This window comes from Haloechinothrix salitolerans (assembly GCF_042662605.1).
Lineage (GTDB): Bacteria > Actinomycetota > Actinomycetes > Mycobacteriales > Pseudonocardiaceae > Haloechinothrix_A > Haloechinothrix_A salitolerans.
Genome location: NZ_JBHSXX010000001.1, coordinates 2,793,261 through 2,850,469, shown reverse-complemented (window position 1 = coordinate 2,850,469; position 57,209 = coordinate 2,793,261). Strand labels below are relative to the sequence as shown.

Here is a 57,209-nt window from a genome sequence, read left to right as displayed (position 1 = left end):
GATCTGTTCTCGCCGACGCAACACGGCCGGCTGGCGGGTTCGTGCTACCTGTTCCTGAACGACGCCAAGCGGGCCGAGCCGATCCTTGCCGGTACGGCGCACGCCCTCCGCGATCGGTCAAAGTCGCAAGCGATCGTGCTCGGCAACCTGGCACTGGCCCGCATCCGTCAGAAGAAGCTCGACGAAGCGGCAGCCTCGCTGCACAGTGCTATCGACGTGGTAGAGATGACTTGGGGTGGCGGCGGGCTCAACATCGTCTTCGGGGCTGGCCGGGAATTGCGGCCCTGGCGAGAGGTCCCGGTCGTCCAGGATGTGTACGACCGCCTGCTCACCCTGATGGCAGCGGCGTAGGGAGCGGAGTTGACCAGCGTGGACACCGATCAGGCCAAGCAGGCAATCAGGGAACGAGTGTGGGCGCTCCTGGAGCAGGAGCGAGCCGTACCGCCCGGCGTGCATGGCCGTATCCCGGCGTTCTTCGGGGCCGAGGCCGCCGCTGACCGGCTGGCCGAGCTGCCCGTCTGGCAGTCGGCCCGAGTCGTGAAGGCCGTACCGGACAAGGCACAGCTCCCCGTCCGGGCGCGAGCACTCACTGAGGGCAAGCTGGTCTACATGGCCGTGCCCAAGCTGGCCGAAGCCCTACCGTTCTACCTGCTCGATCCCGCGAGGCTGACCGTGCCGCCAGCCGAAGCCGCGTCGAGCAAGGTCGCTGCCAGCGTGGCGCGGAAGATCGGCGTCGAGGAGATGCAGCCGGTTGATCTCATTATCTGCGGGAGCGTCGCCGTGAACCGGCAAGGGGTGCGGCTGGGCAAGGGCGCGGGTTACTCGGACATCGAGGTAGCGCTGTTGCAGGAGGCCGGGCTGATCGGGCCGAGCACGACGATCGTGACCACCGTGCACTCGTTGCAGGTGGTAGACGACGAGCTGCCCGAGACTAAGCACGATTTCAGCGTCGATCTGATCGTGACGCCGGATGAGACTATTGAGTGCGGGCCATCGCGGCGACCGCAACGGCTGTACTGGGACAGTTTGAGCCGGGAGAAGATTGAGGCGATTCCGGTATTGGCGAACTATCCCCGCGCATAGTGCCACACTTCTGCGGTATTTGTGCGCACAAATGTATTGACATTTGCGCGCACAAAACGCTATGATCATTAGGGTAAGCGGCGTTGCAAAATGTAATGGCTTGGCTTACTGCACTACCTTCTGCGCGAGAAGCAAAAAGTCGGGACGAATTCCTGGCTTTTTGTTTTTTCGCTGCCGAGGAGTGTTGGGGCAAAAAGGAACCGGCTTGGCTGACCAGTCACTTCTCAAGCATCTGGACTTAGCACGCAGTTTGATCCTGCTTTCACTACCTTCTGTGCCGGATGGGAGTGTGCTTGAATTCGCGTCCTGATAACTCTTCGCCTCCACGTGTCGGCGATGCTTAATTATATGCATATAGGTAGTCGAAATGCAATGGGATTCAGGCGATTTCGATTAGCTTATGCTTGACTAATTCTCAATTTTGTTCATAAATAGGTTCGCTCTTTCAGTCACCTGAGGGTCGGCGGGCGCGTAAGCGCCGGTCGGCCCTTGTTCTTTTCCATCAAAGAGTTTTCGAGAGGATGTGAGGCGCAGATGCGCCAACGGAGCAGACTGCTCACAGCGCTCTCTGGAGCGCTACTGGCAGTCCCTATGCTCGTGCTCGGGCCAGCAACACCGGCCCAGGCCGACCCGATCCCGCCGACGGATTACCCGCCAGTGGCGATCAGCGACATCCCGCGAGCCCGTCACATCGTGACGGACGTCTACGGGAATGTGACGGTCGGCTGCCCCATTGGCACTGCGACGAACGCCGCCAAGACGTTCGACCCTTCCGGTTCAGTCGTCCAAACAATCGCCACGGGTAGCACCTGGCGAGAGTTCTGCGACTGGGACAGTGTGGTAGGCGTCGACGGAACGGTGTTCCTGTACGCCGAGCCGAACAGCTACACGCACCAAGTCCAGGCATGGAGGAACGGCAGCATGGTGTGGGAATACACCATCCCCTGCGGTTCCAACACTTCCCTGGTCGCAACGGCCATCGGCACGGACGGCAATTTCTACTTCGTCGCCAAGGCGCGATCAAGAAAAATGTGACCAACGACACACTTCAGGGTTGGTGGTGTGGTGGCTGTCGGTCGCCCGTCGCCAACGCGCGAGCATGATCACCGGCCTCCTCCAGTGTGCCAAGAACCCAAGCACTACAGGAGAGGCAATTGACGGCCCGATTTTGGACACCAACACCCGCACGTTCACGCGCACGGAGCAGCGCAGCTCGTTAGGCTCGCCGGTGCCGGTCGATCTGCGGCTACGGGTGGAAGTGAGCCCGGTGCACCCGCGTCGGGTGGGGCTCCGGGCCTCGCGTTACTCGCGACTCTCCCACCTCGCCCGGCCCGAGGGATAGTTATTCCCAAGGAAGTTGGGCGACGAGCATTCCGCCCTTGCAGGGGCGTGACCAGCGATGTTGTTCCGCTGTGGGCGGCAGGTCGCGCGGTTCAGCCGTTCCAGCCGTGCCAGAAGGGCGTGCGGTCCTCCCCAGCGGCGACGAGGGCGTTCTTCAGCGCGCCGGGCCGGACGTCGGTGTCGGCGAGTTGGTCAAGAGGCAACCAGTGAAACTCCAGGTGGTCTTCCTGGCTGACCGGCTCTGCGGCGTCGATCGACACCTCGAAGACGAGGTTGATTTCGTGGTGGGTCACGCCGTCCTCGATGTAGCCGTGTTCGACAGCCCCGACGAAGCCCGCGATCTTGGCGTCGGTGCCGAGTTCTTCGGCGAGTTCGCGCACGAGGGCGACTTCCACCCGCTCACCCGGTTCGACGTGGCCGCCGGGCAGAAACGACCAGGACTTGGTGCGCTGACGCACCAGGAGAAGTTGACCGTCGCGGCGGATGACGGCCCTGGCGATGATCTCGGTGGTCGCGGCGCTCATGCGTGCCTTTCCTGTCGGTCGCTGCCTTTAGGGTTGCGTATCGTGGCGATCTCGGAGCTTACCGTTGAGGATGTCGCAGCGGGTGTGGCGGAGGTGTTGCCGGAAGCCGCTCCGGTTCGCCCCGTTCGTGCCCTTCGCCGTGGCCGAAGCCATGTGTCGTGGGTGCTGGAGTCGCCGCGCGGCCGGCTGGTCGGCAAGGTGCTGCTTGGCTGTCCGCGCGACGGGTTCATGGAACGGCTCGCCGAGCATCGGCGGGTCTGGGAGCACGGCGTTCTGGTCCCTCCTGTGCTGGCCTTCACTGACTCCTGCCCTGCCGTGGGTGGGCAACCGCTGACGGTGTTCGAGTACCTGCCGGGCGTGGATGCCGAAGAAACGTTGCCCTCGGTGGATGCCGATAGGGCGCTTGCGTTGATGCGCGATACCGGAGCGGCGCTGGCTCGGCTGCATCAGGTTCCGGTCGGTGGCTTCGGTAATGCTGTCGGCGGGCTTGGTGTGGGTCCTGCCTCGTGGGGTGCGGTGGTCGCGGGGCGAGCCGCGTGGCTGCGTGACGCCTATCGGAGTCTGGACGAGGCACCGTTGGCGTTGGTTGAGGCCGGAATTGGCTTGCTGTGCCGGTTGGCCGACGACGTGTCGCCACACGTGCGCCCAGCCGTGGCGCACTTGGACGTGTACTTGCCGAACATCCTGGTGGATGACAAGGGCCGGTTCCGAATCCTGCTCGATCTTGAGCATGTCCGGTGGGTCGATCCGGTCATGGATTTCGTCAAGCCAGCTATGTGGATGTTCGCCGAACGACCAGCATGGGCCGATGCCTTCGCCGATGGTTACCGGTCGGCCGGTACGTGGCCGGAACGCTGGTCGGAGCGGCTGTCCGTCGCGACGGGATTGGAACTGTTGACCGGCGTGCAGTACTGGATACGGGTTGCTGATCATGAAATGCGAGAGGACTACCTGCGTCGGCTACGGGCATGGGTCCGCTCGGACGGTGCCGCTCACGTCTGGGCGTCGATCAGGCCATGAGCAGGTCGGCGACTCGGCAGGCGTAGGCGTCCCAGTCCTGTTTGGCCGTGTCGATGACGCACAGCGGCAAGGGCGAGGTCCTTGCCCAGGCCATCAAGTCGTCTTGCGCACGCCTGATGTGCTCGGCTCGCGCGGCATCGGTGGTGCCGAAGCCTTCCAAGTAGCGTGCCCATTTCGCGCCACGTTGCAAGCGCGTGGATTCCACGCATTGAGCGCGGATGCGGTGATCAGGGACGCGCAGGAGCACCAGGTGCAGGCCGAGAGCGCCAAGGCGCTGTTCAAGGTCCCGGAGAACGGCGCGGTCCAGCGGTAGCCCGTACATCGGGGCGTCAAAGCCGAGCCCTTCCAGCACGCAGGTCGGTGTCCACGCGGCCGCGAAACGATGACGGGGCAGGGTACTGGCGTGAAATCGTCGGTCGATCTCTTCGAGGAAGGCTGTCAAGGCTTCCAGCCACGACAGGATGTTGGCCGCGTGCTCGTGTTGCTGGCCGGGTGTGTAGGTGTGGGTGGTGATGGTCGCCGCTTGCGGCATCGTGATCAGTGTTTGGCATCCGTCCTTGACGAGCCGCGCGACGGTGCGCTGATAGACCGAGGTTTTTCCCGCGCCCCAGACTCCGGCCAGCACGCATCCCCTCACCGCTGCGTCCCGTGATAAGCCGCTGCGGCCACGTCCGGTAACTCGCTCGGATCGGTCCAGGCCAGCGCGAGAACCGGCATCGTCTCGGCAAGGCGGAGCCAGAACTCACTATCCCTAGCGGAAACTTCGGCGTTTCGGGCGAGGCGGGGACGCAGGTTAAGCCAGTCTTCCGCGAAGAAGTCTTCCACGCTGAAGTCGAGATGCTGCTGGACGAATCCGCTATCCGGGTTCATTACGGGTGTCGAGGGCGAGCGCGTGAGGATCACGATCCGCTGTATCTCGGTAATTGGCAGCGTCGGGCGGCCTACCAGCCGGGAGACTTCCCACGGTGTGAGTTCGATTTTGCCGTCGACGAGGTGTCGTCCCCGGACGGGCTCGAAGTCGGTGAGGGCGTTGGCCAGGGTGGGAGAGCCGCCGATGCCCTCTGGGGTGAAGCGCCACGCCAGCGGAACGCCGATGGCCTGCCATTGGCGACCACGCCTCGGGATGAGCACGGCGCGGTCGTTGGCGACTGGGTGCGCGCCGTGGTCTTCGATGAGGTGTGTCAGCACGGTGGTCTTGCCTGAACCGGGATGCCCACCGATGAGCACGCCGTGGCCGTCGATGTCGACCGCTGCGGCGTGCACGCAGCGACCTGCCTGGATTTCGCCTCCACGCATGAGGAGTTGCCGCACCACGCGAGTGCCGATGCTGGCCGCCACCCTGGGCTGTTCGGCGGCGATGACCAACAGATCAGGCGTCGCGGTGATCACGTGGTCCGGCGCGTATTCGGGAAGCAGGACTTCGTGCCCCTCGGTGATCCAGGCTCGATAGCGCTGATCAGGGTGGCTGGTGCGCAGGGCGGTGGCGGGCTGGTCGGCCAGTGATCTCCGGGCGTCGGCGACAGCAGCCGAGTCGCAGCTGATCGACACCGTGATGTCCGGCTCGCCGTCCAGGGTGGGCACGAGGAACGGGCTCACGTAGTGACGCATCGCCTCGTGGACCGGTTCGGGCGCGACGACGGAGCAGGTGCAGGGGCCGAGGTTGAGGAGTCGAGTGCTCATCGGCGTCCTTCCGCTGCGGTTCCGGTTGTCTGTCGCCGGAGCCAACGGGGTTGTCCGGGCCGAGTGGTTTGCGGGTCCCCGAGGGCGTCTTGATCGGCGTGTTCGATCAGCCAACGGGGCACGCCCGCGCAGTGGTTGTCGATGGCAGGGCTCGGCCCCGGTGGCAGCGTGGTGAGCCAGGCTCGACCCTGCCGCACCAGATCAGCGCCGATACGTTGCCAGGACAACTCCCCCTCGACGCAGCGGCGGCCGGCTCGGCCGATCTCGCCGAGAGCGGTGGGATCGCGCATCAGCGCGGCGATCCGGGCAGGCCACTGGCTGAGAGCGTCCTCCACGACCACACCGGGATGGTTGGGCGGTAGTCCGGTCACGGCTTCGCTAGTGCCCAGGACAGGCAGTCCGGCGGCGAGATAGTCCAGGACCTTCATCTTCGCGCCCGACCCGGCTGTGAGCGGGGCGAGAGCCAGCGTCGTCCCTCGAAGACCGTCGTTGATCGTATCCACGCGGCCAGTGAACTCGATTCCGCTGCCATCGTGTGTCAGTTCGGCAGGCCCGCGGCCGATGACCCGGACCCGAACATCGAGATCGTCAGCATGGAGCGCGGGAAGGATCGTACTGCGGATCGCGTCGACCGCTCGGGCGTTGGGCTGATAGTAGAGGTTGCCGAGAAACACCAGCGTCGCGGCGTTGGCATCCGGCCCCCAACAGTGGCACTGCTGCGGGTCCGCGCCATTGGGCAGCAAGGCTGTTCGGACGCTCGGCACGCCTGTGGTGGCCGCCATCGTGGTCTCGTTGCGGGTCGAGACGATCACATTGTCGGCTGTGCGCAGCGCGACACGCTGTATCGTCGCGTGGCCCTCGACGGTCTCCGCAGGTTCGCCCAGGCTGGCCGCGACGGCGGCATCATCGTCGTGCACGTCGTAAACCAGCCGCGCATCAAGCAGTCGGGCCAGGTCACGCCCGATTGACACCAGCGATTCGGCCTCGCACAGAACAACAAAGTCCACCGTGGCGAGGTCGAGCAGTCCGGCAAGCGCGTTGGGGGTGTAAAAGTCGTTCGGGTGCACCAACGCGAGATCGAACGGCCAGTCGGCTGCGGTTCCGTAGTCCGCGCCTCTATCACACAGCACCATCGTGACGGCGGCACCCGCTCGATGGCTGTGTTCGGCGAGCGCCAAGGTTCGGGCGGGTGTGCCCGCCAAGGCTTGACCGCGCCACACATTCGGCGTGTCCAGCAAAAAGACAAGGCTTGGAACCGTAATGCTCACGATGCCTTTCCCTCCGGCTCGTCGATACCCGCGCGCAGATCAGCCGTGATCGCGTGTTGGATGCCCTCATGCAACGACGTGCGCGGCCACCACGGCACGATCTCGCGCAAGCGGTTCGCATTGGCGCACGACACCGGCCGTGAGCGGCGACGGAGCCGGGTCGAGTCCACCCGTGTTTCCAGGTGCCGGCCGGTCAGGCTGGCAACCAGGTCCACCAGTTCACGACCAGACACCGGAGTCCCCGTGCCGACGTTGACGACAGCCGGCTCAGCCCTGCGCAGCAAGACGACCAATGCCTCAGCAACGTCATCGACGTAAACGAAGTCACGTGCCTCGTCGAGGTCCCCGAGATGCAGAACCCGTCCGCGTCGCGCCTGCCGCAGAATCTCGGGCAGCAGGTGGGGATGTGGATCGCCAGGACCGTACACATTGAACAGCCGCGCTACCACGGATTCGCAGTGGCCGAGCCGGTGGGCCTGATCGCACACCAACCGTTCGCCCAGCAGTTTGGACCAGCCGTACACGCCCTGCGGTCCCACGCGATCGTCCTCGCCATGCGGGCTCTCGCTCGGCGCGTACACGTCAGCGGTCGACGCGAACAGCAGCCGTTGCGGCGGACGGACGGCGCAGGCATCCAACACGTTCTGTGTGCCCATGACGTTGATGTCCAAGGTTTCGGCGGGCGATGTCTCGCAGTCAGGGATGAAGTGCCGTGCGGCCAGATGCATCACACCCCACGGACGTGCGGTCATCATCAGTCGAATGAACTCAGCGCGATGGCGAATATTGAGGACCCGAACGCGTACCTCGGCGCTGTCGGCGAATTCGTCCAGCCGGTGCAGGGTTCCGGCGCTGCCGTCGTCTACTGCCACGACACGAAAGCCCTGGGCGCGAAGGCATCTCACCACGGGCACGCCGATGAGACCGGCGGCCCCGGTGACGAGCACGGTGCGAGGCGTCTTGTCACTGGTCGTCGAGAGCATGGCGTCCTAATCAGTTCTGGGAGTGAGCCATCCGGCACACTCCTGGTGGTAGCCGGCCGGCAGGTGAGCACTCTGGTGTCCTGGACTTCGAGTCCTGACGAAAGACAGTGCCCCTGCGGGTAGGTCGGGAGAAGTGATCGCTGCTGGGATGTCGTGCCCATCCGTGTGGTGTGAGCACTGCGTGATTAGGTCGCTGATGGTTCTCCCGCTGGCTGCGCACGGTGATCGATTTCGAATGCGGGAGGATCGTTGCGGCTGCTCGTGGGAGATGACTGGGCCGAGGACCATCACGACATCGAGTTGATGGACGCCTCGGGTCGCCGCCTGGCGAAAGCCCGGCTTCCGGAGGGTGTGGCCGGGATGGCTCGGCTGCACATGATGATCGGCCATCAGCTCGGCGAGACCGACGACGAGGACGCGGAGGTGGTGATCGGGATCGAGACCGACCGTGGGCCGTGGGTGGCTGCGTTGGTCGCGGCCGGCTATACGGTCATGGCGGTCAATCCTTTGCAGGCAGCGGAGTTCCGGCGTCGGCTGGGGGTCTCGGGGGCCAAAAGCGACGCCGGTGACGCCCACGTGCTGGCCGACATGGTCCGCACCCATTCCCACGAGCTGCGCCCGGTCGCGGGGGACAGCGCGCGGGCCGAGGCGGTCAAGGTGGTGGCCCGCACCCACAAGACGCTGATCTGGGAACGCACCCGCCACACCCAGCGGCTGCGGCACGCGCTGCGGGACTACTTTCCCGCCGCGCTGGAGGCGTTCGAGGACCTCGACGCCGCCGAGGCCCTGGAGTTGCTGGCGAAAGCTCCGACCTCGGCGCAGGCCGCCCGATTGACGATCACGCAGATCAGCGCCGCGCTCAAGCGCGCTCGCCGTCGTAACGTCGCCGAGAAGGCGGCGGCGATCCAGGCGGCGCTGCGCACCGAGCACCTGGGCCAGCCCGAGATCGTGGCTGCCGCCTACGCCGCCTCCATCCAGTCCCTGATCGCGGTCATCAGCGTGCTCACCGATCAGGTCAAGACCCTGCAAGGGCAGGTGGAGGCCCATTTTGGGCAGCACCCGGCCGCTGAGATCATCGCCTCCCAGCCCGGTATGGGAGCGGTGCTCGGTGCCCGGGTGCTCGCAGAGTTCGGGGACGACCCACACCGCTACACCACCGCCAAGGCCCGCAAGAACTACGCCGGCACCAGCCCGATCACCAAGGCATCCGGCAAGAGAAAGGTGGCCCTGGCCCGGTTCATTCACAACGACCGGCTCATCGACGCATTGATGACCCAGGCGTTCGCCGCACTGAAAGCCTCGCCCGGTGCCCGGGCCTACTACGACCGCCAACGCGCCCGCGGTGTCGGCCACAACCCGGCGCTGCGTCAGCTGGCCAACCGACTGGTGGGCATCCTGCACGGCTGCCTGAAGAGCGCCACCCTCTACGACGAGACGACCGCCTGGTCGCATCACGTCGAGAACGTTGCCGCTTGACATTTCAGCTCCTGGGATGTCTTTCGGCGGGTGGGCGCGTACGTCGTCACGCCCCGGTCCCTGTGGTCGTCGATCTTGTCGTAACTGGGGAGATTGCTGCGAATACTTATCGTGTTCTGGGTCGTCGGAGCTGCCGATTTCCAGCGCCTCCAGACCTGCCCGCGTGACCGCGCTCGGGAGGGTGGGGGTGTCATCGGCGAGGACCAGCCGTGGCATCACCGAGGTGGACAGAAGGTCCTGGACATACGGCCGTACGGGGGTGACTTCCTCCACCGGCTCGTCCGGGTCGACGGTGGGCCAGCCCGGCGTGTCGTCCGGTTCGGAAAGGTGGTGCTTACCCATCGCTGTCCGCACGGGCTCAGCGGTTTCCGAGGGTAGGTAGAACCGGGCGAAGTGTGCAGCGGCCTTGGCCGCGCGGACCTCTTTGCGCCAGGCCGACCAGGACCACTACGCGATCCACAGCAGCAACGCCGCGAGGGGTGTCAGCGCAAGGCATGCCCAGCCGTTCACGGCACATCACGTCGAGACCGCGAGCACGCACGTCAGATGTCGCGCACGCGGTTCGATTCCGCCCGTTGCCCGGTGTCGGAGCCACCGGAGGATTCCGCGCTTGCGTCACACTCGGGAGGCGGCTTCGGGTGAACGACCAGCAACCGTGCGCCGGTTGCCCGGAGACGATGCGTGAGCGCGTCAGCAATCGTCGCGTCCGACGCCAGGTGCGCGGCGCTGATGGTGACCGCCGCAAACGAATCTGGCAGCCGCAATACATCGCACAATCCGGAAAGCCCTGGGCGGATCACCACGTCGCCCGCGATGCCGTAGTCGACGAACACCCCACACAGCCGCAGCCGCTCTTGCCAGCAGAACCGCTCCAGCACTCTTCGGCAGGCACGGACATACCGGGCACGACGATGGCTTGAACGGATGTAGCCATACACCACGGGACGTCCGGTGGGCACCGATCGGAAGATCGGCGGCGTCGACAACAGGCGCTCCAACTCCCCGATACGTTGATCCAACGGCCCATAGCTGAACTCGTTCATGGCTTCAGAACCCCTCCCGAAGCCGACAGGCCAGCCGCACTTGCGAACACGGCCACGGCTTGCCGCATTGGTCGCAATGGGTGTCCGGTCTCGCACCACCGGGCCGATGCAGCAGTAGCGCCAAGCAGATCAGCTCGTAGAGCAATACCGGTTCCGGCACGGCGCGGCGCTCACCGGTGCTCGGCTCCGGCGTGACCGCCAGAAGAGTTGCCATGTCCAGCCACCCACTCCCGTCTCTTGCGTTCGCGGTCTTGGGCGGCACCTGGCGCTGGGGCGGGGAGCCACCGAGCGCTACTCGATCGGGGTTGCGCTCGATGTGCCCGGTCGGGGGTCGGGCGTTTCCCAACACCAGGTGCCTTGACGATCAGGGAACCGGGTGGGTCCGGATGTGCGTCACGATGTGCGTGCAACAGCCACACCGGCAGCCACCAGCCGTTATGCTGATCTAGTCAGCACCCCCATGGACACTCGGAAGAGTGATCGACATGGCCCGCGAACCCGAGACCATCGCCCAGCAGCGGCGCGCCCTGGGCGAACAGCTCGCCGCGTTCCGGCAGGCCGCCGACCTGACCCAAAGGCAACTGGCCAAGGCCGCGTTCTGCGACCGCACGACGGTGACCCACATCGAGAAGGGACGCGCCCGCGCCGACGAACGGTTCTGGCAAGCGTGCGACGACGCGGTAGGGGCAGACGGCGTGCTACTGGCGGCCTTCCACGACCTGGTAGCTGCCAAACAAGCCCACGATCAGCAGGAACAGCAAACACGACTCGCGCAGGCCCGAGCGCGCGCCAAATCGCTGAGCACGAACGGGCACGCCGCTCCCGCGCCTGCGTCACCAATGATCGACACTGTGGGACTGGTCGATCCCCCCACGCCTTCCGTCCGGCTCGACAGCGGTTACGTCGAAACGTTGCGTAGCCGCATCGGCGAGCTTGTTGACCTCGATATCCAGTTCGGCGGCGACCAGTCCTCCGGGGTCGCCCTCCAGCTCTTCCGCTCGGTTCACCGCAAACTCGGGGCCAGCCAGTGCGACCCCAGCATCGAACGCGACCTGTACGCCGCAGCCGGCGAACTCGGCGAAGTCACGGGGTGGCTGCTCTACGACGCGGGCAAACACGATCTCGTGCGCCGCATCAACCACGAAGCCCTGCACCTGTCCCGCTTGGCCGGGGACCACAGCATGGAGCTGCTGATCTTGCAGAACATGTCCATGCACGCCGGTCACCTCGGCCGTCCCGTGGAAGCCCTGCGTATCGCGCGCATGGTGCTGGAAACCAACACGCTCTCGCCCCGGCTGGAAGCCCTCTTTCGGACCCGCGAAGCCCGCGCACTGGCGCTGGCAGGTGACGAGACCACGGCCGAACGCACGTTCCGCCAAGCCCACTCCCTGTACCTGGACGGTGTACGCGACGACGACCCGGCATGGGCCTGGTGGATCAACGACCAAGAGTTGGCCTGGCACGAAGCCATGATCCAGGCGGACTCGGCCGACTGGAACCAGGCGGCCGACACCTTCCAAGCCTCCATCGAGGTCACCCCAGGCCGTGAAGTGCGACGCCGCTACAACCACCTCGCCTCCCTGCTCAACGCGCAGATTCGTGCGCAAGCGTGGCGGGACGCAGACCAAACGATCGAGCGCGTCATGCCTTACGTCGACGAGGTCGGCTCAACCCGAACCGCAACCACCCTCTTGGGCGCGCTCGATCAGCTCGACGTCACCCACGCCAAGCCCTCAGTCCGCGACGCAGCCTGCCAGCTCCGGAGCATCCTGGTCGACGCCGGATACGGGCACTAACCCGCGCCGACCACAGCCCGAGCGATGTTGCCGATATCAGCCGGGTGCACTCGGCAACACCCGCCCACGATCCGTGCACCGTCAGCCACCCACTGCCGGGCTTGCACTGCGGAATACCGCGACGGTCCCAGCCACGTCCGGCGCTGCGCATCCCAGCCCTCGCCGCTGTTCGGATAGACGATCACCGGCTTCCCGGTCACTTCACGTGCCGTGGCGATCGCGGCTGGCACGTCGGACGGGGCACAACAGTTGACGCCCACTGCCACAACCTCCGGCACATCTCTGGCGAGCGCGAATGCCTCCGCCATCGGTTGCCCGGCGCGCGTGCGATCCCCGTCGATGTTGTATGTCAGCCACGCAGGAATGCCGATCCCGGAAACCACGATCACCAACGCTTCCGCCTCGTCGATGTCCGGCACCGTCTCCAGCGCCAGCACATCCGGCCCCGCGTCCGCCAGCACCTCCAGGCGGGGACGGTGCCATGCCGCCAACTCAGCCACGCTCAACCCGTAGCGGCCCCGATACTCCGACCCATCGGCCAAGGCTGCACCATACGGGCCGAGCGAGGCCGCCACCCACCCCTCACGCCCGTCATCGGCCATCTCAGCGCGGGCAGCCTGCGCCAGCTCGACGCTGCGCCGCAACAACCGACCAGCGTCATCCCCCCGATGCCCCGCTCCGCGAAGCCATCGAAGGATGCCTGGTAGCTCGCCGTCGTCGCGATCATGGCGCCCGCGCGGAAGAACGCCAGGTGAGCGGCCTTGATCTCCTCGGGAGCGTCCACCAACAACCGCGCCGACCACAAAGGGTCCGAGAGATCATGCCCGCGCGCCTCAAGCTCGGTCGCCAAACCACCATCCGTGATCAGAGGAGCGCCGTTCGTTTCGAGGAAGCCCACAAGGTCACTCTAAGCCCCGATCGCCTTCCTCTCGTCCCGCGTCAGCGCAGCCCCACCGGATATCCGTCCCTCGCCCTTCCAACGCCGCAGGATTCGGCGGCCATAGTTGTTCGTTCCGGCGATCCGGTCCAGCTCCGCGCCGGTCGGCGTGCGGCCCTTGGTCCACTCGGTCTGGTAGTAGGCCCACATCCGTTGTTCCGCTGTCGGCTGGGTCTGCTGGCGGGACTGGCCCGAGACCAGCGAGAGCCTTACCGGCCGTTCGGTCCCGTCGCCGGTCTCGGTGGTCTCGTTTCGGGTCTCGTTGGTGGTCTCGGCGTGGCGGCGCTTGAGCGCGCGGTTCAGCAGCTCGACCGACAGCAGCAATGCCAGCGGCGGGCAGGCGGCAACCGCGACCGCCAGCACACTCAGCTCCGGCGCGGCGGCCACGTTGGCGCAGAGCGAGAGGGAGACCCCGAACAGGAACAACAGCCACGCCGACCACTGACCGCCGCCGCGCCTGCGTGCGTGGTGTCCGGTCTTCCACAGCTCCACCGTGGCTGTCATCAACATGCCGTCCACGATCAGCGGCCAGATCGCCGCTGTGATCTCGTCCGCGCCGAACCGCACGCGAACTCCCGGCCGTGCCGGTACGAGGCATAGGCAGCGCCCAGCGCAACCAACGCGGTGCAGGCGCACTGCAACCACAGCGCCCGATCCCCGCGAGGAGTCTGGGCGTTTGACTCGGTGGCGGCGGTCATCGGCGACCACCGCCCGCACGGCGACCCATCGTCGTCGGGTCGACTCCGGCCAGCTCGGCGCAGCGGTCGATGCAGACGAACACCTGTGAGCCGGTCATCGACCGGCCGACAGGAACGGACACGGAGCCACGAGTGAGTAGGTAGTCCAGTCCACAGATGACGCAGGCCAGCCCATCGGCCTGGGCGTCGGTTAGTCCGGTGATGATCTCTTCGCGGTTCACTGGGCACCACCGCCCGAGAACACGCGACGAGTACCCACCGGCTTGATCCTGATTTCAGGGCCTTCCGCCGTTAGGGTGTTCGTGTTCTGAAGCGTTAGGCCCACTCCGATGAGCCGCGAAAACGGAACACCAGCAGGTGGATGTTGGTCAGAAGGTACCGGCAGATCCACGCGCTGAGTGGTGGTGGATCCACCCGAGGTCTCCGTGTCGACGAAGCTGTTGCGTTTTCGCTCGTGGCACACAGTTGATCTTCTTAGCTCCCTCACCGACCGAGGGTCTCCGCGAGCGCCGACAGGATCAGCGCGACAGCATCGGGACTGGCATTGGGTCCCATCAGGCCGATCCGCCAGACCGACGCCGCGTAGTCGCCGACGCCCGCGCCGATCTCGATGTCGTAACGCTCCAGCAGCTTCCGGCGCACCGCCGCCGAGTCGACTCCGTCCGGAACCTTCACCGTAGTCAGGTTCGGAAGCCGGTAGCCCTTCTCGGCGAAGAGTTCGAGGCCGAGGCCCTCCAGCCCGTTCCGCAGGGCTTCACCGGCCTCCGCGTGTCGTGCCCATACGTTGTCGAGCCCCTCGTCGAGGATCCGGCCGAGCCCGTCGTGCAAGGAGCTGACCATGGCGACAGGCGCGGTGTGGTGATAGGTCCGCGCACCGCCGGACGCGTTGGTTCCCGCCTCCCCGACGTACCCGCCGAGCAGGCCGAGATCGAGATACCACGACCGCGGCCGCTCGACACGTCGCTCGAATGCGCGGTCGCTGATCGTGAACGGCGCCAGTCCCGGTGCCACCCCAAGGCACTTCTGGGTGCCGGCATAGCCGACGTCGATACCCCAGTCATCAGCCCGCAGCTCGACGCCGCCGATGGAGGTCACCGCGTCGACGAGCAGCAGCGCGTCGCTCGCGCCGTGCACCGCGTCGCCGAGCTCGGCGATGTCGGAGCAGACTCCGGTCGACGTCTCGGCGTGCACGGCGGCGACGATCGACGGGTTGGAGTGAGCGGCGAGGACGCGCTCGGGATCGACCGGGCTGCCCCAGGCATGCTCGACGGGAACCACCTCGGCGCCGCATCGCGCCGCGACCTCGCACATGCGTCGGCCGAACAGCCCGTTCACCGCCACCACGACGACATCGCCAGGCCGGACGGTGTTGACGAACGCCGCCTCCATCCCCGCCGATCCGGTGGCCGACAACGGCAATGTCCGCGCGTTCCGGGTATCCCACACCGCGCGCAGCCGCTCGCAGGTCTCGTCCATGAGGTCGATGAAGACCGGATCGAGGTGTCCCAGCAGCGGCCTGGCCAGCCCCTCGGTCGCCTCCGGGTAGGGATTGGTTGGGCCGGGGCCGAACAGGTGGCGTCGGACGATAGTCGTCATGCGTCTCCTGACGTCGAACTACAAAACGCCTCTAGGGTCGCATGCGACGTGATGGCAGCTCGCTTCAACTCCGAATGGCATGTGGGCTAGTGCGCTGCGCCGTCCGGTGGTAAGACAGGAAGATGTTTCGCATCATCGACGATGGTGCTTTCCGCGACATGGAGATGCGAACATGACGCTGGACAGCTCGCTTGATCGCCGTACATTCCTGGCCCGGATCGGACTCCTCGGGGCCGCGGTCGGAACCGGCGGACTCGTCCCGGCGAACGCGACCGCCCAAACCGTCAACCCGCTGCCCGACCTGGTCGCGCTACTGCGCCCGGTACTGGCCGAGCTCGCCCGGGACACGCTGAACGGGCTGACCGCGTTCGTGTTCCCCGGGCCGGACGAGTACTCGGCGGCGCAAGGCACCCCACGCGACGAACCGGGCGCTGCCGAGGCCAAGACGACCGAGTTCATGATCGCGGCGCTGGACAACTTCGTACCTTTCCCGGACCGGCTCGCGCAGCCCATCGCCGCTGCCGTGGCGACGGGAACCGCTGACAGCGGCATCCCGCTACCCGGAATCGAGCAGCTCCCGCAGGAAACGGCAACGCTGGACGACGCACTCGGCGCGCTGCTGGAGAACGACGCCACCATCCCGCTGTCGCTGTCGATCGCCGGGATGCTCAACCTGGTCGCGACCCAGGTGAATCCCGCCGCGGTCAACGGCGCGTTCCTGTCTCCGTTCGCGCGGCTCAGCTACACGGACAAGGCACAGGTGTTCCAGCGGATCGAACAGGCGAACTCCGACCTGGTCGCGATGCTGGACGCCGAGTTCCCCGAACCGTCCAAGGACGCGGTGTCCGGGCTGCTGAAGTTCGTCGGCGGCGCGTTGCTTGAGTTCGTCGCGTACGGCTCGCTCACCGAGTGGGCGGTGCTCACCGAGGACAAGCGCCTCACCGCGCGTCCTGTCGGCTGGGATCTCACCGGCTACCTGCCGGACGGCCCGGTGGAGGGCTGGGACGACTTCAAGGGCTACTACCAGGGCCGCAGGGAGGTGCACGACTGATGCGCGACGTCATTGTCATCGGAGCGGGAGCAGGCGGGCCGGTCGTGGCCAAGGAGCTCGCCGCTCGCGGGCTGGACATCCTGCTGTTGGAGGCGGGGCCGCGGCACGACCAGCCGCGGGAACAGTGGACCCATTTCGAGAACGACGCCAACAACCCCCTCACCGGATTCTTCCGGCTCGGCCCCGCCGACCGGTCGAAGCCCGCCTGGTACCGAGAGTGGCCGCAGAACTCTTTCGTCTGGCAGCTATCCGGGATCGGCGGTACCACCCAGCACTTTTACGGCAACTACCCGCGGGCGTATCCGGGCGTGTTCAACGACTACTCCGGAGCGGACGCGGGCAACTACGACCGAGCGCACCAGTTCCCCTTCGGATACGCGGAGATGGTGCCGTACTTCGAATGGGTCGAGGCCACCGCGCCGGTGATGACCGCGGCGATGGGAACCAAGGAGGAGGTGTTCTTCCGCGGGTGCGAAAGTCTCGGCCTGCCCGTGCAGACGACCAAGACCACACGGGAACCGTCGTATCGGCCACAGGAGAACGCCATCCTGCAGCCAGGCGGCAACGCGGGGCGCACCACCGACACCAATCTCCTGCAGTACCCGCGGGCCACCGGGTGCACCATGTGCGGGTTCTGCTTCCAGGGCTGCATGGAGCCGGTCAACGCACCACGTAACCAGTTCGCCAAGCGCTCCACCGATAACAGCTACGTGCCGATGGCGCTGACCGCTGACGTGTGGGCAGAACACGGCAAGCCGGTCGAGCTGATCGCCGATGCCTACGTCACCCAGATCCACGCCGAGGACCGCGGCGGAACGCTCACCGCGACCGGCGTGACCTGGCGAGACAACGCCACCGGCCACAAGCGGCGAGAGGACGCCCAGGTCGTTGTCATGGCCGGTGGCTGCACCGAGAACCCCCGGCTGTGGTTCAACAGCGGGCTGCCCAACCCGAACGACTGGGTCGGCCGCGGCTACACCGACCACTTCTTCGACTGGCTCATCGGGGTAATGGACCACGACACGGGTAGCAGCAAGGGGCCGGGCTCGTCGGCGCGCCTTGACTTCCCGGGCTACGGCGGCTTGGAGAATGTCGGCCTGCCGCCCGCGTTGCAGGCGTTCTCGGCGACGCTGTCCGACAGCGGCATCCGAGGCGAGTACGACAACGGGCGCGGGCAGCCGGGAACGTGGGACGGCCCCGCGGGCAGGCTGATCGGCCCCGAGCTGAAGGATCTGCTGCTCAACGGTGTCAACCGGCTGCTCAACGTCCTCGTGATCACCGACGACGACGTCGAGGCGGATAACCGGGTCACGCTGTCGTCATTCCCGGCCGACGAGAACGGGCCTGTCGCGCGGGTGCAGTTCCAGCACCGGCAGCGCACCATGCGCACCATCCGCAACCGGGAGTTCATGGCGAACAAAGCCGCCGAACTATTGCGCGGCACGGGTGCCAAATCGGTGTATCGGATTGACTGGGCACCGTTGATCCTGCACGTACAGTCCTCAATGCGGATGGGTGAATCGCCCGACAACAGCGTGCTCGACGCCACCGCCGAGTCCCGTGCGGTCAAGCGGCTGTTCATCGCGGACAACTCCGCGCTGCCCAACGCGGTCGGCGGACCGAACCCATCGCTGACCACGCAGGCGCTCGCGACCCGCACCGCGGAGAAGATCTTCCAGCGGTACTTCGACGGCGATCCATGGGTACACAGTGAAGCCCCAACGGTGTCGACCGACCCGCGGATCAGCGTGCGACTCGGTGAGCTCGGTCTATGAGGCGGCTGAACCACCCGGCCCGCGCCGACCTGTCGCCAACAGGCGCACACCCTCGTAGCTGCGACCGGTCCGCTGCGCGATCTCCTTCAGCGACACCAGGTCATCGGTGTGCAAGCCGACGACGGCCAGGCCGAGCGCTTCGACCTGCCGAACGGCGATCACCAGCACAACCAACGGTGTCGGGGCACCAACTAATCGCGACAAGCGCGACGGCACTGGTCGGTGACACCCGCTACCGGTCGCCAGGCAGCGCGATCGCGACGGTGAAACGCTTGACCGTTTCCAGCGCGTTCGGGCTGCTGCGGTACTCCACGGTTCGGGCGACGTCGTTGGCCACCGCGAGCATCGCGTGCACCCGCACTCTGGCCTCTGTTTCGGATCGCGCGGGCTGGGTCGCCAGCATCAGGTGCACCCACTCGTTGATGTAGTCGCGCTGCGTCTGCTTCGTCCGGGCGCGCTCGATGGTATCGAGGTGCCGCGCTTCGGTGATCAAGATGTCGATATGCCGGGGATGCCGCGCCGCGAAGTCGATATAGGACGTGATCACCCGGAACAGCCCTTCCTCGGGCGTGGTGCTGGCCTTGAGCGCCCAGTACATGTCGTGGCGCAGCCACTCGTCGCCGCGCGCGAGCGCCGCCGAGAGGAGTTGCTGCTTCGACTCGAAATGGTGATACACGCTGGGCGCCGCGATGCCGGACTGCCGCCCGATGTCGTCCATGCCAACCGAGGTGTATCCGTGCTCGGCGAACAGCTCGATCGCCGAACTCAGCAGACGTTCCCGCCGGCCGACGGGACTTAGTCCGGGCGATTCCGGCGCGGCCGATCCCCGCTCGCTTCGCACCGGTTCGGCGCGCAGGATCGTGTGCAGGATGTCCCGGAAGACCTCGACACACTGATCGCGCGGCAGATCGTCGACGTGGTGGGACAGCCCGCAGAGCGCCGAGTACGTGCACGACGCCAGCAGCTTGGCCTCGTAGGGAGCGAGGTCTGGCCGATTCGAACCGACCAACTTGGCGAGCGCTTTCACAGCGCCCAGCACCTCGGCGCGCAGCCGCTCGTACTCCTCGGCCGGGAGGCCGCGCGCCTCGCGCTGCCACAGTGTGCCTAGCTGGCGGCGGTCGACCGCCACGGCCGCCAACAGCTCACCGATGACGTCGAGGTCGCCAGGCGGATCGTCCAGCACAGCACGGATCACGCTCATCTCCTCAACGACAGCCGCGGTGAGCAGCCGCGCCTTGCCGGAGAAGTGACGGTACAAAGCAGACGGTCGTACGTTGACGGCATTCGCGACATCACTCATGCTGACGCGCTCGTAGCCGTTCCTGAGGAACAGTTCCGTGGCCGCACCGACGATGAGCGCTCGGCGATTGCGCGGCCGGGTGCCCCGGGGCGGTGCCGGGGCACGCTCCTCGCTCATCCTCGTTCCCTCCGCTGTTGCGTGGTCCAGCGAACCATCTTAAGGACGAGACGATCAGGGCTGGAGGACGGGTTTGGCCATGTCAGCGAACGCGGTCAGCTCGCGCGGGATGTCCGGCCCCGCCGGTTGGTAGGCGATCTCAGTGACTCCCGCGGCGGCCATCTCCTCGAGCTTCTGCCGGAGCTCGTCCACCTGGCCGGTGAGCGTAAACGCGGCGACGCTCTCCCTCGGCATCACCGCGCGCTCGATGTCGTTGACGTAGACCGCATGGCCCTCGTGCGCGGTGAAGTGGCGAACGCGCTGGTCGACTCGCATGACGCGGTCCCGCCACTGCGCACCGCCTGGCAGTTGATCGAGCGCGTCGGCTCCCTGCCACTCGTAATACAGGTGGTACGCCATGGCCGCGCCGAAGCCAGCGGCGTCGAACGCACGGTCGCTGGTCGGTGGCTCGCCATCCTCGAGCACCGTGCCGAAGGACAGCTTGACCACCCAGTCGAACTCTGGCGGTGGGTCGGCGAGCGCGCACGCGACGCCATTGCCGTAGGTGCGGGCGACCTCGAGCCCCTTCGGTCCTTCGGCGGCGACGACCCAGGGCACCTCGAGTGGACGCCGCGCGGCGAACCCTCGCGGGTGGCACATGCGAGTCATCGACCCGTCCCACTCGACGTCCTCGCCGCGCAGCAACGTCTGTACCGCGTTCGTGTATGTGGCGACGTCTCGCCAGCGCATCGGTTTCTTGCCCAACAACACGCTCCCGGTGAACCCGGTGCCGATGCCCAGCGCCAGCCGTCCTGGCGCCAGTTGGGCGATCTGCGCCGCGGCGGTGGCGGTCACCATCGGGTGCCGGACCCGCGGCACCAGCATGCCGGCGGCGAGGCCTATCCGCTCGGTGCGGGTGGCCGCGAGCGCCATCGTCGCCCACACGTCGGCCAGCAGCGCCGGCGAGTCGTAGAACCACGCCCGGTGGTAACCCAGCCGCTCGGCAAGCGCGACGTGCTCCGGGGTCTCCGGTGAGGTAGCGAACGCGCAGGACAGTCGCAGTGTCATGGTTGTACTCCGTTTCTCTCGTCGTTTCCCTTGTTGTCTCCGCCTTCCCCGCCTGCCTCGTCGAAAAGGCGGCCGAATGCGCCAGCCCGGTGCAGGTCCGCGAGTTCCTGATCGGTCACGCCCCACTCGGTCAGTGCCCAGTCGGTGTCCGCGCCGGGGTCGGCCGGTGGTCGCCGGATCTCGCCCGGAGTACGCGACAAGCGCGGCGCGGGCGCCGGCTGCATGACGTCGTCGACCGTGATGAAGGTGCCGCGAGCGCGGTTGTGCGGATGCTCGGGAGCCTCGTCGAGTCCGAGCACCGGCGTGAGGCATGCGTCGGCGTGTTCGGCGATCTCCACCCACTCATCCCGAGTCCGCTGCCGGAACACGGCTGCGAGCTGTTCCTTCAGCTCCGGCCAGCGCTCTCGGTCCCACTGCGGCAGCTGTGCCACATCGAACCCGGCGATCCGGCACAGTTCGACGTAGAACTGGGGCTCCAACGGGCCGACCGCGATATGACCACCGCAGGCCGTCTCATACACCTCGTAGAAGTGCGCTCCACCATCGAGCAGGTTCGTGCCGGGCTCCGCCTTCCACATGCCCGCGGAACGCAGAGCGTGGATGTTCGCGGACAGCAGGGCCGCGCCGTCGACCATCGCGGCGTCCACCACCTGCCCTCGGCCCGAGGTGCGCATCTCAAGCACCGCGCAGAGCACGCCAAAGGCAAGCAACATACCGCCACCACCGAAGTCACCGACGAGATTGAGCGGGAACATCGGTCGCTCGCCTCGCCGGGCGATCGATCCGAGGACACCGGCGATCGAGATGTAGTTGATGTCATGGCCCGCGCGAGACGACAGTGGGCCGCTCTGCCCGTATCCCGTCATGCGCGCGTAGCACAACGACTCGTTGCGCGCGAGCAGCTCATCCGGTCCTAGACCGAGACGCTCCATGACACCCGGGCGGAACCCTTCGATCAGCACGTCGCTGGACTCCGCTAGGCGGGCGACGAGCAAGCGCCCGGCCTCGTTCTTCAGATCAACGGAGACCGACGGCCTGCCACGGTTGAGCACGTTCCAGCGGCCTGCCGCGAGATCGTCGGACGGCGGCGCTGGGCGTTCGAGTCGCAGCACATCGGCCCCCATGTCCGCCAGCAGCATGGCGGCGAACGGACCTGGCCCGATACTCGCGATCTCGATCACCCGAAGGCCGTGCAGTGGCCCCATCACGGCAACCCTTCCACCGTCAGGTTCGCGCCGTCGTGGCGTCCTGCCGTGCGGCCCAGTGTTCCCGCACGATCCGCCGAGCGAGCTTGCCGATCGGTGTCCGCGGTACCGCCTCGACGAACGCGATGCCGGTGACTTTCTTGACCGAGCCCACTCGGTCGCGCGTCCAGGCGATCAACTCGTCCTCGGTGACATGTTCGCCGTCCCGAAGCGCGACCTCGGCGTACGGCGTCTCGCCCCACTTCGGGTGTGGCACGCCAACGACCGCGGCCTCGGCGACGGCGGGATGGGCGACGAGCGCCTCTTCGAGCTCCTTTGGCCAGATGTTGTAGCCGCCGGAGATGATGGTGTCTTCCTTGCGATCCGTCAGATAGACGAAGCCGTCCTCGGACATCCACCCCATGTCGCGCGTGCGGATCCAGCCCTCGGCGGTGAGTCGCTCGGCGGTCGCGTCCGGGTTCGCCCATAGTCCACGCATTCGGCCGGGGCTGTGCCCGACGATCTCTCCGATCTCGCCCGGTGGCAGCTCGTTGCCGTCATCGTCGAGGATGGCGATCGCCGAGTTCGGTGTGGGTCGGCCGACCGAGCGCAACCACTGCCGCTCGCGCTCGGTGCCCTGTGGCAGGTGGTGCTGCGGCGCCAGGATGGTGAGCGGTAATGCCTCGCTCTGGCCGTAGATGTTGTACATGATGCTGCCCCAAAGATCGATCGCCGCGGTGAGCGTCTCCGCCGAGATCGGGGCTGTGCCGTAGATGACGGTGTGCAGGCTGGACAGATCGCGGGTGCGCACGTCGGGATGTTCGGTGATCATCTGGATCATCGTCGGCACGACCAGCGTGAGCGAGGCGCGCTCGCGTTCCACGAGTTCCAGGAACCTCGCGGTGTCGTACGACGGCATCACAACGGTCGCCGCGCCCACCGCGATCAGCGGCCAGGCGAACAAGCCGGCCGCGTGCGTCAGCGGGCCGGGCGCGAGGTACCTGTCGTGCTCCCCGAGCCGCGAGATCACCAACGCCATCTCGTTGCCCATATCCATCCAGCCACGGACGGAGTGCAGAATTCCCTTGGGCATTCCCGTGGTCCCCGCGGAGAACCGGATGACGTGTGGATCGTCATCGGACAACGTGACGGTTGGCGGGTGCGGATCGGCAGCGGCGAGTGCCTCCTCGTAGCTCCTGGACTGATCAACGGTGTCACCGGGGATCAGCACGACATCGAGCTGGTCGAGCTCCAGCAGCATCGCCTCGATCGCCGAGTAGTACTCCTGCTGGACGATGATCGCGCGGGCGCCGGTGAGCTCGAGCAGGTACCGGTGCTTATCCGGTGTGTCGTGGGTGTAGAGCGGGCAGCGGACATAGCCGCCGAGCGCCAGCCCTCCGATCTGTTCCAGCGTCTCGAACGCGTTCGCGCTCAGCAACGCGACCCGGTCTCCCTGCCTGATCCCGCGGTCCCGGAGCGCGTTGGCAAGCCGCGCCGAGCGGTCGAGCAGTTCGGCATAGCTCTGTCTGCGACCTTCGCAGACGAACGCGGTGTTGTCCCGGTACAGTCGGGCCGATTTCCGCAGCAGCGTTGCCGGATCCATGGTGACCTCCTTGTCAGGATGCGCCGATGCACTCTCATAACAGCGATCGCGCGACGATTTCCTTCATGATTTCCGTGGTTCCGCCATAGATGCGTGCCACGCGATGATCGGCCCACAGGTGCGAGATGGGATACTCGGACATGTACCCGTAGCCCCCGTGGAGCTGCAGGCAGTCGTCGATCACTCGCATGGCGCACTCGGTCGACCACCACTTCGCCATCGCCGCGGTGGCGCCGTCGAGTTCGCCGCCAAGATGCTTGATCACGCAGTCGTCCACGAACGTCTTGACCACCCGTGCCTCGGTCGCGGCCTCGGCGAGGGTGAATCTGGTGTGCTGGAAATCCGCCAGTGCCTTGCCGAACGCGCGGCGCGTCCGGGTGTAGGCGATGGTCTGCTCCAGCGCGGACTCCATCGCCGCGGCCGCTATGACCGAGATGGTCAGCCGCTCCTGCGGTAGCTGGCTCATCAGTTGCGCGAAGCCGTGGCCCGCGACCCCGCCGAGAACGCTAGTCCGGGGAACGCGAACGCCGTCGAAGAACAGCTCGGACGCATCCTGGCCGCGCTGCCCGATCTTGTCCAGTATTCTGCCGCGCTTGACGCCGTCCCGATTGGTCTCGACCAGCAGCAACGATATCCCGCGGTGCCCCGCGTTCGGATCGGTCTTCGCCACCACGATGACCAGACCCGCCTGCGAGGTATTGCTGATAAATGTCTTCGCGCCGTTGATGACGTAATCGGTGCCGTCCTTGACGGCTCGGGTCGTGATGCCCTGGAGGTCAGAACCGGCCCCGGGCTCGGTCATCGCGATCGCGACGACGGTCTCTCCTGACGCCATCCTGGGTAGCCAGGTTCTTTTCTGCTCCTCGGTTCCGTAGGCGAGGATGTAGTGCGCGGCCACGGCGCAATGCACGCCGATCCCCCACGCGTTGTCACCGACCCGAGCCTGCTCCTCTAGCAGCACCGCTTCGTGCGCGAAGGTTCCGCCGCCCCCGCCGTACTCCTCCGGTATGGACATGCACAGCAGGCCCGCCGACCCACCCTTGTACCAGACCTCACGATCGACATGGTGCTGCTCGCGCCACCGCTGCTGGTGAGGCAACAGCTCGTTGACGCAGAAGGCGCGGGCCAGCTCCCGTAGATCGTCCAGATCCGCGGTCATCCATGGCGACCGACGTCGCGCGGCGCGGCCACCGCTGGGAGATGACTGTGGCCGGTCGGTTTCGCGAAGCGTCATACGATGAACCCTCCGCCGCAGACCAGTGTCTGGCCGCTGATGTAGTCCGATTCCGGTATGCACAACAGATAGACCGCGCCCGCTGCGTCCTCGACCGTTCCGGCCCTGCCGAGCGGGACGGAGCGCTCCATCGTGGCAAGCAGATCGGGATTGATCCCGACCTTGATCTCCTTGCCGTCCATGTCGATGGTCGCGTCGCCGTCCGCGGTGACCTCCGTCAGCCGTGTGCGGATCAGTCCGAACGCGACCGAGTTCACGGTGACGTTGTAGCGGCCCCATTCCTTGGCGAGTGTCTTCGTCAGACCCGTGACACCAGCCTTGGCGGCCGCGTAGTTGGACTGTCCCGCATTGCCTCCGGTGCCCGCGATCGACGAGATGTTCACGACCTTGCGACAGCGGACGGTCCCGGCCTCGCGTTCCCGTCGCGCTGCGGCGGCGATGATCGGCTGCACCGCGCGCAGGATGCGGAACGGCGCCTTCAGATGCAGATCGACGATGCTGTCCCACTGCTCATCGGTCATCTTCTGGATGACACTGTCCCAGGTGTATCCGGCGTTGTTGATGACGATGTCAATACCGCCGTATGCCTCTTTCGCGGTGCGCACGAACCGCTCCGGGAAGTCGTCCGCGGTGACGCTGCCAGCGCACACGGTGGCACGACCGCCGTTCGACTCGATGTCCCCGACGGTCTCCTTCGCCGGGCCAGGATCGAGGTCGTTGACGACCACTCGTGCTCCCTCGCCGGCGAGCTTCGTCGCGATGGCGCGCCCGATGCCGCGGCCAGCGCCGGTGACCAGTGCGGTCTTTCCTTCCAAGGTTCCCATCCGGGTGTCCTCCAGTCAGTTGAGTGCGACGACGGCCTCGCCCGTCACGGTTGTCGTGCCATCGGCAAGGGTGATCTCGAGTGTGATCGTCGCGGTGGTCTCGCCGCCGTGCTCATTGATCGCGGTGACGATTCCGGTGCACACCGGGCTCGCGCCGACCGGGGTGACCGCGGTGAACCGGGCGCGTAGCGAACGGATCCTGTCCTGCGTCGTCCAGCTGGTCAGCATCCGCCCCAGGTAGGCCATGCTGAGCATGCCGTGCGCGAACACGTCGTGGTAGCCCACCCTCCGGGCGGCGTCGATGTCGATGTGTACCGTGTTGTGATCTCCTGAGCCACCGGCGAACAGCGCGAGCGTGGTACGCGAGACCGGTGCGACACGCAACTCCGGCAACACCGCGCCGACGGTCAGCTCTGCCCGCCTCATGCCGCATCACCGCGCACGATGACGACGTCGCGTAGGTCGGCGACCGCCTCGGCGCCTCGGCGGATCGCCGCGTCGCGCACGATGAACGTCAGCGCCCCGCCCTTGCGCTGGTAGATGTCCGTGATCGTGCTGGACATCGTGAGGTGGTCGCCGGCGTAGGCCATCGCGTGGTAGGTAAAGCTCTGTTCACCGTGCAGCACGCGTTCCAGGTCGCCGCCGATGGCGCGGAGCCAGTCGAACGGGTCATCGCGCTCGTGCTGGACGGCGCATAGAAAGGTTGGCGGCACGGGAAGGTCGCGGTGCCCGGCGGCTCGGGCCGCGGAAACGTCCGTGTAGACCGGATCCGTCTCGCCGATCGCCGTGCAGAACAGCCGCAGCCGGCCGCGTTCCACGAGCATGTCGACCGGCCGCAGGGTAGTCCCGACCGCGGTGGTGTCGATGGTCATCTAGCCGACCCTCCGATACAGGGACACCACGCACGCGCCGCCGAGGCCCAGATTGTGTTGCAGTGCCAGCGTGGCGCCGTCGACCTGACGCGCACCGGCCTGCCCGCGCAACTGCCAGACCAGCTCGGCGCACTGCGCGAGGCCGGTAGCGCCAAGCGGGTGGCCCTTCGACAGCAGCCCACCCGAGGGGTTGACGACGACGCGCCCGCCATACGTGTTGTCGCCATCCCGAACGAACTTCTCAGCCGTGCCTTCCGGTGTCAGGGAAAGGGCCTCGTAGCTGAGAATCTCGTTCGATGTGAAGCAGTCGTGCAGCTCGACGACCGGGATTTCCTCCGGCGATACCCCGGCCGCCTCGTAGACCAGCCGCGCGGCACGAACGCTCATGTCGTAGCCGACAAGGCGAATGAAATCAGGGGGATCGAAACTGCTCGGCTGGTCCGTAGTCATCGCCTGTGCGGCGATCTCGACCGGGGCGTCCAAACCGTGCCGTGCGGCGAAATCCGAGGTGCACACCACGGCCGCGGCGGCACCACAGGTCGGCGGGCAGCACTGTAAGCGCGTGAGCATGCCGAACATGCGCGGGGACGCGAGCACGTCGTCGACGGTGACCGGATCGCGGAACACGGCGTGCCGGTTCCGCGCGGCATGACGTCGCGCCTTCACAGCGATTCGCGCGAAGGTCTCCGGCTCGGTCCCGTACCGCTGCGCGTACTCCTGACCAGCGCCGCCGAAGTAGCGAGCGGCCATCGGCACGCCAGGTGCGGGTCCGTGCAGTTCCTCGGCGAGTCGGTCGAACCGGTCGAAGGGCGTCGGCCGGTCAGCCCACTGGGCGTCCAGCGCCCCGCGACGCATCTGCTCGAACCCGACCGCCAGGACGCACTCACTGGCTCCGCTCTCGACCGCCTGCCGGGCGAGCCACAGGGCTGAGGAACCGGTCGCGCAGTTGTTGTTCACGTTGACCACCGGCACACCCGGCATCCCGACGCGGTACAACGCGTTCTGTCCAGATGTCGAATCACCATACACATAGCCCGCGTATACCTGGTCAATCGCGGACAGGTCGACCCTGGCATCGGCCAGCGCCTCACGGATCGCCTCCTCCGCTATAACGTCATAAGATCGGCTTTTTCTCGGAGTATTGAACTCACCGAGCCCCACGCCCGCGATCCGCGCCCGCGTCGCCATACCACCGCTCCTCGCAGCAAGTGTTAGTGACTTGCGTCATCTACCGATTATTGATTCACTTATTGATACCAGTCGGCAGCACTCGTTGCCAAGAGGCTTTGATGAGAAGGACGGACCCATGACTGTGCAGACCGCGACCGTGATCCGCGAAGGCTTCCAGTACCTCGAAGGAGCCCGCTGGTACGGGAATGAGCTGTGGTGTTCGGATATCCCGCAAGGAAAGGTGTATCGGATCCGCCCCGACTCAGGGGAGGTCTCCGTGGCCGCCACCGTGGACGCCAAGCCGTCCGGCCTCGGCTTCCGACCCGACGGCACACCCCTGGTCGTGACCCAGGCGGACTCGTCGTTGCGGCGGATCACCCCGGACGGGGGCACCGAGATCGTCGCTCCGTTGGAGCACGTCGCCGTCGCCGCCAACGACATGTGGGTGGACAAACACGGCCGCGCCTACATCACACAAATCGGCTACGACCTGTTCGCCGGCGCCGAACCGGAGGGCCGCCCCATGATCATCGTGAGCCCCTCGGGAGAGGTCACGACAGCCGGCGAGGGCCTGGTGTGCCCGAACGGCGTGGGGCTGAGCCCGGACGGCAAGACACTGTACGTCGCCGAGACGTTCACCTACCGGTTGACCGCGTTCGACGTTGACCAGCATGGCCAACTGTCCAACCAGCGGGTGCTCAAGCAGTTCGACAGCCTCGAAACGGACGCACCCGACGGGCTGTGCGTCGATTCGGCGGGCGGGATCTGGGTGACCAGCCCGTTCAGCAGCCAAGTGCGACGCATGCTGCCGGACGGCACGATCACCGATACGGTTCGTACCGCCACCACGGGCCACTTCGTGGTTTCGTGCGCGCTTGGCGGTGGCGACCTGCGTACCCTGTACCTGTGCACGGCCGAGACCGACCTGGAACGTATGGCCAACAATTTCGAAGGAACCTCGCGTCTCGAGGCAGTGCGGGTTTCCGTTCCCGGCTGAAGGTCGCCACCACCTGGCTGGCGGGTAGAGCATGTCCTGGGCACGCCGGAAGTGGTCAGGCGTGACTGACGTGGTGATCGCCGGCGCGGGGATCGTCGGATGCGCCACCGCCGTCGAGCTGCTGACCGCGGATCCCGCGCTGGACGTCGTGCTGGTCGAGCCCGATCCCACCTACGCGCGGGCGGCGACAGGGCGCGGCACCGGCGGGGTGCGCCAGCTGTTCACCCGTCCGGAGAACATCGCGTTGTCTCAGTACACACTCGACGTGATCGAGAACTGGGACGACTGGGCAGGCGAGGACGCCCCGGAGTTGCACTGGCGCCCCAACGGCTACCTGTTCGTCGCCGGACCACGCGACGTCGAGGCGCTCGCCGCCAACGCGATGATCCAGCGACGCCACGGGGTCGACGCGCGGTGGCTGGAACCGGCCGAACTCGCCGATCGGTATCCCGCGATGAGAACGGACGACCTGGCCGGGGCGGTGCTGTCCATACGGGACGGATGGCTCGACCCCACGGCGTTCTTCACTGGTGTCCGCACGAAAGCCAGGCGATTGGGCGCGGTATTCGTCACCGACAGGGTGGTCGACGTCCAGACGATCGGGACGACGGTGCGTTCGACGCTCTTGGAATCCGGTCGCGCACTCGACACGGACGTCGTGGTGAACGCTGCCGGCACCTGGGCACCCGAGCTCGCGTCCAAGGCCGGGATGACGCTGCCCGTTGAACCCATGCGCCGTCACGAGCATTACGTCGAAACCACCGACGACCTCGGCTCTCTACCCTTCATCAAGGACGTCGAAGGGCTGGCCATCCACCCTCACCTCCACGGCCTGTCGGTGGGCCTGGTCGACTTCAACCATCCTGGCGGTGAGGACTTCACCATCGACGAGACCCACTACGCGCGCACCGTGGCACCCGCCTTGGCTGGCCGGATACACCGCGGCGAGTTCGTCTTGCGACGCACCTGGACCGGCCTGTACGACCAGAACCGCTTCGACGGCAACATGATCCTCGGCAACTGGCCGGGACACCTTGACAACTTCTACGTCGCTACTGGCTTCTCCGGCCATGGGTTCATGCATGCTCTCGGCGTCGGCCGCGGCCTGGCCGAGCTGATCCTCCACGGCGATTACATCACCGTGGACCTGCACCGCATGAACTATCAGCGGGTCGTCGACGACCGCCCGTACCCGGAACGCGGCATCCGCTGACTCGCAACACCCATCGCATCAGCGCCGCGACCGGCGACGCTCCGTGACTCGCCACTCTCGACGTCCTCGAATCGATCTGTCACCATGCCGCCTTGGCGAGAGGTGGTAACCGTGGCACGTGGACAATGTCTGTGCGGCTCCGTTCGTTACGTCGTCCGGGGACAACTGCGCGACGCGATCATTTGCCACTGCCGCGACTGCAGGCGCTGGCATGGGACAAGCCCAGCCATGGTCGCCGCCGACAGGGCCGCCGTCGAGATCACGGGCGATGAGCTCACCTGGTACGAGACCGAGGACAAGCCCCGACGCGGATTCTGTCGGCGCTGCGGCGCGAGCCTCTTCTGGGACGCGACGGAACGACCGAGCCTGACCATCGCCGCGGGCACCCTGGACGATCCGACCGGGACCACGGTCAAGGCCCACATCTTCACGTCGCACCGCCAGGACTACGAGACGACGCTCCCCGACGACGGGCTACCGCACCACCCGTACAGCGCACCGCCCGGCGAGGCTTCCGTCTCATAAACGAAATCTCATCATCCCGAATAGAACGGTTTAATTCCTCGGAAAACACTGGACGGTCACGAGGAAACAATCCATAGACACCCTTGTCATTCACCAAGCATCGTGGGTAGCACAGAGCGATTTCCCCGATGCCTGCCAGCGATAAGGAGTTGGATTGTGACCTCGGTTTCTGAGTTCCGGCTCGATGCGATCGATCCCGAGATCGCCGCTGCCATCGACGACGAGCTGCGGCGCCAGCAGTCGACCTTGGAAATGATCGCCTCTGAGAATTTCGCACCGCTGGCCGTACTCGCCGCGCAGGGATCCGTGCTGACGAACAAGTACGCGGAAGGCTATCCGGCCAAACGTTATTACGGCGGCTGTGAACACGTCGACGTCGTCGAACAGCTCGCGATCGACCGGGCCAAGGACCTTTTCGGGGCCGAGCACGCCAACGTCCAACCCCATTCCGGCGCACAGGCGAACGCCGCGGCGATGGCAGCGCTGCTTGATCCCGGCGACACGATCCTCGGGCTGGACCTGGCGCACGGCGGCCACCTCACGCACGGCATGCGGCTCAATTTCTCCGGCAAGCTCTACAACGTCGTGCCGTACCACGTCGACCCGCACACCGGACACGTCGACGTCGACGAGATTGAACGGCTCGCGCGGGAGCACCGGCCGAAACTGATCCTGGCGGGCTGGTCGGCGTACCCGCGTCAGCTCGACTTCGCGGCGTTCCGCGGGATCGCCGACGACGTGGACGCGACGCTCATGGTCGACATGGCCCACTTCGCGGGGCTCGTAGCCGCCGGACTGCACCCGAACCCGGTCCCCTTCGCCGACGTCGTCACCTCGACCACGCACAAGACCCTCGGTGGTCCGCGCGGCGGGCTCATCCTGTGCCGCTCCGAGCTCGCCAAGAAGATCAACTCAGCGGTCTTCCCTGGTCAACAGGGCGGACCACTTGAACACGTCATCGCGGCCAAGGCCACCGCGTTCAAGATCGCGGCGAGCGCCGAGTTCGACGACCGGCAACGGCGCACGCTCGCCGGCGCACGCATCCTGGCCGAGCGGCTGCTGCGCGGCGATTGTGCCAACGCGGGTGTCCGCGTCGTCACCGGCGGCACCGACGTCCATCTTGTGCTGGTCGATCTCGTCGAGTCCGCGCTGGACGGCAGGCAAGCGGAAGACCGGCTCCACTCGGTGGGCATCACCGTCAACCGCAACGCGGTTCCGAACGACCCGCGCCCGCCGATGGTGACGTCCGGCCTGCGCATCGGCACGCCCGCACTGGCCACCCGAGGCTTCGACGACGAGGACTTCCGCGAGGTCGCCGACATCATCGCCGAGGCGCTGACCACAGACGACCTCGACGCCACCGCTCGGCGATCGCTACTCGGCCGCGTCGAGGCGCTCACCAAGAAGCATCCGCTGTACCCGACGCTGACACACGGGAGGTAACGGCAGTGGCCACGCCGAGCGAGTTCCCCCGGTCAGCCACCATCGACACCACACGCACGGGCCAGCACGTCGTCCCTGGCAATGACGACGACCTGCGCGGCGATGTCCGTCGAGTGGCCGCGCTGCTCGGCGAGTCCCTGGTGCGCCAGCACGGCAGTGACTTGCTCGACCTCGTCGAGCGGGTGCGCGGGCTGACCAAGCAGAGCAAGGAAGCCGCCACCGAGACCGAGCGTGCGGCCGCCCGCGACGAAGCCCGCGCGCTGCTGGCCGCCCAGCCGCTACCGGTTGCCGCGGCGCTGGTCCGCGCCTTCTCGGTGTACTTCCTGCTGGCGAACGTGGCCGAGCAGGTCGACAGAGTTCGTCGAATCCGCGACTGCCCCGCTGAGGACGGTTGGCTCGCCAGCACCACGACGTCAATCGCCGACGAACTCCCCACCGAGACGCTGCGAAGCGCCACTGACTCGCTGGCGATCCGGCCGGTCTTCACCGCACACCCCACTGACGCGAGCCGACGTTCGGTGCTCACCAAGCTGCGGCGCATCGCCGAGGTACTGCTGCGCGACAGCGATCGCGGCGAGCGCGCGAGCGCGAAGCGGGATCGACTCATCGCCGAGCTGATCGACCTCATCTGGCAAACCGACGAGCTGCGCGCCGCGCGCCCGACCCCGGTCGACGAGGCCAGCAACGCGCTGTACTACCTGGAGGAGCTCGCCGACGAGGTGCTCCCCGATCTCGTGACCGATCTTGACGACGAACTGCGCCGTCACGAGGTCCGACTGCCACCTGACGCCGCCCCGTTGACCTTCGGCAGCTGGATCGGCGGCGACCGCGACGGCAACCCCAACGTCACACCAGACGTCACCCGGCAGGTCCTGCGCATGCAGCACCACATCGCCGTCCGGTCGCTGCGTACGCTGATCGAGGAGCTGATCGCCGACTTGTCGACGTCGACGTCGGCGGTCGACATCTCAGCCGAGCTGCGCGAGTCGATCACGGAGGACATGGCCGCGCTGCCCGACCTGGAGTCGGACATGCTCAAGCGCGCCGACACCGAGCCGTACCGGGTGAAGCTGACTTGCGTCGACGCCAAGCTCGCGAACACGCTCGCACGAGTCGACGCGGGCACACCCCATGTCCCGGGTCGCGACTACCTCGGCAGCGTCGAGCTGCGCGACGAGTTCGCGATGCTCGCCGGGTCGCTGCGCGAGAACGCGGGCGAGCTCATCGCGGACGGCGTGCTCGCCAGGGTACGGCGCATGATCGCGACATTCGGCCTGCACCTGGCCGCCATGGACATTCGCGAGCACGCCGACGCGCACCACCACGCCGTCGGACAGCTACTGGACGGACTCGGCGCCCGCCTGGCGCCGTACCGCGAGCTGTCGCGGGAGCAACGCACCCAGGTGCTCAGCGCGGAGCTGGCGTCCCGACGACCGCTGACCCGCACCCCGCCCCCGCTGGACGCCGACGGCGCGACGACGTTCGACGTCTTCGTCGCGGTGCGCGAAGCGCTCGACACCTACGGGCCCGAGGCGATCGGCAGCTACATCGTGTCGATGACCAAGGGCGTCGACGACCTGATCGCGGCCGTCGTACTCGCCAGGGAAGCCGGACTGCTCGACGCGTGGGGCCACGAATCCGGCGACGCCACGGTGGCACCGTTCTGCGACATCGACTTCGTGCCGCTGCTGGAGACCCCCGAGGAACTGTCCCGAGCGGGTGACCTGCTTGACCAGCTACTCGGCGACCCCACCTACCGCTCCCTCGTCCGGCTGCGCGGCGACGCGCAGGAGGTGATGCTCGGTTACTCCGACTCCAACAAGCAGGGTGGTATCACGACGTCGCAGTGGGAGATCCACAAGGCCCAGCGGACGCTGCGCGATGTCGCGGCGCGGCACGGCGTGCGGCTACGGCTGTTCCACGGCAGGGGCGGCACCGTCGGGCGGGGCGGTGGCCCCACGTACGACTCGATCCTGGCGCAGCCGTGGGGCGTGCTGGACGGCGAGATCAAGTTCACCGAGCAGGGCGAGGTCATCAACGACAAGTACGCGCTGCCCGAGCTGGCGAGGGAGAACCTGGAACTCACCGTCGCCGCCGTGCTGCGGGCGTCCACACTGCACCGCACGCCCCGGCATACTCCCGACGTGCTCACCCGCTGGGACGCCTGCATGGACACCGTGAGCGACCATGCCTACCGCGCCTACCGAGGTCTCGTCGAGGACCCGGACCTGCCCGAGTACTTCGTGGCATCCACCCCGGTGGAGCAGCTCGGCTCCCTCAACATCGGGTCCCGTCCCGCTCGTCGCCCGTCGTCGGGGCGCGGCATCGACGGGCTGCGTGCGATCCCCTGGGTGTTCGGCTGGACGCAGTCGCGCCAGATCGTCCCGGGCTGGTTCGGCGTCGGCACGGGACTGCGCGCCGCCCGCGAGGCCGGGCTGTCCGACGTCCTGGCGGAGATGCACGGCGACTGGCAGTTCTTCAGGACGTTTCTGTCCAACGTGGAGATGATGCTCGCCAAGACGGACCTCGAGATCGCGGGCCACTACGTCGCCACCCTGGTGCCGCGGCCGCTGAGGCGGCTGTTCGACGTCATCCGCGAGGAGTACGAACTCACCCGCGCCGAGGTGCTGCGGGTGACCGGTCAACGCGCGCTGCTCGACGACGCGCAGCCGCTCAAACGCACGCTCGAGGTGCGCGACGCCTACCTCGACCCGATCTCGTACCTCCAGGTGGATCTGCTGGCCAGGGTGCGCGCGAGCGAGGACGCTGCCGGTGGCGATGGCCCCGTAGGGGCCGCTGGCGACGTCGGCCCCGACCTCCATCGGGCGCTGCTGCTCACGATCAACGGCGTCGCGGCGGGGATGCGCAACACCGGCTGACTCCGCGCCGCGCCCGAGTTGATCAGCGCCGCAGGCCGGGCCACGCGTCACACCACCAGCACCGCGCGGAAGTCGTTGACGTTGGTCAGCGTGGGGCCGGTGACGACCTGGTCGCCGAGCTTCTCGAAGAACGTGTGCCCGTCGTTGGCCGCCAGCGCGGCGGCCGCGTCGAGGCCGAGTGCGCGCGCTCGCGCGAGGGTGTCGGGCGCGACGAGCGCTCCGGCGATCTCCTCGCTACCGTCGACGCCGTCGGTGTCGCACGAGAGCGCGTGCACGCCGGGCAACTCCCCCACCGCCAACGCGAACCCGAGGAGCAGCTCGACGTTCCGGCCGCCGCGCCCGTCGCCGCGCACGGTCACCGTCGTCTCTCCACCAGAGAGCAACACACACGGCGCCGACGCCGGCTCGCCGTGCCGATACACCTGCCGCGCGATGCCTGCCAGCACCGTGCCGACCTCGCGGGCCTCCCCCTCGATCGCGTCGCCGAGCACGAGCGGCGTCACCCCAGCTGCGCGTGCCGCGTCCGCGGCGGCACGGAGCGACTGCCACGGAGCAGCGATGACGTGGTTCTCCGTGGTAGCGAGCCGAGGGTCGTCCGGGCTCGGGCATCCCGATGCGGCGAGCAGGTGACCACGAACCGGGCCAGGGACGTCGATGCCATTGCCGTCCAGCACGGCCAGTGCCTCGCCAGGGGTGGTCGACTCGCCGACCGTCGGTCCCGACGCGATGACGCCGGGATCGTCGCCGGGGACGTCCGACATCAGCAGCCCGACAGTGCGGGCGGGGTAGGCCGCCTCGGCCAGCCGCCCGCCCTTGACCGAGGACAGGTGCTTGCGGACGACGTTCATCTCGCTGATCGACGCCCCACTACGCAGCAGGGCGGTGCTCAACGCCTGCTTGTCGGCCAGCGTGAGGCCGTCGGCTGGCAACGCCAGCAGCGACGACCCGCCGCCCGAGATCAGCGCGAGCACCAGATCGTCCGGACCTGCCGACGACACGAGCGAAAGGATGCGGCGGGCCGCCCGCTGTCCCGCGTCATCCGGCACCGGATGCGCGGCCTCGACGACCTCGATCCGCTCGCAGGGAACCGCGTGCCCGTAGCGGGTGACAACCAGCCCCTCGACGTCGTCCGCCCAGCCGTCCCGTGCGGCCTGCTCCACGGCCTGTGCCATCCGTGCCGACGCCTTCCCCGCACCGACAACGAGTACCCGGCCTCGAGGCGGAGGCGGCAGGTACTCCGGCACCCGCAGGAGCGGATCGGCGGCGGCGACGGCGGTGTCGAACAGCCCGCGCAGGAACTGGCGCGGGTCGCTCACGCCACCCGGCACGGCGGCTCGCGACCCTCCACATAGGCCTGCAGGTTGTCGAGCACCAGCATGCCCATCGCGGTGCGGGTCTCGGCCGTCGCGCTGCCGAGGTGCGGCAGCAGGACGACGTTGTCCAGCTCAAGCAGCTCGGCGGGCACGTCCGGCTCGCCCTCGTACACGTCGAGACCCGCGCCCGCGATGGTGCCGTCGCGCAACGCCTCCGCCAGCGCCACCTGGTCGAGGACGTCGCCGCGCGCGGTGTTGATCACGAACGCGGTGGGCTTCATCCGCTTGAGGCGAGCGGCGTCGATGAGGTGCCGGTTGCGCTCACCACCCGGCATGTGCAGCGAGACGAAGTCCGACGTCTCCAGCACATCGTCGACCGAGGACAACTGCCTCGCCCCTGGCACGCCATGGTGCGCGACGTTCGGCTTGGGGTCGTAGAAGTCCACGGACATCCCGAAGCCGAAGTGCGCGCGGCGTGCCACGGCGGCGCCGATGCGGCCCATACCGATGATGCCGAGCTTCTTGCCGGTGACTCCGGTGCCGAGCATGTGGGTCGGACGCCAGCCGGTCCAGCGTCCGGCCCGCAGCTCGCGCTCGCCTTCACCCGCGCGGCGCGCCGCCATGAGCAGCAGGGTCATCGCGGTGTCCGCGGTGGCGTCGGTGAGCACTCCCGGCGTGTTGGTCACGACGATGCCCGCCTTGGCGGCGGCGTCGACGTCGATGTGGTTGTAGCCGACGCCGAAGTTGCCAAGGAACCGCGTGCGCACCTCGCCCTCGAACAGTTCGGCGGGCAGTTGGTCGGACACCGTCGGCAGCACGACGTCCGCTTCGGCCAGCGCGCGCCGCAGGCCGTCCCTGCCGAGCGGGACGTCGTCGTCGTTCAACCGCACCGAGGGGAACCGCGTGCGCAGTTCCGCCTCGACCGCCTCCGGCCACTTCCTGGTCACGACGATCACGGGCTCCGGCATGGCATGCCTCCTTCGCGGTGTCAGGCGGGCTCGGGGACGAGACCGCGCTCGTCGAGCACGGTAGCGACCGTGCTCCCGAGGCTCGACGGGTCGGGCGCGACGGTGACACCGGCCGCGGTGAGGATCTCCACCTTCTCCTGAGCGGATTCTCCTGCCGCCGACACGATCGCGCCAGCGTGACCCATCTTGCGCCCCTTGGGCGCCGCGAGCCCGGCGATGTATGCGATGACCGGCTTGGTCATGTGCTTGGCGACGAAGTCGGCGGCGTCCGCCTCCTGCGGCCCGCCGATCTCGCCGATCATCACCACGGCGTCGGTCTCGTCGTCGGCCTCGAACAGCTCGAGGATGTCCCGGAACGACGACCCGTTCACCGGGTCCCCACCAATGCCAACGGACGTCGACACCCCGTAGCCGAGCGCCTTGAGCTGCGACGCGGCCTCGTAACCGAGGGTGCCGCTGCGGCTGACCACGCCGATCCTGCCAGGCAGGTAGATGTGGCCGGGCATGATGCCGAGCAGCGCCCGGCCTGGGCTGATCGTGCCCGCGCAGTTCGGGCCGGTCAGCCGCATCTTGTCGGGCGCCTTGTACCGGCGCATGTAGCGCTTGACCAGCATCATGTCCTGGGTCGGGATGCCGTCGGTGATGCACACGCAGTGCCGGATCCCCGCGTCTGCTGCCTCCATGATGGAGTCGGCGGCGAACGGCGGCGGCACGAACACGATCGACGCCTCGGCGCCGGTCTCGGCGACCGCGTCCTTGACCGTGTTGAACACGGGCCGGTCCAGGATGGTCTCGCCACCCTTCCCTGGCGTGACACCGCCGACGACGTTGGTGCCGTACTCGATCATCTCCTCGGCGTGGAAGTGGCCGATGCGGCCGGTGATGCCTTGCACGATGACCGGGGTCTCTTCGGTGAGCAGGATTGCCATGTCTATCCCTCCTGGGACCTCAGCCGCGGGCTGCCGCGGTCGCGCGCTCGCCGACCCGCGCCGCGGCGACGGCCTTCTCGGCGGCTTCGGCCAGCGTGTCGGCGGTGACGATCGGCAGTCCGGACTCGGCGAGAATCCGCTGCCCTTCCTCGACGTGCGTGCCTGCCAGCCGCACCACGACCGGCAGTTCGACGTCGATCTGCGAGAACGCCTCGACGATCCCCTTGGCCACCCAGTCGCAGCGGTTGATGCCCGCGAAGATGTTGACCAGCACGACCTTGACGTTGCTGTCGGCGAGCACCGCGCGGAACGCCTTGAACACCCGTTCCGGCGACGCGCCGCCGCCGATGTCGAGGAAGTTGGCCGGGTCGCCGCCCGCGAGCTTGATCATGTCCAGGGTGGCCATCGCGAGGCCAGCGCCGTTGATCATGCAGCCGATGTCGCCGTCGAGGCCGACGTAGGCGAGTCCCCGGTCGGCGGCGTGGCTCTCCCTGGGGTCCTCCTGGCTGCGGTCGCGCAGTTCGGAGATCGCCGGCCTGCGGAACAGCGCGTTGTCGTCGAACGACATCTTGGCGTCGAGGGCGACCAGCTCACCCTCGGCGTTGACGGCTAGGGGGTTGATCTCCAGCATCGCCGCGTCCAAGTCGCGGAATGCCCGGTACGCTGCCCGGAACAGCTGGCTGGCCTTGGCGATCTGTGACGGCGCGAGGCCGAGCGAGAACGCCAGTTCCCGCGCTTGGAACTCCAAGAAGCCGACGGCGGGCTCGATGCTGGCCTTGATCAACGCGTCCGGATTGGACTCAGCGAGCTCCTCGATCTCCATGCCGCCCTCGGCGGAGGCGACCACGGTGATCCGCTCGGTCGCCCGGTCCAGCACGATGCCGAAGTACAGCTCGCGCTTGATGTCGGTGGCTTCCTCGACATAAACGCGGTACACGCACTTGCCAGCGGGTGCTTGCTTCGTGCGCAGCCGCTTACCGAACAGCTCGTTGGCGTAGTCGGCGACCTCGTGGTCGGAGTGGCAGACCTTGACACCGCCTGCCTCCCCCCGGCCTCCACTGTGGACCTGCGCCTTGACCACCCAGGACGACCCGCCGATCTCGGTGGCGCGATACGACGCCTGTTCCGGACTGTAGCTCAGGCCACCACGCGGGACCGGGACGCCATAGCGAGCGAGTAGTTCCTTGGCTTGATACTCGTGGATGTCCATACCGGCCTCACTTTCGCGCCGAGGCCGCCGCGCGAATCGCGTCGTCGACCATGATCACGGTCTGGGCCATGCGCTCGGACGCGGCGTCGATCATCTTGCCGTCGACCGATGCCGCGCCCCTGCCCTCGGCCTCGGCCTTGCGCAGCTCCTCGACGATGCGCCGGGCCTTGGTCACCTCTTCCTCTGGCGGGGTGAACACCTGGTTGGCCAACTCGACCTGGCTCGGGTGGATCGCCCACTTGCCCTCTGCGCCGAGCGCGGCGGCGCGGCGGGCGCCGTCCAGGTAGCCGTCCGGGTCGGAGAAGTCGCCGAACGGCCCATCGATCGCGCGCAGCCCGTAGGCCCGGCACGCCACGATCATCCGGGACAGCGCGAAGTGCCACTGGTCGCCGGGATAGTTCGGGTTCAGCCCGCCGATGTTGACGGTGCGGGCGCGGTTGCTCGCGGCGTAGTCCGCGACGCCGAAGTGCAGTGCCTCTAACCTGCCGCCGCTGGCCGCGATCGACTCGACGTTGGCCATGCCCAGCGCCGTCTCGATCAGCGCCTCGGTGCCAATGCGGTTAGCGAAGCCCTTGGCTTGCTCGATCTGGTTGATCAGGGCCTCGACGCAGTACAGGTCGGCGGGCACGCCCACCTTCGGCACCAGGATGGTGTGCAGGTGCGCACCGGCCTGCTCAACGACGTCGACGACGTCGCGATACATGTAGTGGGTGTCGAGGCCGTTGATCCGCACCGAGACGGTCTTGCCCTTACCCGCCCAGTCGATGTCGTTCAGTGCCTCGATGATGTTCTTGCGCGCCTGCTCCTTCTCCGGCGGGGCGACGGCGTCCTCGATGTCGAGGAAGATGAAGTCGGCGTCGCTGTCCGCGGCCTTGTCGATGAAGCTCGGGTTCGACCCCGGCACGGCGAGTTCGCTGCGTTGCAGCCTCGGCTGCCTCGGCGGGTACAAGGTGTGACTCATGGGTGACTCCAAACGGAAGTGGAGAGCCGGTGATGGGGTGGGCAGTGCCCCATCACCGGCTGGCTGGGGTGCTGGTGGCGGTCGCGATGCCCGCGTTGACCTTGCGGTAGTACTCCTGCGCCGCGGCGACGCCCGCGCCGAGTTCGATGTCGGCACCGGCGTCGGCCAGCGACATCTCGGCGGCGGCCAACGCGGCGAGGCAGCTCACCTCGTTCAGGTCGCCGAGGTGACCGATGCGGAACACCTTCCCCGCCACCTTGGTCAGCCCGCCGCCGAACGACGTCCGGTAGCGGTCGTAGCCGATCCGGCAGACCTCGACGCCATCGACGTGCTCCGGGACGTCGATAGCCGTGACGGTGTCCGAATACCACTCCAATCCCCTGGCACGCAGCTCCAGTCCCAGCGCGTGCACACCACGCCGTACGCCCTCGGCGAGCCGGTGGTGCCGTTCGAACACCCGCGGCAATCCCTCGGCGAACAGCAGGTCCAGCGACGCGCGAAGCCCGTGCAGCAACGGAACCGGTGGCGTGTAGGGGAAGTAGCCGACGTCGTTCGTCTTGATCATGTCGACGAAGTCGAAATAGCAGCGCGGCATCGTCGCGGTTTTCGATGCTTCGAGCGCCTTGTCGCTCACGCCGAGCACCGCCAGCCCGGCCGGGAGCATGAGCCCCTTCTGCGACCCGGTAACGGCGAGGTCCACGCCCCATGCCTCCTGCTGGAAGTCGATGGAGGCGATGGACGACACGCCGTCGACGTAGAGCAGCGCGTCGGAGTTCGCGTTGTCCATGGCCCTACGGACCGCGGCGATGTCGGAGGTGACGCCGGTCGCGGTCTCGTTGTGGCAGGCGAACACCGCTTTGATGTCCGGTTCCTTGGTCAGCAAGTACTCGTAGTCGGCGACCGGTACGCCCTTGCCCCACTCGACGTCGACGCAGACGACATCGAGCCCGAGCCGCTCGGCCATGTCGACCCACAGGTGGGAGAACTGGCCGAACCGCGACATCAACACCTTGTCGCCCCGGTTGAGGGTGTTGGTGATCGCCGACTCCCACGCGGCGGTGCCCGACCCCGGATAGAGGAACACCCTGCCGTTGGAAAGTCCGAGAACGCGTTTGAGATCCTCGAAAAGCGGGAGCGTGAGGTCAGGGAAGTCGGGTGCCCGATGGTCTTGCATGGGCACGTTCATCGCCCGTCGAACCGCCTCGGGGACGTTCGTCGGACCCGGGATGAACAGGTGCGTCGCACCGTTGCGCACGGTCATTCTCTGCCTGCCAATCTGGTCGTGGACTTGTCATGCCGTGACGGCGAGCCGTTCTTGCCGGTCGTCGATCTGGAACTGGCCGTCCGCGATCTGCTTGGCCCAGTCGGCCGTCGACGCGGTGGCGCCGAACGGGAAGAAGTGCACACCGCTGATCAGGCTCGCCTGGTCGCTTCGCACCGCGGACGCGAGCCCGAGCAGCGTCTGGTCGGGGTAATAGGCCGACGTCGTCGCGAGCGAGAGCACACCGCCGGTCTGCTTGCGCAGCACCTTCAGCGACGGCCCAACCCCGCAGGAAAGGCCGAACTTCAGCAACGTCTTCGGCGAGGTCAGGCCGGGCAGCCCGACGTGGATCGGCAGCCAGTTTCCCGCTGCCCTGATGCGACGCTCCCACGCGACGATGGGGTGCGCGGCGAAGCAGAACTGCGTCAGCAGGTACATCTCGCAGCCCGCCTCGGCCGCGAAGGCGTTTTTCTCCCGCAGCGCGGTGTCGAGCGCGTCGGCGTCGATGTCGGGACTGCCCTCCGGATGACCGGCGACGCCGACCCGAGTGATGCCGCGCCGCTCGAGCACACCGGAGCGCAGTACCCGCATGGTGTCGGTCAAGGTGCCTTTCGGCGTGCCGATGGACCCGGCGATGACCAGCAGCTCGCGCACCCCGACGTCGGCGAGTTCGCCCACCATGCGGTCGAGCTCCGCCTCGTCGGCGACGCCGCGCGCGGCGATGTGCGGCACCGGCCGCATGCCCTGGTCGATCAGCGACATCGCGGCCTTGACGGTGTCATCGAACGGCGAACGCGGCAGGAACGTGGTGTAGACGCGGGTTCCCTCGGGCATGCTCTCCTCGCAGAGCCCGGGGTTCCTGCGGACGTCGCGGGGAGTCATCTCGACGCTGAACCCGATGGTCAATGCTCTGACCACATCGGACACGTCGGCGACATCGCCCGCCGACGAGAACGGGTGGTTCGGTCGGTTCGGCACGCCGTCGACTCCTCTCACCTGTACCCTTTGGAGAAACTTTGTCCACCTATATGAAACACTACGGCATGGGGGCGCCCCGGGCTACACGAAACGCTTGAGTTCTTCCGCCCGACCGTTGAGGATTCGCTGGTCAATCACCCGCGGCCCGGTGGACGCCCGGGCCGAGTGCCGTAGGGGCACCGGTGAGCGTGCGGAGCCGCGTTCTGAGCCCCGTAAAGCTCGACGGGGCGTATGCGCGGCAACAGGGGCTGGCACGGCAGCCGTTGTCGGACGACGAGGTCACGTCGTCCCTTCGCGAAGCATGCTCAACCGGTAGCCGTAGTCGGTGTCCTCGACGACGAAGTTCCCGCGCCGAATCTCCTCAGCGAACGCCGCCGTCCGGCCCGCCGAGCCCCGTAGCACGAACTGCACCTCGGAAATCAGACAGCCGGGGTCCGACTCGGCGGCAGCGGCCATACCGAGCAGCGCGGGAACGGTCCGGCGAAACGGGCTCGGTGCCACTCCCGGCAGCCGGACGCGCACCGGAAACAGGTTGCCCGCCGCGCGAAGCGAACGTTCCCAACCAACGACGGACTCCGCCGATCGCGTCAACGGCGTCAGCAACGTGACGCCCACGCCGTTGTCGACACACGCGGCGCTGGCGTCCTCGAACGCCCGCAGCAAGTCCGCCGACAGCTCGTGTCCCCCACTCCCGACGCCGTGTCCGACACTCTCGACACTGTGTCCTGCACTCCCGACGCTGTGTCCTGCACTCCCGACGCTGTGTCCTGCACTCCCGACGCCGTGATCTACGTTCGCGACACCGATGTCGACGAACCCCCGGCCGCCGGGATCGCATCGATGCACGATGCGTGTCACGTCGTCCAGGATGTCGGACATCGACGTGCGCGCTGGCCAGACCAGAACCAGCTCCCGCACCCCGATGGCGGCCAACTCGTCCAGCGCGCGGTCGAACCGGTCCAGCGCGGCGGGATCAGGGACGGCCACGGGGTCGGGCGCCGCCAACGTGACCACTGGCCGCATCCCCGCGATGACGACCTCCGCCGCGGCCTCCGTCACCTCGGCCGGCGATCCGTCGCGATGGGACGAGAGGCAGATCCGCGACCCTTCCGCCAGGCAACCGGACCGCAACGAGTCCTCCGTGAGCCCGGCCGACGGGAGCTCCAGCGCGAAGTCGTCCATGAGCGTGGCGAGGTTCCAGAAGACGTCTGTGGCACACCGCCGGTTCGGCGCCATCGCCGCTTCCCTTCACTCGCGCGGGCCGGTGCCGAATCGCCACCGGAAATAGCGTCAGAATCGATCTGACCACCGACCGTAAATCCGGGTCAATCGAGAATTCTCGAGCCTCGCTCAACGCTCGATTCATGAATCAAGTGATTACTGAAGAATGCCAACTATTCGTTCAATAGACACCCAACGGGAACGCCGCCCACAATAGACCATGTGAGTACCGGACGAGTCACTTTCATCGCTGTCAGTCCACACGTTTCCGATTCGCTGTCATGGCGCGCGACGCGCGCTATCGCGGAAGCGGACGTCGTCATTTGGACCGGCGGCACGGTGAGTGACGGCGTGCTGCGGCACGCACCTGATCACGCTGACGTCGTCATCGACGACAATGGCGCGACACATTCGTTGCTTCCATTCTACGACCTGGCGTCCCGGGATGGTTTCCGCGTCATCCATATCCGTTCGGACGACTCCACCCGGTGGGACACGCTATTCGACCACGTCGATCGCTGCGGCGAATTAGGTCTGCCGACCGAACTGATCCGCTGCTGACGTCGTAGCCGAGGACGTCACCACGAATTCCCACGCCGGACGACGAACCGTTCGACGTCCGACAATCGCCGTTGTCATGCGACACGTCCGACAATCGCCGTACCGGTACTCGCCGTCAACCAACCAGTCACGAATACGATCGTCCGTGGCGGCCGGAACCTCCCGGCCGCCACGGACGATCAGTGACTCGAGACGCTAGTGTCCGACGGGCTTCTCCCAGCCCTCAAGCACCGGCGGCTGCCAGTTCTCGCCAACGGTCTCCGACTCCTTGAGCCACGAACCCAGTTCGGGTTGCGGGAACTTGGCGTGCTTGTGCTTGAGCCAGATCCCGTAGGAGTTGCCCGACTGCAGGTGCTTGATCAGCACCTTGCGGGCGTACTCGTTCTCCCTGCCTTTTGGAATCTCGAAGTGAATCTTCAGGAAGGCGTTGGTGTAGCGGTCGAACACCGCCGGGATGCCGTCCTCTGTCATCAGCTCGATGTCCTCGAGCCAGTTGAGATCCTCACCCGGCGTCGACTCGTACAGGTCGATGTCCTCGACCAGGGACGGGTCGAACTGGTAGGGGAACGTCTTGCCGGTCAACTCCTCGGTGTCGATGCTCTTCCCGCCGGAGAGCTTCCGGCCCGAGATATCCGAGATATCAATCCGCTCAGACACCACTACCTCCCGCAAGGCCGTCGTTGGCCACGTGTTTCTCCAGCAGTTGCTTGATCTCGCCCAACGTCTTGTCCTCGGTCACGCCGGGGACGTAGTTGGTGCCCGCGAGCGGAACCTTGGCCATCGCGGCCGACTCGGTGGTCAGCGCGGCGAGGTCCTCCGGCTCGAGACTGTGGATGTTGGTTTTGCCGCAGGCGCGGGCAAGCATCTGCGCCTCGAGCGTCAACGCGTGGAGGAAGTTGTAGACCCGCATCGCACCCTCGTCGACATCGAGCCGTTTGCGCAGCTCCGGGTCCTGGGTGGTGATGCCAGCCGGGTCGTTTCCGGTGTGCATGTGGTAGAACTTGCTGGCCGGGGCGCCGGTGGCGCCCACGTAGTCGGTGACCCCCGGGATCTCCTTGTTGGAGCCCAGTGCCATCAGCGCGGCGGTGCCGATCGCGACGGCCGTCGCGCCGAGCGCGATGCACTTGGCGACGTCCGCGCCGTTGCGGATACCACCCGCCACCACGAGGTCGATCTCGTCGGCGAGGCCGACGTCCTCCAGCGCCCTTCGCGCCTCGGGAATGGCCGCCATCAGCGGGATGCCGGTCTCCTCGGTTCCGATGTGCGGTCCGGCGCCGGTGCCACCTTCGGCACCGTCCAGGTAGATGACGTCGGGCCCACACTTCGCCGCCATCCGCACGTCGTCGTACACGCGCGAGGCGCCGAGCTTCAGCTGGATCGGTACCTGGTAGTCGGTCGCCTCGCGGACCTCCTGCACCTTCAGCGACAGGTCGTCAGGGCCCATCCAGTCCGGATGCCGCGCCGGGCTGCGCTGGTCGATGCCCGGTGGCAACGAGCGCATCTCGGCGACCTGCTCGGTGACCTTCTGGCCCATGAGGTGGCCACCCATGCCGACCTTGCACCCCTGTCCGATGAAGAACTCGACCGCGTCGGCCAGCATCAGGTGGTGCGGGTTGAAGCCGTAACGGCTCTGGATCACCTGGTAGTACCACTTCGTGGACAGGTCGCGCTCCGGCGGGATCATCCCGCCCTCACCCGAACAGGTCGCCGTGCCCGCCATCGACGCGCCCTTGGCGAGCGCCATCTTGGCCTCCAGCGACAGCGCGCCGAAGCTCATTCCCGTGATGTAGATGGGGATGTCCAGCTCCAGCGGCTTCTTCGCGAAGCGCGAGCCGAGCACGGTCTTGGTCTCGCACTTCTCGCGGTAGCCCTCGATCACGAATCGCGTGAGGGTGCCTGGGAGGAACACGAGCTCATCCCAGTGCGGGATCTTCTTGAAGATCCCGCCCCCGCGCATCCGGTAGCGACCGAGCTCGGCCTTCATGTGGATGTCGTTGATGACCTCGGGGGTGAAAATCTTGCTCTCGCCGAGGAGCGTGGTCTCCGACGGTGCTGTCTCGTCAGCCATATGACTCTCTCCTAGAGGACGAGCTTGCGCTCGGAGGGCTCGAGGGTGTCGTAGTTGTAGAGCTGCTTGCCGCAGACGAACTTCCGGAATGTGTCCGGACGGTCGAGTCCGTAGATACGGAACTTGCGGTCGATCAGCTCGGCGTCGGCGTCGGTCATCTCCGCCTCGACGCAGTCGATGCCGAGTGAGGCGACCTTGCCCGCGACGTAGAGCGTGCCGTCGTACATCGAGTCGCCGAGGCCGTTGCCCGCGTCACCGCAGATGATCTGGCGGCCACGCTGCATCATGAACCCGGTCATCGACCCGGCGTTGCCGCCGACGATGATGGTGCCGCCCTTCTGGTCGATACCCGTCCTCGCGCCGACGTGACCACGGATGACGAGGTCGCCGCCGCGTATCGCGGCGCCGGTCAGCGAACCAGCGTTCTTGTCGACCACGACGACGCCGGACATCATGTTCTCGGCGACCGACCAGCCGACCCGGCCGGTCACGTGGATCTCGGGGCCATCGATGAGCCCGCAACCGAAGTAGCCGAGGCTGCCGTCGATCTTGATCCGACACCGCTCCAGCAGACCGACGGCGATCGAGTGCCTGGCCCGTGGATTGCGCACCGTGATGTCGCTGACGCCCTCCTCGTTCAGCAGCCTGCGCAGCTCGAGGTTGATCTGCCTTGTGCTCAGATCGGCGGCGTCCAGCTCGGCCTTGTCGCCACTGACGACGGCGGTGCGCGGAGCGACGGCGTCCGGCTCAGCCAGACCACGAATGTCGTAGCGGCCAGGCTTCGTCGCGACGGTGCTCTGCTCGGGTGCCTGCATCACCTGCTCCACACCATCACCTCCCCTTCGTACGGGTCGTAGGAATCGATCTCCTGGTTCAGTACCTCGCGGATGGCGCCCTCCTCGGAGGCCAGCGCCACGACGCCGTCGCCCTCGTGCAGCACCAGCGGCTTGGCGGCCATCTCGTCCTTGGCCATGCCGAGCTGGTCCTGCGTGACGACCAGGTAGGTGAACACGCCGTCCAGGTCCTCGAGGCTCTGCTTCATCGCCGCTTCGAGCGGCAGGCCGTCGGCCATGCTCTGCGCCAGGTAGACGGCGATGATCTCGGAGTCGCATTCGGACTGGAACCGGTGACCGGTCCGCTCGAGCCTGCGCCGCCACTGGTGATAGTTGGTCAACTGTCCGTTATGGACGACGGCGACGTCCGAGAACGGGTACGCCCAGTAGGGGTGCGCGCCCGCGATGTCCACATCGGATTCAGTCGCCATCCGCACATGGCCGATGGCGTGGGTGCCGGTGAACTCCTTCAGCCGGTACTGCTCGGCGACGGTCTCGGCGTCACCGAGGTCCTTGATGATCTCCAGCGAATGCCCGAGCGAGAGCACCTCGGCGCCGGGGACGTCCTCGACGTAGTCGGCGAGCGGCTTCAGTTCGCCGTCATACCGGAACGTCGCCCGGTAGGCGTACTCCGACTCACCCTCGACGCGGTCAATCGTCGCGCCGATCTTCGCCAGCCGTGCCTCGACCTCCCGGCGGCTGCGGTTGAGCCGCTCCTCGTAGCCGAAGTCGCTACCATCGTTCGGGTCCGCCAACTTGAAGCGCATCACGAGCAGGTCGTTCGGCTCGCCGTACAGCGCGTAGCCCGTCGAGTCGGGGCCGCGATGCTTCATGGCCTGCAGCATGTTGGTCATGTCGCGGCCGACGTCACCTCGGCCATTCGTATAGATGATGCCGGCGATACCGCACATCCGAGTCCTCCTTCGTCGGACACAACTGCTTGGTCGCGGCTTGCGCCGCAGCCACGGGGGCTCCGCCCCCGGGCGTGGTCGCGGCTTCGCCGCGGCTGTCGATTTGGTTCCGACGAACCCAAGCTCCTTCGTCGCGGGTTCGTCGGTTACGGCAGGATGTCTAGGTACTCCTTGACGTCCCAGTCGGTGACCGCGGCGCAGTAGCGCTCCCATTCGTCGCGCTTGTAGTGCTCGAAGACGGTGTACATCTCGCCAGGCAGGGCCTTGCGGACCACGTCGTCGCCGCGCAGCGCTTCAAGGGCGTCGCCGAGCGTCATCGGGATCTTGTGGACGTCTTTGCCGTCGGCCATGGCCTCGTAGATGTTGCGCTCCTCCGGCGGACCGGGATCGAGGTTGCGGCGAATCCCGTCGCCCATCGCGGTAATCAGCCCCGCCATCGACAGGTACGGGTTGACCGACGAGTCCACCGACCGGTACTCGAAGCGGCCCGGTGCACTGACGCGCAGCGCGGTCGTGCGGTTCTGGAAACCCCAGTCGGCGTAGAGCGGCGCCCAGAACCCGGTGTCCCAGAGCCGCCGGTACGAGTTGACCGTCGGCGAGCTGAGGCAGGTCAGCGCGTCGAGGTGCTCCAGCACACCGCCGATGGCCGCGAGCCCGCGCTTGCTGGGCATCCTCGGGTTGTCGGTGTCGGGCAGGAAGGCGTTCTCGTCACCTTCCCACAGCGAGATGTTGTGGTGGCAGCCGTTCGCGGAGACGCCCATGAACGGCTTGGGCATGAAGCACGGGTAGGCGTCGAACTCGCGGCCGACCTGCTTGCAGATCTGCCGGTAGGTGGTCAGCCGGTCGGCGGTGAGCTCGGCGCGGTCGAACTGCCAGTTCAGCTCCAGCTGGCCGGGGGCGTCCTCGTGGTCGCCCTGGATCATGTCAAGACCCATCGCCGTGCCGTACTCGATCACGCGGTGGATGAGCGGCTGCAGCTCGGAGAACTGGTCGATGTGGTAGCAGAACGGCTTCGTCTTGCCGTCGACCGACGGCGTGCCGTCGGGATTGTTCTTGAGCCACATCATCTCGGGTTCGGTACCCACCCGCAGATGCAGCCCGGTCTCGGCCTCGAACGCCTCGTGGATCCGCTTGAGGTTGCCGCGGCAGTCCGACGTCAGATACGCGCCGGGGTCGACGTCTTCCTCCCTACCCCGGAACAGGGTGCAGAACACACGCGCGGTGTGCGGGTCCCACGGGAGCACGCAGAACGTGTCCACGTCAGGAATGCCCACGAGCTCGCGGGCCTCCGCGCCGTAGCCGATGTAGTCGCCGTGACGGTCGATGAACAGGTTCGCGGTGGCGCCGTAAACGAGCTGGAAGCCGTCGTGAGCGAACTTCTCCCAGTGCGCCGCGGGCACACCCTTGCCCATGATGCGGCCGGTGACCGATACGAACTGCAGATAGATGTAGCGCACGTCCTGCTCGTCGATCTGCCGCCTGACCGCCGCGACCTGCTCGTCACGACCTCGCTGTGCGAGAAAGTTCTCAAGGTCGGTCGTCATGTCTCGCCCTCCTTGTCCCGCCCGCTGGCCGGTGGGAGATGTGGTGTACGGCACTCCGTTGTCCACGCTTAGTAAACGCGGTCTCCTCTCATGAGACAACCCCTTCGCGCCAATCTATCCCGTCGCCCGCCGTCGGCCGCGCCGGATAAACCCGTGACGACCTGCGGGAACACGCGCGCCAGGTAGCGCGAAAAATCGACAGGAGGGTCTAGAGTTGACCCAGCCACCCCGTTCACGGGGTGAGCGACGGTGGACGCGAAAGGGATCGGCAACGCGATGAGTGTCATGATCGAGCCATGACCGAGGAGAACAGCGCGCTCCCGGCCGAGGACCTCGACGAGGCGGGCGCCGAGCTGGAGGAAGCGCTCAGCACGGTGATCGCCGAGCGCGTCCGCGAGTTCCGGCAGCAGCTCGGCTGGACGGTCGGCAAGCTCGCCGCCGAGAGCGGGCTGAGCAAGGGCATGCTCTCGAAGATCGAGAACATGCAGACCTCCCCCAGCCTCGCGACGCTGGCGAGCTTGTCGCAGGCGCTGTCGGTCCCGGTCACCGCGTTCTTCCGCGGCCTGTCCGAAGAGCAGGACGTCGTGTTCGTCAAGGCCGGCAGCGGCCTCGACATCCACCACAAGGGCTCCGGCCCCGGCCACCGCTACCAGATGCTCGGCGCCATGCGCGCCCCGCACGACCGGCTCGAACCCATCCTCGTCACGCTCACCGAGCGCTCCGAGGTGTTCCCGCTGTACCAGCACGCGGGCACCGAGCTGATCTTCATGATCTCCGGGAAGATGGAGTACGCCTACGGCAGCGCGCGCTACCTGCTCGAACCCGGCGACACGCTGCAGTTCGTCGGCGAGGTCATGCACGGGCCCGCCGAGCTCATCTCGCTGCCCATCCAGTTCCTCGCCGTCAAGGCGGTCAACCCCGGCAGCTGAGGGTCAGCTTCTCGACAGCGCCGTTCACTCGGGGCGCACCTTTTTGCCTCCTAATGTTTCATGACAGTGGACATTGTCCACCCAGCGTCGTATGGTGGCGGTCATCACCAGCCGCACGACGGATGCGGCCAGCGGAACGACAAGTGCTGAGGACCGCTCGCGAGTCCGAAGCATCAGCTAGGAGGCGCGCATGTCCGTGGGAAACGGCAGCCACCGTGCGGGCAACCGCAACGGTAAGCGGAAGCCACAGCGATACTCCGCGTTCGGTTTGTTCAAGCGTGGTCTGTCGCGCTCGGACTGGCCGCGTGTGTGGCAGGAGCGGCCGCTGAAGTCCACGTACGACGTCGTCATCGTCGGTGGCGGGGTGCACGGTCTGGCGACCGCGTACTACTTGGCGGCCAACCACGGCATCACCAACGTGGCGGTGCTGGACAAGGGCTACCTCGGTGGTGGCGGTTCCGGCCGCAACACCGCGATCCTGCGGTCGAACTATCTGACGCCGGAGGGTGTGCGGTTCTACGACCGCTCGCTGCACTTGTACGAGAACCTGGCAGACGAACTGAACTTCAACGTGATGTTCTCGCAACGCGGTCACATGACGCTGGCGCACAACGACAACTCGCTGCGCACGCTGCGGTGGCGCGCCGAGGTGAACAAGCTCCAGGGTGTGGATTCCGAGGTGATCGACCCGGACGAGATCAAGAAGCTGGTGCCCTATCTGGACACCTCCACCGACACGCGTTACCCGATCCTCGGCGCGCTGTATCACCCGCCGGGCGGGATCATCCGGCACGATGCCGTCGTGTGGGGCTACGCCCGCGCGGCCGACGCCCACGGCGTGCACCTGCACCAGAACACCGAAGTCACCGACATCGAGACCGCGGGTGGCCGGGTCACAGGTGTGCGCACCAACCGGGGTGAGGTCTCCACGCCGGTGGTGGTGAACTGCACGGCGGGCTGGTCGACGTTGATCTCGGACATGGCCGGTGTCGACATGCCGGTGACGACGTCGCCGCTGCAGGCGGCGGTGACCGAGCCGGTCAAACCCTTCTTGGGCACCGTCGTCGTGTCCGGCACGCTGCACGTCTACGTCTCGCAGACCGACCGGGGTGAGCTGGTGTTCGGCGCCAGCGTTGATCCGTTCACGTCGTACTCGATGCGCGGTTCGCTGGAGTTCGCCGAGGGGCTCGCGGGTCACGTGCTCGAGCTGATGCCACCGGTGTCGAAGATGCGGCTGCTGCGCCAATGGGCCGGTTTGTGTGACATGACACCGGATTACTCGCCGATCATGGGTCCGACCCATGTGGACGGTTTCCATGTCGACGTCGGCTGGGGAACGTATGGCTTCAAAGCGGGGCCGGTCTCCGGTGAGGCGATGGCCGACACCGTCGCCAACGGACGCCCACCCGAGATCATCGCGCCGTTTGGCATCGACCGGTTCACCACGGGACAGCTCGTCGGTGAAAAGGGCGCCGCGGCGGTCGGGCACTGAGGCATCAGCGAGATCCCAGGACTTTCGGAGAGGAACCACGTCATGATCCAGCTTCCCTGCCCGTGGTGCGGGCCGCGTAACGCCTCGGAGTTCACCCACCACGGCGAAGTCACCTCCCGGCCGGACGTCGGCACGGCGACGCCCGAGCAGTGGCGGCGCTACCTGTACTTCCGCCGCAACGCCAACGGCTGGGTGGACGAGAACTGGTACCACACCGCCGGGTGCAGGCGCTTCATCCGCGTGCGGCGCCACACCCTGAGCAACGAGACGGAGGCCACCCGATGAGCCAGCAGGTTGGCAGGATGCGGCTGGGACCGCAGCCCGGCGAGGTGATTGACCGCAGGAGGGCGTTCGAGTTCACCTGGAACGGTAGGACGGTCACCGCCCATCCGGGCGACACCATCGTCTCGGCGCTGGCCGCCGACGGCGAGCGGGTGTTCTCTCGCAGCTTCAAGTATCACCGCCCGCGCGGGTTGCTCACCGCGAGCTTCCACGACCCGGGCTGCATGGTCCAAGTCGACGACGAGCCGAACGTGCGCGGCGGCCACCGGCTGGCGGAGCCGGGCATGGCGGTCTCGTCGCAGAACACATGGCCCTCGCTGAAGTTCGACGTCAAGGCGATCAACCGGTTCGCGGGCCGGTTCCTCACCGCGGGGTTCTACTACAAGACGTTCATGAAGCCGGAGTTCCTCTGGCCGACGTATCAGAAGGTGCTGCGGGGCTTCGTGCACGCGGGCGAGATCTCCCCCGACACGCCGCATGACTACTACGACAAGCGCTACGCCCACCCGGACGTCCTGATCGCGGGCGGCGGCCCGGCGGGCATGTCCGCGGCGATCGCGGCGGCCCGTGCGGGCGCCAGCGTCATGCTGGTCGAGGAGGAGCACCAGCTCGGCGGCCACCTGCGGTGGACGGACCCGGCCGCGGCGGCGGAGCTGACCGCCGAGGTCGCCGCCACCGACGGCATCGAGGTGCTGACCAACTCGACGGTCGCGGGGCGCTACGACCAGAACTGGATCGCCGTCGCCCAACGCGACCTCCCACACGCGCGTGAGCGGCTGATCAAGGCCAGGGCACGCACGCTGGTCGTCGCGGGTGGTCTCATCGAACGCCCGTATGTGTTCGCGGGCAACGACACACCCGGCGTGATGCTGTCCACGGCCGTACGCAGGTTGATCAACCTGCACGCCGTCAAGCCGGGGCAGCGCGCGGTGGTGCTCACCGCGAACCCCGAGGGCGACGCCGCCGTCGCCGACCTGGAACGCGCCGGGGTCGAGGTCGCCCACGTCGCCGACGCCCGCAAGGGCGAAGACGTCGTCCGCGTCCACGGCCGTAAAGGCGTCAAGGCCGTCGAACTGTCCGGCGGGCAGAAGATCGACGCGGACCTGTTCGTCACCGCCACCGGCTGGACGGCACCGACGTCGCTGCTGAACATGGCGGGCGACGTCCCCGTGTACTCGCCGACCGCGGCCCGCTTCCTGCCCGGTGGCACGGCGGGCGAGTCGGTGCTCGCGACCGGCGGCATCGCCGGGGACGGCTCGCTCGACGAGCTGCGCGAGCACGCCGAAGCCACCGGAACCGAAGCCGCCCGCCGCGCCGCGGGCGGGCGGTATCACCAGCTCGCGGCCGTGCCCACCCGCAATGGCGGGAAACTCTCCAAGCCCAAGGGCACGGCCGCGACCCTTCCTCAGCTGCCGGTACATGAGCATCCGGAGCTGTTCCGGGCCAGCACGCACGGCATCGTTGACTACTCCGAGGACGTGTCCTCCAAGGACCTGCACGCCGCCGTGCGGGAGGGCTACGACTCGGCTGAGCTGGCCAAGCGGTTCACCACCGCCACCATGGGCCCGGTCCAGGGCAAGCTGGAAACGATCAACGCGATCGCGACCATCGCCGAGGCGACCGGGAAGACGATCGCCGAGAACGGCACCACGACGTGGCGTCCGATGTACACCCCGGTGAGCCTCGGTGCGCTGGCGGGCCGGATCTTCGAACCGGTGCGCTACTCCCCCATGCAGCCCTGGCACGAGAAGCACAACGCCACGCCACTGGTGGCCGGCCAGTGGATCCGCCCCGACCACTACGGCGACCCGGCGGCCGAGGTGCGCAACGTGCGCGACAACGTCGGCATCATCGACGTCACCCCGATCGGCAAGCTGGACTTGCGCGGTCCCGACGTCCCGAAGCTGCTGAACCTCCTCTACGTCAACAAGTGGTCCAAACTCGGCATCGGCCGGGTGCGCTACGGCGTGATGTGCGCCGAGGACGGCGTGGTCATGGACGACGGTGTCACCGGACGTCTTGGCGAGGACCACTACCTGATGTCCACCACATCGTCGGGCGCGGCGAACGTGTGGGAGTGGGTCGAGAACTGGCTGCAGACCGAGCACCCCGACTGGCAAGTGCACGTCACCCCGGTCACCACGGCCTACGCCAGCATCAACGTCGCGGGCCCGAAATCCCGCGAGCTGGTCAGCAGGCTCACCGAGGGCGTCGACCTCTCCGCTGAGGCGTTCGGCTACATGCAGGTGCGCACCGGCCGCGTGGCCGGGGTGGACGACTGCGTGCTGTGGCGGATCGGCTTCACCGGCGAGCTGTCCTACGAGCTGCACGTGCCCGCCTCCTACGGGCTGCACGTGTGGGAGCAGCTGCTGGAGCACGGCGCCGACCTCGGCGTGCGACCGTTCGGCGTCGAGGGCCAGCGCATACTCCGGCTGGAGAAAGGACACTTGATCGTCGGCCAGGACACCGACGGGCTCACCAAGGGCTACTCCGCCGGGATCGACTGGGCGATCAAGCTCGACAAGGACGACTTCGTCGGCAAACCCGAACTGGTCTGGCAGCACGAGAACGGTGGCGGCACCCGCCTGGTGGGTATCCAGCCGCTCGACGGCACCGTGGTGCCACCCGAGGCCAGCCAGATCGTCAACTCGCGGGGCACGATCGTCGGCCGAATCACCTCCAGCCGGATGTCACCAACGCTGAACCGCGCGATCTGCCTCGGCCAGGTCGAAGCGGATCTGGCCAAGCCAGGCACCACGCTGACGGTGCACCTGCCTACCGGCACCAAGGTCGGCGCGCGGGTCACCGAACACCACGCTCACGTCGATCCGGAGGGCACCCGCCAGAACATCGACACGCCACCGTCGCAGCCGCGACCACACGCCACCCCGGTGGCGCGCAGCCCCATCCCGGCGAGCGGCAGGACCACGACGATCGCGGGCTGGCAGGTCGACGCCCGCCGCAGCTCGGCGACGCTGCGGCTCGCCGACCACACGCTACTGGCCAAGGTCGGCATCCGCGCCGCACATGACGGCTCGATCGCGCAGGCCCTCGGCACCCGGTTCGGCCGTGCGGTTCATGACAACGGCAGCGCCGTCATCGTCGGCTCCGGACCCGGCGAATGGTTCGTACTCGGCAGTCCCGGCAGTCAAGACAAGCTACTGACCCGGATGCGCAACCTGGTCGAGGAAACCGGCGAGTTCGGCACCGTCATCGACCAAACACACGGCCGAGCACTGATGAAGCTGACCGGTGAGCACGCCGCCGACCTGCTCGCCAAGGTGTGCGGGGTCGACCTCTCCGAGGCCGCCACCCCGGACGGCGCCGCACTACGCACCTCCGTGGCGCGGCTGGTCACCGACGTCGTTCGGATCGACGAGAACGGTACGCCTGCGTACCTACTGCACTGCGAACGCTCTTCCGGCCAATACCTATTCAACGCCCTGCTCGACGCGGGCAACGAATTCGGCATCGAGATCGACGGCTGTCCGACAGCACCCACCTTGTGACCGCCGAGTCAACCCGAGGAGACCCACCATGTCTTTCCCATCCGATCTAGAGATCGCGCGTAACGCGTCACTGAAACCACTCGACGATATCGCGTCGCAGATGAACCTGCCCGCGCATCTGCTCGAGCCCTACGGCCGGGATCTGATGAAGATCGATCTGGCCGCGATCGACGAGCTGTCCGACCGGCCCAAGGCCAAGTACGTCGTGGTCAGCGCCATCACCCCGACCCCGCTCGGCGAGGGCAAGACCACCACGACCGTCGGACTCGGGCAGGGCTTCAAGCACATCGGCAAGAACGCGACCGTCGCGATTAGACAGCCGTCGATGGGCCCCACCTTCGGCATCAAGGGTGGCGCCGCGGGTGGTGGCTACAGCCAGGTCGTGCCGATGGAGCTGCTCAACCTCCATCTCACCGGCGACATGCACGCGGTGACCGCCGCGCACAACCTGCTCGCCGCCGTCATCGACAACCACATCTATCAGGGCAACGAGCTCAACCTCGATCTGAACAACATCACCTGGCGCCGAGTACTCGACGTCAACGACCGCGCGCTGCGCAACATCGTCGTCGGCCTCGGCGGCAAGGGCGACGGCGTCCCCCGGCAGACCGGGTTCGACATCACCGCCGCCTCCGAGGTGATGGCCGCTCTCGCGCTCACGACGTCGCTGGAGGACCTGCGCGAGCGGATGGGCCGGATCGTCGTCGGCTACAACGAGGACGGCGAGCCGGTCACGGCCGAACAACTACACGCCGCCGGGTCGATGGCCGTGTTGCTGCGGGAAGCGGTGAAGCCGAACCTGTTGCAGACGCTGGAGAACACACCGGTTCTGGTGCACGCGGGCCCGTTCGGCAACATCGCGACCGGCAACTCGTCGGTCGTCGCCGATCGTATCGGCGTCCGCTGTGGCGACTACCTCATCACCGAGGCGGGCTTCGGCGCCGACATGGGTGCGGAACGGTTCTTCAACATCAAGTGCCGCACCTCGGGGCTGCGGCCGGACGCCGCCGTCGTCGTCGCGACGGTCCGTGCGCTCAAGGCCCACTCCGGCAAGTACAAGATCGTCGCGGGCAAGCCGTTGCCACCCGAGCTGCTGGCCGAGAACCCGGACGACGTCTTCGAGGGCGCGGCGAACCTGCGCAAGCAGATCGAGAACATCCGGATCCACGGCGTCTCCCCCGTCGTGGCGATCAACGCCTTCCCGGACGACCACCCTAGCGAGCACGAGGCGATCCACCAGATCGCCAAGGAGATGGGCGCGCGCTCCGCGGTCTGCACCAACTTCGCCGAGGGCGGCAAGGGCGCGGCGGAACTGGCCCAAGCCGTGGCCGAGGCCGCCGAGGAGCCGACCGACTTCCGGCTGCTCTACCCGGACGAGGCCAGCCTGCAGGAGAAGATCGAGACCGTCGCCACCAAGGTCTACGGCGCCGACGACGTCCACTTCTCGTTGCACGCGCTGCAACAGCTCGACACCTATGAGAAGGCGGGCTTCGGCAATTTGCCGGTGTGTATCGCCAAGACCCACCTGTCGATCTCGTCCGACCCGAAACTGAAGGGCGC

52 protein-coding genes and 1 pseudogene (2 of these 53 cut by a window edge) are annotated in these 57,209 nt (G+C 67.1%); 19 read left to right on the top strand and 34 right to left on the bottom strand.

Annotation, left to right across the window (positions count from 1 at the left end):
• The 3 genes from ACFQGD_RS13500 to ACFQGD_RS13490 form a co-directional block, all read left to right on the top strand.
• Positions 1 to 351: the 3' portion of a hypothetical protein gene (locus ACFQGD_RS13500; RefSeq protein WP_345404802.1), read on the top strand. 216 nt of this gene lie to the left of the window's left edge; 351 of the gene's 567 nt are visible here — the last part of the coding sequence; the start codon falls outside the window, past its left edge; its stop codon occupies positions 349 to 351.
• Between the two features lie 9 nt (positions 352 to 360).
• Positions 361 to 1,083, top strand: a complete 723-nt coding sequence (locus ACFQGD_RS13495) for a 5-formyltetrahydrofolate cyclo-ligase (RefSeq protein ID WP_425557389.1) — start codon at positions 361 to 363, stop codon at positions 1,081 to 1,083.
• A gap of 591 nt (positions 1,084 to 1,674) precedes the next feature.
• Complete coding sequence (locus tag ACFQGD_RS13490) at positions 1,675 to 2,118, top strand: hypothetical protein (RefSeq protein ID WP_345404799.1); 444 nt, start codon at positions 1,675 to 1,677, stop codon at positions 2,116 to 2,118.
• A 398-nt stretch (positions 2,119 to 2,516) separates the two neighbouring features.
• On the opposite strand, the gene ACFQGD_RS13485 is transcribed toward ACFQGD_RS13490, so the two are convergent.
• On the bottom strand, positions 2,517 to 2,948 hold the full coding sequence (locus ACFQGD_RS13485) for an NUDIX domain-containing protein (RefSeq protein WP_012795540.1): 432 nt from the start codon (positions 2,946 to 2,948) through the stop codon (positions 2,517 to 2,519).
• Between the two features lie 42 nt (positions 2,949 to 2,990).
• Between ACFQGD_RS13485 and ACFQGD_RS13480 the strand changes: the two genes are divergently transcribed.
• Complete coding sequence (locus tag ACFQGD_RS13480; protein ID WP_345404790.1) at positions 2,991 to 3,968, top strand: phosphotransferase family protein; 978 nt, start codon at positions 2,991 to 2,993, stop codon at positions 3,966 to 3,968.
• Here ACFQGD_RS13480 and ACFQGD_RS13475 read toward each other — a convergent pair.
• The 4 genes from ACFQGD_RS13475 to ACFQGD_RS13460 are packed head-to-tail and all read right to left on the bottom strand — an operon-like array spanning position 3,958 to position 7,899.
• Complete coding sequence (locus ACFQGD_RS13475; RefSeq protein WP_343049857.1) at positions 3,958 to 4,593, bottom strand: DEAD/DEAH box helicase family protein; 636 nt, start codon at positions 4,591 to 4,593, stop codon at positions 3,958 to 3,960. The two genes, ACFQGD_RS13480 and ACFQGD_RS13475, sit on opposite strands and share 11 nt — an antisense overlap.
• 8 nt (positions 4,594 to 4,601) lie before the next feature.
• Positions 4,602 to 5,648 (bottom strand): phosphoenolpyruvate carboxykinase (ATP), encoded by a 1,047-nt coding sequence (locus tag ACFQGD_RS13470; protein ID WP_345404787.1) that lies wholly within the window; start codon positions 5,646 to 5,648, stop codon positions 4,602 to 4,604.
• Positions 5,645 to 6,916, bottom strand: coding sequence for a glycosyltransferase family 4 protein (locus ACFQGD_RS13465; RefSeq protein WP_345404784.1), 1,272 nt, complete (start codon positions 6,914 to 6,916; stop codon positions 5,645 to 5,647). Before ACFQGD_RS13465 ends, ACFQGD_RS13470 begins: the two co-directional genes overlap by 4 nt.
• On the bottom strand, positions 6,913 to 7,899 hold the full coding sequence (locus ACFQGD_RS13460; RefSeq protein ID WP_246330363.1) for an NAD-dependent epimerase/dehydratase family protein: 987 nt from the start codon (positions 7,897 to 7,899) through the stop codon (positions 6,913 to 6,915). Before ACFQGD_RS13460 ends, ACFQGD_RS13465 begins: the two co-directional genes overlap by 4 nt.
• A gap of 255 nt (positions 7,900 to 8,154) precedes the next feature.
• Between ACFQGD_RS13460 and ACFQGD_RS13455 the strand changes: the two genes are divergently transcribed.
• Positions 8,155 to 9,375: an IS110 family RNA-guided transposase gene (locus ACFQGD_RS13455; protein ID WP_345404823.1), complete on the top strand. Its 1,221-nt coding sequence runs from the start codon at positions 8,155 to 8,157 to the stop codon at positions 9,373 to 9,375.
• Positions 9,376 to 9,917: 542 nt separating this feature from the next.
• Here ACFQGD_RS13455 and ACFQGD_RS13450 read toward each other — a convergent pair.
• Together ACFQGD_RS13450 and ACFQGD_RS13445 are read right to left on the bottom strand one after the other, a co-directional pair.
• The gene (locus ACFQGD_RS13450) at positions 9,918 to 10,418 is read right to left on the bottom strand and encodes a hypothetical protein (protein WP_345404780.1); all 501 of its coding nucleotides are present in this window, start codon (positions 10,416 to 10,418) and stop codon (positions 9,918 to 9,920) included.
• Between the two features lie 4 nt (positions 10,419 to 10,422).
• On the bottom strand, positions 10,423 to 10,632 hold the full coding sequence (locus tag ACFQGD_RS13445) for a hypothetical protein (RefSeq protein ID WP_345404777.1): 210 nt from the start codon (positions 10,630 to 10,632) through the stop codon (positions 10,423 to 10,425).
• A 271-nt stretch (positions 10,633 to 10,903) separates the two neighbouring features.
• On the opposite strand from ACFQGD_RS13445, the gene ACFQGD_RS13440 reads away from it, so the two are divergent.
• A complete protein-coding gene (locus ACFQGD_RS13440) occupies positions 10,904 to 12,214 on the top strand; it encodes a helix-turn-helix domain-containing protein (RefSeq protein ID WP_345404774.1) in 1,311 nt (436 codons plus the stop codon).
• Here ACFQGD_RS13440 and mmuM read toward each other — a convergent pair.
• The 4 genes and pseudogenes from mmuM to ACFQGD_RS13420 form a co-directional block, all read right to left on the bottom strand.
• Positions 12,211 to 13,112: pseudogene (mmuM, locus tag ACFQGD_RS13435) on the bottom strand (homocysteine S-methyltransferase). The gene ACFQGD_RS13440 and the pseudogene mmuM sit on opposite strands and share 4 nt — an antisense overlap.
• Before the next feature lie 9 nt (positions 13,113 to 13,121).
• Entirely contained in the window at positions 13,122 to 13,718 is a 597-nt protein-coding gene (locus tag ACFQGD_RS13430; protein WP_343049856.1) for a DUF2637 domain-containing protein, read from the bottom strand.
• 127 nt (positions 13,719 to 13,845) lie between these two features.
• Positions 13,846 to 14,070, bottom strand: coding sequence for a hypothetical protein (locus ACFQGD_RS13425; protein ID WP_179716472.1), 225 nt, complete (start codon positions 14,068 to 14,070; stop codon positions 13,846 to 13,848).
• A 262-nt stretch (positions 14,071 to 14,332) separates the two neighbouring features.
• Positions 14,333 to 15,445 carry a pyridoxal-phosphate-dependent aminotransferase family protein gene (locus ACFQGD_RS13420; protein ID WP_345404769.1) on the bottom strand — a complete coding sequence of 371 codons (1,113 nt, stop codon included), beginning with the start codon at positions 15,443 to 15,445 and terminating at the stop codon, positions 14,333 to 14,335.
• Positions 15,446 to 15,617: 172 nt separating this feature from the next.
• On the opposite strand from ACFQGD_RS13420, the gene ACFQGD_RS13415 reads away from it, so the two are divergent.
• On the top strand, positions 15,618 to 16,496 hold the full coding sequence (locus ACFQGD_RS13415) for a hypothetical protein (protein WP_345404766.1): 879 nt from the start codon (positions 15,618 to 15,620) through the stop codon (positions 16,494 to 16,496).
• Positions 16,496 to 18,271, top strand: a complete 1,776-nt coding sequence (locus tag ACFQGD_RS13410) for a GMC family oxidoreductase (protein WP_345404763.1) — start codon at positions 16,496 to 16,498, stop codon at positions 18,269 to 18,271. The genes ACFQGD_RS13415 and ACFQGD_RS13410 overlap by 1 nt, the downstream gene beginning before the upstream one ends.
• On the opposite strand, the gene ACFQGD_RS13405 is transcribed toward ACFQGD_RS13410, so the two are convergent.
• From ACFQGD_RS13405 to ACFQGD_RS13360, 10 genes are all read right to left on the bottom strand, one after another.
• On the bottom strand, positions 18,266 to 18,433 hold the full coding sequence (locus ACFQGD_RS13405; RefSeq protein ID WP_345404760.1) for a hypothetical protein: 168 nt from the start codon (positions 18,431 to 18,433) through the stop codon (positions 18,266 to 18,268). The two genes, ACFQGD_RS13410 and ACFQGD_RS13405, sit on opposite strands and share 6 nt — an antisense overlap.
• 70 nt (positions 18,434 to 18,503) lie before the next feature.
• On the bottom strand, positions 18,504 to 19,688 hold the full coding sequence (locus ACFQGD_RS13400) for a TetR/AcrR family transcriptional regulator (RefSeq protein WP_345404757.1): 1,185 nt from the start codon (positions 19,686 to 19,688) through the stop codon (positions 18,504 to 18,506).
• A gap of 54 nt (positions 19,689 to 19,742) precedes the next feature.
• Positions 19,743 to 20,735, bottom strand: coding sequence for an LLM class flavin-dependent oxidoreductase (locus tag ACFQGD_RS13395; protein ID WP_345404754.1), 993 nt, complete (start codon positions 20,733 to 20,735; stop codon positions 19,743 to 19,745).
• On the bottom strand, positions 20,732 to 21,940 hold the full coding sequence (locus ACFQGD_RS13390) for a CaiB/BaiF CoA transferase family protein (RefSeq protein WP_390183496.1): 1,209 nt from the start codon (positions 21,938 to 21,940) through the stop codon (positions 20,732 to 20,734). The genes ACFQGD_RS13395 and ACFQGD_RS13390 overlap by 4 nt, the downstream gene beginning before the upstream one ends.
• A 19-nt stretch (positions 21,941 to 21,959) precedes the next feature.
• Positions 21,960 to 23,522, bottom strand: coding sequence for a class I adenylate-forming enzyme family protein (locus ACFQGD_RS13385; protein WP_345404748.1), 1,563 nt, complete (start codon positions 23,520 to 23,522; stop codon positions 21,960 to 21,962).
• 34 nt (positions 23,523 to 23,556) lie between these two features.
• Positions 23,557 to 24,681, bottom strand: coding sequence for an acyl-CoA dehydrogenase family protein (locus ACFQGD_RS13380; protein ID WP_345404745.1), 1,125 nt, complete (start codon positions 24,679 to 24,681; stop codon positions 23,557 to 23,559).
• A gap of 71 nt (positions 24,682 to 24,752) precedes the next feature.
• The gene (locus ACFQGD_RS13375) at positions 24,753 to 25,580 is read right to left on the bottom strand and encodes an SDR family NAD(P)-dependent oxidoreductase (protein ID WP_345404742.1); all 828 of its coding nucleotides are present in this window, start codon (positions 25,578 to 25,580) and stop codon (positions 24,753 to 24,755) included.
• Positions 25,581 to 25,595: 15 nt separating this feature from the next.
• Complete coding sequence (locus ACFQGD_RS13370) at positions 25,596 to 26,006, bottom strand: MaoC/PaaZ C-terminal domain-containing protein (RefSeq protein WP_345404739.1); 411 nt, start codon at positions 26,004 to 26,006, stop codon at positions 25,596 to 25,598.
• Positions 26,003 to 26,452: a MaoC family dehydratase N-terminal domain-containing protein gene (locus ACFQGD_RS13365; protein WP_345404736.1), complete on the bottom strand. Its 450-nt coding sequence runs from the start codon at positions 26,450 to 26,452 to the stop codon at positions 26,003 to 26,005. The genes ACFQGD_RS13370 and ACFQGD_RS13365 overlap by 4 nt, the downstream gene beginning before the upstream one ends.
• On the bottom strand, positions 26,453 to 27,640 hold the full coding sequence (locus tag ACFQGD_RS13360) for a lipid-transfer protein (protein ID WP_345404733.1): 1,188 nt from the start codon (positions 27,638 to 27,640) through the stop codon (positions 26,453 to 26,455). It lies immediately after the preceding gene.
• A gap of 118 nt (positions 27,641 to 27,758) precedes the next feature.
• Between ACFQGD_RS13360 and ACFQGD_RS13355 the strand changes: the two genes are divergently transcribed.
• The 5 genes from ACFQGD_RS13355 to ppc all read left to right on the top strand — a co-directional run bounded on the left by ACFQGD_RS13355 (position 27,759) and on the right by ppc (position 34,679).
• Positions 27,759 to 28,619: an SMP-30/gluconolactonase/LRE family protein gene (locus tag ACFQGD_RS13355; protein WP_345404730.1), complete on the top strand. Its 861-nt coding sequence runs from the start codon at positions 27,759 to 27,761 to the stop codon at positions 28,617 to 28,619.
• Between the two features lie 61 nt (positions 28,620 to 28,680).
• Positions 28,681 to 29,832: an NAD(P)/FAD-dependent oxidoreductase gene (locus ACFQGD_RS13350; protein ID WP_345404727.1), complete on the top strand. Its 1,152-nt coding sequence runs from the start codon at positions 28,681 to 28,683 to the stop codon at positions 29,830 to 29,832.
• A gap of 84 nt (positions 29,833 to 29,916) precedes the next feature.
• Positions 29,917 to 30,357 (top strand): GFA family protein, encoded by a 441-nt coding sequence (locus ACFQGD_RS13345; RefSeq protein WP_390221055.1) that lies wholly within the window; start codon positions 29,917 to 29,919, stop codon positions 30,355 to 30,357.
• Positions 30,358 to 30,513: 156 nt separating this feature from the next.
• Positions 30,514 to 31,800 carry a serine hydroxymethyltransferase gene (locus ACFQGD_RS13340; RefSeq protein ID WP_345404721.1) on the top strand — a complete coding sequence of 429 codons (1,287 nt, stop codon included), beginning with the start codon at positions 30,514 to 30,516 and terminating at the stop codon, positions 31,798 to 31,800.
• A 5-nt stretch (positions 31,801 to 31,805) separates the two neighbouring features.
• A complete protein-coding gene (ppc, locus tag ACFQGD_RS13335) occupies positions 31,806 to 34,679 on the top strand; it encodes a phosphoenolpyruvate carboxylase (protein ID WP_345404718.1) in 2,874 nt (957 codons plus the stop codon).
• A 47-nt stretch (positions 34,680 to 34,726) separates the two neighbouring features.
• Here ppc and ACFQGD_RS13330 read toward each other — a convergent pair whose 3' ends face one another.
• The 8 genes from ACFQGD_RS13330 to ACFQGD_RS13295 form a co-directional block, all read right to left on the bottom strand.
• The gene (locus tag ACFQGD_RS13330; protein WP_345404715.1) at positions 34,727 to 35,995 is read right to left on the bottom strand and encodes a glycerate kinase type-2 family protein; all 1,269 of its coding nucleotides are present in this window, start codon (positions 35,993 to 35,995) and stop codon (positions 34,727 to 34,729) included.
• Entirely contained in the window at positions 35,992 to 36,960 is a 969-nt protein-coding gene (locus ACFQGD_RS13325; protein ID WP_345404711.1) for a 2-hydroxyacid dehydrogenase, read from the bottom strand. Before ACFQGD_RS13325 ends, ACFQGD_RS13330 begins: the two co-directional genes overlap by 4 nt.
• A gap of 20 nt (positions 36,961 to 36,980) precedes the next feature.
• Positions 36,981 to 37,889 (bottom strand): succinate--CoA ligase subunit alpha, encoded by a 909-nt coding sequence (gene sucD / locus ACFQGD_RS13320; RefSeq protein WP_345404708.1) that lies wholly within the window; start codon positions 37,887 to 37,889, stop codon positions 36,981 to 36,983.
• 19 nt (positions 37,890 to 37,908) lie between these two features.
• Positions 37,909 to 39,099 carry a malate--CoA ligase subunit beta gene (locus ACFQGD_RS13315; RefSeq protein ID WP_345404705.1) on the bottom strand — a complete coding sequence of 397 codons (1,191 nt, stop codon included), beginning with the start codon at positions 39,097 to 39,099 and terminating at the stop codon, positions 37,909 to 37,911.
• A gap of 7 nt (positions 39,100 to 39,106) precedes the next feature.
• A complete protein-coding gene (locus ACFQGD_RS13310; RefSeq protein ID WP_345404702.1) occupies positions 39,107 to 40,060 on the bottom strand; it encodes an HpcH/HpaI aldolase/citrate lyase family protein in 954 nt (317 codons plus the stop codon).
• Positions 40,061 to 40,112: 52 nt separating this feature from the next.
• Positions 40,113 to 41,321, bottom strand: a complete 1,209-nt coding sequence (locus ACFQGD_RS13305) for a pyridoxal-phosphate-dependent aminotransferase family protein (RefSeq protein WP_345404699.1) — start codon at positions 41,319 to 41,321, stop codon at positions 40,113 to 40,115.
• Positions 41,322 to 41,351: 30 nt separating this feature from the next.
• On the bottom strand, positions 41,352 to 42,299 hold the full coding sequence (locus ACFQGD_RS13300; protein WP_345404696.1) for a methylenetetrahydrofolate reductase: 948 nt from the start codon (positions 42,297 to 42,299) through the stop codon (positions 41,352 to 41,354).
• A gap of 279 nt (positions 42,300 to 42,578) precedes the next feature.
• Positions 42,579 to 43,535: a hypothetical protein gene (locus ACFQGD_RS13295; RefSeq protein WP_345404694.1), complete on the bottom strand. Its 957-nt coding sequence runs from the start codon at positions 43,533 to 43,535 to the stop codon at positions 42,579 to 42,581.
• Positions 43,536 to 43,742: 207 nt separating this feature from the next.
• On the opposite strand from ACFQGD_RS13295, the gene ACFQGD_RS13290 reads away from it, so the two are divergent.
• A complete protein-coding gene (locus tag ACFQGD_RS13290) occupies positions 43,743 to 44,081 on the top strand; it encodes an SAM-dependent methyltransferase (protein WP_345404691.1) in 339 nt (112 codons plus the stop codon).
• Between the two features lie 195 nt (positions 44,082 to 44,276).
• Here ACFQGD_RS13290 and ACFQGD_RS13285 read toward each other — a convergent pair whose 3' ends face one another.
• From ACFQGD_RS13285 to ACFQGD_RS13265, 5 genes are all read right to left on the bottom strand, one after another.
• The gene (locus ACFQGD_RS13285; protein WP_345404688.1) at positions 44,277 to 44,738 is read right to left on the bottom strand and encodes a hypothetical protein; all 462 of its coding nucleotides are present in this window, start codon (positions 44,736 to 44,738) and stop codon (positions 44,277 to 44,279) included.
• Positions 44,731 to 46,149: an FMN-binding glutamate synthase family protein gene (locus ACFQGD_RS13280; RefSeq protein WP_345404685.1), complete on the bottom strand. Its 1,419-nt coding sequence runs from the start codon at positions 46,147 to 46,149 to the stop codon at positions 44,731 to 44,733. Before ACFQGD_RS13280 ends, ACFQGD_RS13285 begins: the two co-directional genes overlap by 8 nt.
• Positions 46,150 to 46,160: 11 nt before the next feature.
• Entirely contained in the window at positions 46,161 to 46,976 is an 816-nt protein-coding gene (locus ACFQGD_RS13275; protein ID WP_345404682.1) for a GltB/FmdC/FwdC-like GXGXG domain-containing protein, read from the bottom strand.
• Positions 46,964 to 47,893 carry a class II glutamine amidotransferase gene (locus tag ACFQGD_RS13270; RefSeq protein ID WP_345404679.1) on the bottom strand — a complete coding sequence of 310 codons (930 nt, stop codon included), beginning with the start codon at positions 47,891 to 47,893 and terminating at the stop codon, positions 46,964 to 46,966. The genes ACFQGD_RS13275 and ACFQGD_RS13270 overlap by 13 nt, the downstream gene beginning before the upstream one ends.
• A 146-nt stretch (positions 47,894 to 48,039) precedes the next feature.
• Positions 48,040 to 49,437 carry a glutamine synthetase family protein gene (locus tag ACFQGD_RS13265; RefSeq protein ID WP_345404676.1) on the bottom strand — a complete coding sequence of 466 codons (1,398 nt, stop codon included), beginning with the start codon at positions 49,435 to 49,437 and terminating at the stop codon, positions 48,040 to 48,042.
• Positions 49,438 to 49,733: 296 nt separating this feature from the next.
• On the opposite strand from ACFQGD_RS13265, the gene ACFQGD_RS13260 reads away from it, so the two are divergent.
• The 5 genes from ACFQGD_RS13260 to ACFQGD_RS13240 form a co-directional block, all read left to right on the top strand.
• Complete coding sequence (locus ACFQGD_RS13260; RefSeq protein ID WP_345404673.1) at positions 49,734 to 50,366, top strand: helix-turn-helix domain-containing protein; 633 nt, start codon at positions 49,734 to 49,736, stop codon at positions 50,364 to 50,366.
• A 190-nt stretch (positions 50,367 to 50,556) separates the two neighbouring features.
• Positions 50,557 to 51,858: an FAD-dependent oxidoreductase gene (locus tag ACFQGD_RS13255; RefSeq protein ID WP_345404670.1), complete on the top strand. Its 1,302-nt coding sequence runs from the start codon at positions 50,557 to 50,559 to the stop codon at positions 51,856 to 51,858.
• Positions 51,859 to 51,900: 42 nt separating this feature from the next.
• Positions 51,901 to 52,143: a sarcosine oxidase subunit delta gene (locus ACFQGD_RS13250; protein ID WP_345404667.1), complete on the top strand. Its 243-nt coding sequence runs from the start codon at positions 51,901 to 51,903 to the stop codon at positions 52,141 to 52,143.
• Positions 52,140 to 55,649 (top strand): 2Fe-2S iron-sulfur cluster-binding protein, encoded by a 3,510-nt coding sequence (locus tag ACFQGD_RS13245; RefSeq protein ID WP_345404664.1) that lies wholly within the window; start codon positions 52,140 to 52,142, stop codon positions 55,647 to 55,649. The genes ACFQGD_RS13250 and ACFQGD_RS13245 overlap by 4 nt, the downstream gene beginning before the upstream one ends.
• A gap of 28 nt (positions 55,650 to 55,677) precedes the next feature.
• Positions 55,678 to 57,209, top strand: partial view of a formate--tetrahydrofolate ligase gene (locus ACFQGD_RS13240; RefSeq protein ID WP_345404661.1) — the 5' portion only. 166 nt of this gene lie beyond the right edge of the window; only the first 1,532 of its 1,698 coding nucleotides appear in the window; its start codon is at positions 55,678 to 55,680; its stop codon lies beyond the right edge, outside the window.

Bases quoted from the DNA above. Each gene is read 5' to 3' on its own strand.
- ACFQGD_RS13295 (WP_345404694.1), bottom strand. From the start codon at position 43,535: ATGGCGCCGAACCGGCGGTGTGCCACAGACGTCTTCTGGAACCTCGCC.
- ACFQGD_RS13345 (WP_390221055.1), top strand. From the start codon at position 29,917: ATGCCGCCTTGGCGAGAGGTGGTAACCGTGGCACGTGGACAATGTCTG.
- ACFQGD_RS13370 (WP_345404739.1), bottom strand. From the start codon at position 26,006: ATGAGGCGGGCAGAGCTGACCGTCGGCGCGGTGTTGCCGGAGTTGCGT.
- ACFQGD_RS13450 (WP_345404780.1), bottom strand. From the start codon at position 10,418: ATGAACGAGTTCAGCTATGGGCCGTTGGATCAACGTATCGGGGAGTTG.
- ACFQGD_RS13305 (WP_345404699.1), bottom strand. From the start codon at position 41,321: ATGACCGTGCGCAACGGTGCGACGCACCTGTTCATCCCGGGTCCGACG.
- ACFQGD_RS13375 (WP_345404742.1), bottom strand. From the start codon at position 25,580: ATGGGAACCTTGGAAGGAAAGACCGCACTGGTCACCGGCGCTGGCCGC.
- ACFQGD_RS13265 (WP_345404676.1), bottom strand. From the start codon at position 49,437: ATGACGACCGACCTTGAGAACTTTCTCGCACAGCGAGGTCGTGACGAG.
- sucD (WP_345404708.1), bottom strand. From the start codon at position 37,889: ATGGCAATCCTGCTCACCGAAGAGACCCCGGTCATCGTGCAAGGCATC.
- ACFQGD_RS13355 (WP_345404730.1), top strand. From the start codon at position 27,759: ATGACTGTGCAGACCGCGACCGTGATCCGCGAAGGCTTCCAGTACCTC.
- ACFQGD_RS13365 (WP_345404736.1), bottom strand. From the start codon at position 26,452: ATGACCATCGACACCACCGCGGTCGGGACTACCCTGCGGCCGGTCGAC.
- ACFQGD_RS13250 (WP_345404667.1), top strand. From the start codon at position 51,901: ATGATCCAGCTTCCCTGCCCGTGGTGCGGGCCGCGTAACGCCTCGGAG.
- ACFQGD_RS13445 (WP_345404777.1), bottom strand. From the start codon at position 10,632: ATGGCAACTCTTCTGGCGGTCACGCCGGAGCCGAGCACCGGTGAGCGC.
- ACFQGD_RS13310 (WP_345404702.1), bottom strand. From the start codon at position 40,060: ATGAGTCACACCTTGTACCCGCCGAGGCAGCCGAGGCTGCAACGCAGC.
- ACFQGD_RS13390 (WP_390183496.1), bottom strand. From the start codon at position 21,940: ATGGGGCCACTGCACGGCCTTCGGGTGATCGAGATCGCGAGTATCGGG.
- ACFQGD_RS13420 (WP_345404769.1), bottom strand. From the start codon at position 15,445: ATGACGACTATCGTCCGACGCCACCTGTTCGGCCCCGGCCCAACCAAT.
- ACFQGD_RS13470 (WP_345404787.1), bottom strand. From the start codon at position 5,648: ATGAGCACTCGACTCCTCAACCTCGGCCCCTGCACCTGCTCCGTCGTC.
- ACFQGD_RS13380 (WP_345404745.1), bottom strand. From the start codon at position 24,681: ATGACCGCGGATCTGGACGATCTACGGGAGCTGGCCCGCGCCTTCTGC.
- ACFQGD_RS13410 (WP_345404763.1), top strand. From the start codon at position 16,496: ATGCGCGACGTCATTGTCATCGGAGCGGGAGCAGGCGGGCCGGTCGTG.
- ACFQGD_RS13460 (WP_246330363.1), bottom strand. From the start codon at position 7,899: ATGCTCTCGACGACCAGTGACAAGACGCCTCGCACCGTGCTCGTCACC.
- ACFQGD_RS13395 (WP_345404754.1), bottom strand. From the start codon at position 20,735: ATGACACTGCGACTGTCCTGCGCGTTCGCTACCTCACCGGAGACCCCG.
- ACFQGD_RS13400 (WP_345404757.1), bottom strand. From the start codon at position 19,688: ATGAGCGAGGAGCGTGCCCCGGCACCGCCCCGGGGCACCCGGCCGCGC.
- ACFQGD_RS13385 (WP_345404748.1), bottom strand. From the start codon at position 23,522: ATGGATCCGGCAACGCTGCTGCGGAAATCGGCCCGACTGTACCGGGAC.
- ACFQGD_RS13415 (WP_345404766.1), top strand. From the start codon at position 15,618: ATGACGCTGGACAGCTCGCTTGATCGCCGTACATTCCTGGCCCGGATC.
- ACFQGD_RS13440 (WP_345404774.1), top strand. From the start codon at position 10,904: ATGGCCCGCGAACCCGAGACCATCGCCCAGCAGCGGCGCGCCCTGGGC.
- ACFQGD_RS13485 (WP_012795540.1), bottom strand. From the start codon at position 2,948: ATGAGCGCCGCGACCACCGAGATCATCGCCAGGGCCGTCATCCGCCGC.
- ACFQGD_RS13245 (WP_345404664.1), top strand. From the start codon at position 52,140: ATGAGCCAGCAGGTTGGCAGGATGCGGCTGGGACCGCAGCCCGGCGAG.
- ACFQGD_RS13360 (WP_345404733.1), bottom strand. From the start codon at position 27,640: ATGGCGACGCGGGCGCGGATCGCGGGCGTGGGGCTCGGTGAGTTCAAT.
- ACFQGD_RS13315 (WP_345404705.1), bottom strand. From the start codon at position 39,099: ATGGACATCCACGAGTATCAAGCCAAGGAACTACTCGCTCGCTATGGC.
- ACFQGD_RS13490 (WP_345404799.1), top strand. From the start codon at position 1,675: ATGCTCGTGCTCGGGCCAGCAACACCGGCCCAGGCCGACCCGATCCCG.
- ACFQGD_RS13270 (WP_345404679.1), bottom strand. From the start codon at position 47,893: ATGTGCGGTATCGCCGGCATCATCTATACGAATGGCCGAGGTGACGTC.
- ACFQGD_RS13255 (WP_345404670.1), top strand. From the start codon at position 50,557: ATGTCCGTGGGAAACGGCAGCCACCGTGCGGGCAACCGCAACGGTAAG.
- ACFQGD_RS13325 (WP_345404711.1), bottom strand. From the start codon at position 36,960: ATGCCGGAGCCCGTGATCGTCGTGACCAGGAAGTGGCCGGAGGCGGTC.
- ACFQGD_RS13280 (WP_345404685.1), bottom strand. From the start codon at position 46,149: ATGGCTGACGAGACAGCACCGTCGGAGACCACGCTCCTCGGCGAGAGC.
- ACFQGD_RS13260 (WP_345404673.1), top strand. From the start codon at position 49,734: ATGACCGAGGAGAACAGCGCGCTCCCGGCCGAGGACCTCGACGAGGCG.